This window comes from Gottfriedia acidiceleris, assembly GCF_050457485.1.
GTDB classification, from domain to species: Bacteria; Bacillota; Bacilli; order Bacillales; family Bacillaceae_G; genus Gottfriedia; species Gottfriedia acidiceleris_D.
The window spans coordinates 1-57,671 of record NZ_JBCMJM010000006.1 but is presented as its reverse complement, the minus strand read 5'-3'; the positions used below and the strand labels follow the sequence as shown (position 1 = coordinate 57,671).

Sequence of the window (57,671 nt, the reverse complement as noted above, 5' to 3'; positions counted from 1 at the left end):
TGTGGCAATCGATTTACCAGCAAATAAAGTAAAGTCTCTATTACAATCGAAAGCTGTAAAAGCAGTTTGGCCAAATGATGTCGTTCAAGTTGAGCCACCGAAAGCGACTGAAGCTGCCGGGGGTTCTACTACGAAAATGGAAACAGAAGTGTTCCCAGGGGTTAGTAAATTACATGCTGAAGGCTTCACTGGAAAAGGAGTAAAAGTAGGGGTAATCGATACAGGGATTGATTATAATCACCCAGATTTAACAGATGCCTACAAAGGTTATCGTGCGCAGGCCGGAGTCGATCCAAAAACAATTGATCCAAGTTCAGTTAAAGGATGGGACTTTGTTAATAATGATGCAGACCCAATGGAAACAACGTATGATGATTGGAAAAAATCACCATATGCAGAAAAGGATCCTTTAACAGGATCAACTTACTATACAGAACACGGAACGCACGTATCAGGTATAATTGCAGGTCGTGGAAAGAATAATACAGATTACGCTGTAACCGGTGTTGCACCAGAAGCAGATTTATATGTCTATAAAGTATTAGGAAATTATGGTTCTGGGACAACTGCAAATGTATTAGCAGGTATTGATAAGTCTGTAGCTGATGGTATGGATGTTATTAACTTATCGCTTGGTGCTAGTATAAATGATCCAGAGAATGTTGAAAGTATGGCAGTTAATAATGCAGTCCTTTCTGGTGTAACGGCAGTTGCAGCAGCTGGGAACGCTGGCGATGGCGTGTATTCATTAGGTGCACCAGGTGCGGCGGCTTTAGCGATTACTGTTGGTGCGAACGATACGAAAACAACGATTGAAACTTCAAAAGGTACGCTACATGGAATGTCTAATGTAACAGCTGATCTGAAATTATTAGGTAAAGGCCTTAGTGACAAAGTAGATAGCTTGAAAGGTCAAAATGTACCAGTTGTTTTAGTACCGAGTTCAGGTGCAGATAGTGATTATAAAAATATTGATGTGAATGGTAAGATTGCGATTGTAAACCGAGGTGTAACTACACTTGATGATAAAATTAAAAAGGCAAAAAATCACGGTGCAGTAGCAGTTATTCTTGTTAATAATGTGAAAGGTGAAGGCTATATTCCATCTTATTTAGGTGCGGGTTATGGATTTATTCCAACATTCTCAATGTCGTATGAACAAGGATCTGCTCTTACTTCCAACCTAGGTGCCAGCTCAACTTTCTCATTTGATGAAATCGGACAATTAACGGATCCGGGGAATAAATTAGCGTCGTTCAGTTCACGTGGACCTGCTCGTATTACGTATGATATTAAGCCAGAAGTTACAGCACCTGGTGTTGCGGTATTCTCAACTGTACCATCATACATGCATGGCGCAGATCAAATTGGTAAATATGATTATGCTTACGATAATTTATCAGGTACTTCGATGGCTACTCCTAACGTAGCAGGTGTTGCTGCGTTATTGAAACAAGCAAATCCAAATATAACACCAGCTCAAATTAAAGAAACGCTAATGAACACAGCGGATCCACTAAATGGAAATTATAGTGTGTTTGAATCAGGTGCTGGACAAGTTGATCCTTACGAAGCAATTCATTCTAAAACTAGAGTCGAAGTAGTGGATGAAACTAAAGGAGCATATGATAAACAAGGAAATCTTAAAACGGTGAAAGATTTAACAGGTGCACTTGCATTTGGGGTGTTCGCTCCAGCTGGCAAGAATATTAGCGATCAACGCACACTAAATATCTATAACAATAGTAGTCAAGCAAAAACATATGATGTGACAGTTTCATTCCAAAAAGATCGTCGAGGTTCATTGGATGCTGACGATAATGGCGTAATGGTAGTGACTGATAAATCAATTAAAGTTGGTGCAAATTCGAAAAAGAAATCGACTGTCGCAATTACGGTTCCAAAATCAGCGAAATTAGGAATTTATGAAGGATTTGTAACATACACAAATCACGATAACCCAGAAGAAACATTCCAAGTTCCATTTGCAATTAAAACAGTGGAAGAAGGATTTAGCTCAGTAACAATGACACCTCAAGCATTTACACAAGTATTTGATTCGGCTTATGGAGGTCAATTAATTTATACAAGTGCTAATATTACGCTAAAATCACATATGCGTACAATTGATGTCATTCTTGAAGATGGTAAAACAGGTCAGGAGTTAGGCTATGTTGGTACAATTGATGGTTTAAGAATAGATGAATATAAATTAGCTACAGTTAGTAGTACGTTTAAAGGCCTGTATTACAAATCGACAGGTGATGATGAACAACCATTTGCGTATAATCCTGATTTAGCAAAGCCAGGTTATTACAAGCTGAAATTTGTTGGAACAAATGATGCTGGAAAAACATTCACTCAAGTAGCACCAATTTACTTTGATAACACAGCTCCAATAATGACTATAAGCAGTCCAGATGTTGTTGAATATAAGAATGGAGAAACAAATGTCACAATAACTGGATCGGTTTACGATAAAGAAACAGAAGAAATGCAAAAGCTTGGTATGGACGTTAATCAAGGAAGTACAAAGGTTTATTACCAAGATTATTTAGGTGGTAGAGCAACGGCAGTACCTGTAAATCCTGATGGTACATTTACAGCGACAATTCCAACAGTATCAAATAGACCGATGGAATTAAATTTCTATGCGATTGATGCAGCTTCAAACAAAACATTTAAAGAAGGTAGAGATATCTTTGTTACTCGTGATGACGTAGCATATGGTTATATGAATCCTGAAAAACGTACGGCAAAAATGGGCGAGACAGCACATGCCACTTTAATGTTGAATAAAGCAAGTGATGTAAAGCAAGTAGTTTATAAGTTTAACCATGATACAAGTGTAGCTACAATAAATGTGACACCTGATCCGAGTGTAGCAGATAAAGTAGATATTAGTGTTACTGATACATGGCTTTCAGGAACACAATATAAAGCAACGGTAACTATCACGACAAAAGATGGAGTTACTCCTTTATCAGGAAATTTAAAACTTGCAGATGTAGCGTTTAAAGTGAGCAATGTCTATACTGCTGCTGCTGTATTATGGCAAGCGTATTTAAGCACTTCAGTAACAGATAGTAAAAATACAACAAATAGTGTGGTGAGTGGAAATCCAGCAATCTATCCAGAACCAACTACTTCATTACTTCGTGGTGCTAATCTTTCAGAAGCATTCTTAGCTCCAGATGGTGGTCCACTTGGTGGGGTTGATTATGCAAAAGCTGGAGTTAAGGTAAAAGCAACAAGTGAAAATGGAAAAGTATATGAAGGAGCAACTGTGTCTGGTGGTACTGGCTTTAAAGTACCAAATTTATCTTTAACGGATGAACACTTCGAACTTGAATTTAATATACCTGGACATTTTACAGTGCATAAAGATTTTACAATCGGATTCCATGATGAAAATGGTAAAGTGACATATCAAAACCTTTACCTATTTAATATGAAACCAGCAATCGCAGGAGATGTTAATAAAGATGATGTCATTGACGTAAAGGATGCCCTTTACTTACAAACTTATTGGAAAACAAATAAACGTGATGCAGATATCAACTTTGATGGTGTAGTAAATGAAAAAGATATGGCTTATGTAGAGGAAAACTACTTAATGCAAAATCCTACGATTAACTATGCACCAGCACCTTTAAAGAAATACAAATCACAAACTTTAGAAACTGTTAAGAGTGCATTAGGAATTAAATAAACTAGAATCATTTTTTGAAAAGAAAACAAAAAACAAGATTAAATGAGCGAAGGCTTCCTCGATTAGAACGAGGAATATGCCTTCGCTTTTTTAGTCGTTTCATCTTATTAATAAAGTGGTTGTGAGCCGTGACAAGGTGGAAATCCATTAACATCTTGAATCGTATGAAAATCATATTGTTTCAGGGAAAACTGTGACTGATACATATATTCAATAACAAGTAACTTGGAACCGGATGTTCCACATAATACCCCTGATGTACCTTGCCCATTTGTAAATGATATTCCAACAGGTTGCCCCACTAAGTATCTAATTTTTTGATGCCATGGCATTTTCATCACTCCTTTAAACTAGTTATATTAATTTGAATTAAAGATGTGCCTGTTTCATTAATTGTTATTAGATGGATAGGTGACTAAAAATTACAGTGTTAATTAATAGTGGATGTTAATATTTTTTTGAAAAAGCACTTTGCGATCTATAAATAATTCTACTTAATTAAATATCTACAAGAATATTAAAGTTTCATAAGATATTTGATGAAAAATTAATAATAGATAAGAAAAAAGTTACTATTTGTATTATTTTGTCGAATAAAAACTGTAAAAAAATGAAAATTGATAGATTTTGTCAAAATGTCGATAGCGTAAACTTTCCGTATAATCGGAATAGAAAGAAAAAAGATTAATTGGGGGAGAAAAGCAGCATGAAACGTATAATCAAAAGTACCGCAGTATTGACATTAAGTACTGGTGTTTTATTCAATGCATTTCCGGTAACGCAGCATCAGCCAATCGTTAAGGCTGCGTCACAAGCTTCTATTGAAGAAGTACTTTCAAAACTTACTTCTGAACAACGCGAAGCTTTAAAGAAAATAGAGGTTACTAGTCAAGAAGGATTACAGTTACCATCTTCAGTAGACTTACAGAGCTCTAAAAATTTATCAGTTATTGTTGAATTGAAAGAAAAACCTGCTAAAGTAGCTGTAATCGAAGAAGCTGTGAATGGAAACAGTCTATCTCTTGATGATGCAAAACAAAAAGCAGCTGATGCACAAGAAACATTTAAAAACGATTTACAAACAATTTATAAGGATGATTTAAAGTCAAATAAAAATCTTTATAAAATCAAAAGAACATACAAAAATACGTTAAATGGTGTGGCAATTGACTTACCAGCGAATAAAGTAAAATCATTATTACAATCGAAAGCAGTAAAAGCAGTTTGGCCAAATAATGTGATCAAAATTGAGCCAGAAAAAGTTTCGGAAAGCGCTCAAGGTTCTGCAGCAAAACTGGAAACAGAAGTATTCCCTGGAGTAAGTAAATTACACGCTGAAGGATTCACTGGAAAAGGCGTTAAAGTTGGGGTTATTGATACAGGAATTGACTATAATCACCCTGATTTAACAGATGCCTATAAAGGATATCGTGCACAAGACGGTGTTGATCCAAAAACAATTAATCCAAGTTCTGTAAAAGGTTGGGACTTTGTCGATAATGATGCAGATCCAATGGAAACAACGTATGATGATTGGAAAAAAACAAAATTAGCTGAAGTAGATAGCTTAACAGGTTCAACATTTTACACAGAGCATGGTACACATGTATCTGGAATTATTGCAGGACAAGGTAAAAATAATACAGATTATGCTGTAACGGGTGTTGCACCGGATGCTGATTTATATGTATACCGTGTATTAGGAAGATATGGATCTGGTGAAACAGAAGCAGTTTTAGGTGGTATTGATAAGGCGATATCTGATGGGATGGATGTTATCAATTTATCACTTGGATCGAACATTAATGATCCAGAAAATATTGAGAGTCTTGCGTTAAATAATGCGGTACTTTCTGGTGTAACGGCTGTAGTATCAGCAGGTAACTCAGGTAGTGGTATGGATACTTTAGGATCACCTGGAGCATCAGCGTTAGCGATTACAGTTGGTGCAAATGATACAAAGACTGTCATTGAAACATCAAAAGGTACTTTACATGGAACAGTTGATGTAACTGCTGATTTAAAATTATTTGGAAAAGGCTTTGCCGATAATGTTGCAAGCTTAAAGGGCAAAAATCTGCCAATCGTTTTAGTGCCAGGAGTTGGTACTGATACAAATTATAAAAATATTGATGTAAAAGGTAAGATTGCGTTAGTTAATCGTGGTGATATCTCACTTGATCAGAAAATAAAATATGCTTCAAAATATGGTGCAGCAGCAGTAATTCTGATTGATAATGTACCTGGAGAAGGATTTGTTCCATCATACTTAGGCAAGGGATATGGTTTTGTACCGGCATTCTCTGTGTCATATGAGCAAGGGGCAGCATTAGTAGCAAAACTTGGTACAGGTACTCCAACATTCTCATTTGATGAAATCGGTCAAGTAACGGATGAAGGAAGTAAGTTAGCGGCATTCAGTTCTCGTGGACCTTCTCGTATTAATTATGATATTAAGCCAGAAATAACAGCACCAGGTGTGGCAGTATTCTCAACTGTACCTTCTTATATGCATGGTGCGGATCAAATTGGAAAATATGACTACGCTTATGAGAATTTATCAGGTACATCAATGGCTTCACCGAACGTAGCGGGTGTTGCAGCATTATTAAAACAAGCAGATCCAAACTTAACACCAGCTCAAATTAAAGAAACTTTAATGAATACTGCAGATCCACTAAATGGAGATTATAGTGTATTTGAATCTGGTGCAGGACAAGTTGATCCTAATGAAGCAATCCATTCAACCACTAGAATTGAAGTAGTGGATGAAACAAAAGGAACATACGATAAAAAAGGTAATTTATCAACGGTAAAAGATTTAACTGGTGCACTTTCATTTGGTTCTCATGCGCCAGAAGGAAAAAATATTAGCGATCAACGTACACTGAACATCTATAACAATAGTAATCAAGCAAAAACATATGATGTGACTGTTTCCTTCCAAAAGGATCGTAGAGGTTCTTTAGATGCTGATGATAATGGTGTCATGATTGTGACCGACAAGTCAATTAAAGTTGGTGCGAATTCGAAAAAGAAATCAACTGTGGCAATTACAGTACCAAAATCAGCAAAAATAGGCATTTACGAAGGATTTGTAACATATACAAATCATGCGAATCCAGACGAAACATTCCAAGTTCCTTTCGGTATTAAAACGGTGGAAGAAGGAATAAACCCAGTAACGATGAGTCCACAAGCATTTACACAAGTGTTTGATGCGGCTTATCCGGGGCAATTAGTTTATACAAACGCGAGATTTAGTCTGAAATCAAACCTAAGCACAATTGATGTGATCCTAGAAGATGGGAAAACAGGAGAAGAATTAGGTTATGTAGGTACGTTAGACGGTCTGAGAATGAAGGAAAATGTTGATTTATCAGCGAGAGTATTTGATGGATATTATTACAAACCGACTGGTAATGATGAGCACCCATTTGCATTTGATACTGATCTAGCAAAACCAGGCTATTATAAGATCAAGTTAGTTGGGAAAAATGATAATGGAAAAACATTTACGCAGGAAGCACCGTTCTACTTTGATAATTCGGCACCAAAAATGACAATTAACAGTCCGGATGTTATTGAATACAAAAATGGTCAAACAAGTGTAACAATAACTGGTTCAGTTTACGATAAAGAAACAGAAGAAATGCAAAAACTAGGTATGAACGTTAATCAAGGAAGTACAACAGTTTATTATCAAGATTATTTAGGTGGAAGAGCAGTATCGGTTCCAGTAAATCCAGATGGAACATTTACAGCAACAATTCCAACTGTTTCAACAAGACCGATGGAACTTGTATTCTATGCAATGGATGTGGCATCAAACAAAACATTTAGAGAAGGTAGAGAGATTTTTGTTACGCGCGACGATGCAACGTATGGGTATATGAACCCTGAAAAACGTACAGCAAAAATGGGCGAAACAGCGAATGCCACTTTATCGTTAAATAAAGCAAGTAATGTAAAACAAGTTACTTATACTTTCCAATACAATAAAAATGTTGCAACTATGGATGTTAGATTAGATCCAAGTGTAGCTGATAAAGTAGATTTAAATGTGAAAGATACATTATTGGCTGGTACTACTTATGGAGCGACAGTAACAGTAACGACAAAAGATGGAGTTGCTCCTTTATCAGGTGATTTAAAACTAGCAAATGTAGCGTTTAAAATGAGTAATACGTATTCTGCAGCTGCTGTTTTATTCCCAACGAATTTGTATAATGTTACAGTTACGGATACAAATGGCACAACAAAAACTGTTCCAAGTTCAAATCCATCGATCTACTATATGGAACAAACTACATCTTTACTTGACACAGGATTAATGGCAGAACCATTCTTAGCTCCAGATGGTGGTTTACTTGGTGGATTTGATTATTCAAAATTAGGGGCAAAAGTAACAGCGACAGATTCAAACGGTAAAGTGTACGAAGGAGTTACAAAATCATCAGGTACTGTTCAAGTTCCAAATTTACCATTAAGTGATGACAAGTATGATTTTGAATTAAATATCCCAGGACATTATACAATACACAAAGACTTTTCAATCGGATTCCATGATGAAAATGGAAAAGTGACTGCTCAGCATCTATTCTTAAGATTAAATACAGCAATCGCTGGTGATGTAAATAAAGATGATGTCATCGACATAAAGGACGCACTTTACTTACAAACTTACTGGGACACAAATAAACGTGATGCAGATATTAATTTTGATGGTGTAGTCGATGCAAAGGATATGGCGTTTGTTGAGGAAAATTACTTAACACAAAATCCTACAAGCAACAATGCTCCAACACCTATAAAGAAATACCAATCACAAACTTTAGAAACTGTTAAGAGTGCATTAGGCATTAAATAAAGTCATTATTAAAAATCCCCTTTCCTCAAAAATTTTGAGGAAAGGGGATTTTTTTACGTTCCATAAAGAAAAGATTAATCGACTTTATTTGTCGAATGATTTCCGTAAATTGATAAAAAATGTCAAAAACTAAATATTGTAAACTTTCCGTATAATCATATTTGTAAGGATAAACAGGGGGGAGAAAGAGTGAATCGTTTAATTAAAGGTACAGCAATTTTAACGTTGAGTACTGGTGTATTATTTAATGCATTTCCAGTACTGCAACATCAGCCAATCGTAAAGGCTACGGCACAGTCTTCGATTGAAGAGGTGCTATCAAAGCTTACAACTGAACAACGTGAAGCTTTAAAGAAATTAGAAGCTACTAGCCAAGAAGGATTACAATTACCTTCTTCAGTAGACTTACAAAGTTCAAAAAATCTTTCGGTAATTGTCGAATTGAAAGACAAGCCTGCAAAAGTAGCTGTGATTGAAGAAGCTGCGAATGGCAATAGTCTATCTCTTGCTGATGCGAAACAAAATGCAGACGATGCGCAAGAAACATTTAAAACTGATTTAAAAACGATTTATAAAGATGATTTAAAACAGAATAAAAATCTTTATAAAATTAAACGAACGTACCAAAATACGTTAAATGGTGTAGCGATCGACCTACCAGCTAATAAAGTAAAATCTTTATTACAATCGAAAGCAGTAAAAGCTGTTTGGCCAAATAATAAAATTCAAGTTGAACCGCCAAAAGCGACTGAAGTAGCGCAAAATTCTACTACGAAAATGGAAACAGAAGTGTTCCCAGGCGTTAGCAAATTACACGCAGAAGGCTTTACTGGAAAAGGAATTAAAGTAGGGGTAATTGATACAGGAATCGATTATAATCATCCAGATTTAACAGATGCTTATAAAGGGTATCGTGCTCAAACTGGAGTTGATCCGAAATCAATTGATCCAAGTTCAGTAAAAGGTTGGGACTTTGTAGACAATGATGCAGACCCAATGGAAACAACATATGATGATTGGAAGAAATCAGGATATGCAGAAAAAGATCCGCTTACTGGGACAACTTACTATACAGAACATGGAACACATGTATCTGGAATTATTGCAGGACGTGGCAAAAATAATACGGATTACGCAGTAACAGGAGTTGCACCAGATGCAGATTTATACGTATATCGTGTATTAGGAACATATGGTTCTGGAACAACTGAAGCTGTATTAGGTGGAATTGATAAGTCAGTAGCTGACGGTATGGATGTTATCAACTTATCACTTGGTGCTAGCACAAATGATCCAGAAAATCTTGAAAGCCTTGCGGTCAATAATGCGGTTCTTTCAGGTGTAACTGCAGTTGTATCAGCGGGGAATTCTGGTAATGGAATGTATACATTAGGTGCTCCAGGAGCAGCAGCATTAGCGATTACAGTTGGTGCAAATGATACGAAAACAGTGATTGATACATCTAAAGGTACTATGCATGGAACCTCCGAAGTAGCTGCTGATTTAAAATTACTAGGTAAAGGCTTTGGCGATAAAATTGAGAACTTAAAAGGTCAAAACCTACCAATCGTATTAGTACCGAATGTAGGTGCAGATACTGATTATAATAATATCAATGTGAACGGAAAGATTGCACTAGTAAAACGAGGAACAACTGCGCTGATTGATAAAATTACAATAGCGAAAAAACATGGTGCAGTAGCAGTCATCATGGTCGATAATGTACCAGGTGAAGGATTTATACCATCATATTTAGGTGCAAGCTATGGATTAATTCCTGCTTTCTCAATGTCATTTGAACAAGGTAATGATTTAATCGCAAAACTTGGCACAAGTTCAACATTCTCATTTGATGAGGTAGGACAAGTAACGGATGCTGGGAATAAATTAGCGTCATTTAGTTCACGTGGACCGGCTCGTATTACTTATGATATTAAACCAGAAGTAACAGCACCAGGTGTGGCTGTATTCTCAACTGTGCCATCTTACGTGCACGGTGCGGATCAAATCGGTAAATATGAGTATGCTTATGAAAACTTATCTGGTACATCAATGGCTTCACCGAATGTAGCGGGTGTTGCAGCATTATTAAAACAAGCAAATCCTAACATAACGCCTTCTGAAATTAAAGAAACGTTAATGAACACGGCGGATCCACTAAATGGAGATTACAGTGTATTTGAAACAGGTGCTGGACAAGTCGATCCATATGAAGCGATTCATTCTAAAACTAGAATCGAAGTAATGGATGAAACAAAAGGAGCCATAGATAAAAAAGGAAATCTTACTACAGTGAAAGATTTAACTGGTGCACTTGCATTTGGCGTAGTCGCTCCAGCTGGAAAGAATGTAAGTGATCAGCGCTCATTAAACATCTATAACAATAGCAATCAAGCAAAAACATATGATGTGAAAGTTTCATACCAAACAGATCGTCGAGGTTCATTAGATGCTGACGATAATGGTGTAATGATTGTGACTGACAAGTCCATCAAAGTTGGTGCTAATTCGAAAAAGAAATCAACTGTCGCAATTACTGTTCCTAAATCAGCAAAATTAGGAATCTATGAAGGATTTGTAACGTATACAAATCATGATAATCCAGAAGAAACATTCCAATTGCCATTTGCCATTAAAACAGTGGAAGAAGGAATGAATCCAGTAACGATGAGTCCACAAGCGTTTACTCAAGTATTTGATTATGCTTATCCAGGTCAATTAGTCTATTCAAATGCTAGTATTAATTTAAAGTCTCACATGCGTACAATTGATGTCATTCTTGAAGACGGTAAAACAGGACAAGAGTTAGGATATATTGGTACACTTGATGGACTAGGAATGAACGAAAATATCACATATTCAGTAAGTAATACATTTAATGGTGTATATTACAAAACAACTGGTGATGATGAGCATCCATTTGCGTATAATCCTGATTTAGCAAAACCAGGATACTATAAGCTTAAATTTGTTGGTACAAATGATGCAGGAAGAACATTCTCACAAGAGGCACCAATTTATTTTGATAACACTGCACCAAAAATAACGATTAACAGTCCGGATGTTTTAGAGTATAAAAATGGTCAAACGAGCGTGACCATCACAGGCTCAGTTTATGATAAAGACACAGAAGAAATGCAAAAGCTTGGTATGAACTATAACCAAGGTAGTACAAAAGTTTATTATCAAGATTATTTAGGAGGAAGAGCTGTAGCGATACCTGTAAATTCTGATGGTACTTTTACAGCGACGATTCCAACAAATGCAACAAGAGCAATGGAAATTGGATTCTATGCGATCGATGCGGCAACAAATAAAACATTTAAAGAAGGTAGAGAAATCTTTGTCACACGTGATGATGTAACATATGGCTATATGAATCCTGAAAAACGTACGGCAAATCCGGGCGAAACTGCTCATACTACGCTAATGTTAAATAAAGCAAAGGATGTCAAACAAGTAGTTTATTCGTTTTATCACGAAGCGACTGCAGCATCCATGAATATTACTCTAGACCCAAGTATAGCGGATAAAGTCGATATGACTGTGTCAGATAAACCGGCTATTGCGGGTGTTACCACTTATTTAACGACAGTTACAATCAAGACAAAAGATGGACTTACTCCATTATCAGGTGATTTAAAACTTGCGGATGCGGCGTTTAAATTGAGTAATGATTATACTGTAGTTTCTGTAGTGTCAGCGGCTCATATTAGTACCGCAGTTACAGATAGCAATAATACAACAACGAATGTTGTGAGTGGAAATCCTAACATCTATTATGGGGCCCCAACTAGTTCATTACTTCGTGGTAGAAATTTTGCAGAAGCATTTCTAGATCCAGCAGGTAGTCCACTAGGAGGAACATCGTTTGATTATTCAAAAGCTGGAATTAAAGTCAAAGCAACAAGTTCAAACGGAACTGTGTATGATGGAGTAGTTCCTTCTAAGGCCTCTACGTTTAATATGCAATTGCCATTGACGGATGATCAGTACGAACTTGAATTTAATGTGCCTGGGCATTTTACAGTGCATAAAGATTTTACAATTGGATTCCATGAAGCAGGAAAAGTGACAAATCAAAACCTTTCATTATATGGAGTAAATCCAGCAATCGCAGGAGATGTTAACAAAGACGATGTGATTGACGTAATGGACGCACTTTACTTACAAACATACTGGGGAACAAATAAACGTGAAGCAGATATTAACTTTGATGGTGTAGTAGATGCAAAAGATCTAGCATTTGTAGAGAAAAACTACTTAATGCAAAATCCAACAGTTAAAGATGCTCCAACACCTAAAAAGAAAGATAAATCACAAACTTTAGAAATTGTTAAGAGTGCATTAGGAATTAATTAATCGATACAGAAGAATTAAGCCTCCCTATTGAATAGACTCCGGTATGATACCGGAGTCTATTTTTAAATTAGAGGATATACTACTTATATTTAATTAAATACTAGAAAGAAAGTTTACTAAATTGTAAAATCATACGTTGATTAAATTTTTACTATACTTGCTTTCTCTAACTTCATAAAAAAGGAATAGGAATAAAACTAGTTTTTAAATTCTAGAAGATTAATAATTAGTAATGGGAGGAGATTGGAAACATTTGTTAATTTTTGTCGATAAATATAGATTAAAATGACAGAATTTTGCGAAATATAGAAATAATCAATTTTCCATATAATCAAATTAGGATAGGAAATGACCACAAAGGGAAGAGTTCACAAAGCGATCTATAACTATTTAGCTGTGGAAAGATGAAATCATTTTTATTGGTGGTGATTATGTATAAAAAATAGTAAATCAAATGTTTAACTTATAATTAGTAAATTTAGTAGTAAGAGATTCGTAAGCGCTCACAATAATGGTTACATATTGAGCTTGAAAGTTAAAACAATATTCATCTATTAAACATCATTTTTGTACAGTTAGAAAGATAGTCAAGTTTAAACTAGAAGCCTGTAACTGTGGCACTAATTAGCTATCCAATTAATTTGATTAAATCTATTAATTAGGTAAACAATCTTTTTCTATGTGATGTATTAAGAATTTAACTATTAATCGTAATCAGGGGGAAAGTTATGAATAAAAGAAAACTAAAGCATGTTTTTACTGGTACTGTTATTACTAGTATGCTATTTTCAACAGGTGTCCAATATAAGGCTTTTGCTGAAGTGGAAAAACAGAATAGTGCAAATAGTGTTGAGAAAATGTTAAATAATTTAACAGATGATCAAAGGAAGGCACTATATCAGCTAGACGTCTCACCAGGTTTTGTTATTTCTCCGGATATTAACCAAAATAGCTCTGAATTAGTCAACGTCATCGTTCAATTTAATCAAGCTCCTGCAAAAGTGGAAGTTTTAAAGCAAGAGTTAAAAGGAAAACGAATGTCACTTTCTACAGCAAAAACTAATGAAGAAAGTGAACATAGTAAATTTAAAAAAGAGTGGGAAAAAGTAAAAAGTGAGAATGAGCGACAAGCAGCGAAAATGAAAGATGCTAAAATTACGAGAGAATATCATGATGCCTTTAATGGTGTAGCGATGACATTACCTGGAACGACAGTAGAACAGTTACTAAGTACAGGCGTTGTTAAACGAGTTTGGCAGGACAATCAAGTGAAGCTTGACCTTCCAAAAGAAAAAGATGAAATGAAAACTACAACACCATCTAAAATAGATGACAGCCTTCCACAAATTGGTGCAGACAAACTACATCAGGAGAATATTACCGGAAAAGGTGTTAAAGTAGGGGTTGTTGATACAGGTATTGATTATAATCATCCTGATTTAAAAGGCGTTTTTAAAGGTGGATATGATTTCGTCGATAATGATTCGGACCCAATGGAGACAACCTATAAAAATTGGCAAGCTTCTGGAAAGCCTGAAACTGATTCAAATGGATCTAGTTATTATACGGAACATGGAACACACGTATCTGGTTCAATCGCAGGACAAAAAACAAGCAATTCTCCATCAGCAGTAATGGGAGTAGCTCCTGATGTTGACCTTTATGTTTACAGAGTATTAGGACCATATGGTAGTGGTTCAACAGACGCAGTTATTGCAGGAGTTGATAAAGCTGTAAAAGATGGGATGGATGTTATCAACTTATCTTTAGGATCAAGCGTAAATGATCCACTTGAGGCATCATCAATAGCGATTAACAATGCGATGCTAGCTGGAACAGTCGCATGCGTAGCGGCAGGAAACGCTGGCCCAGATGAAAAAACACTTGGATCTCCTGGAGCATCTGCTTTAGCGGTAACTGTTGGAGCAAGTGATATGTCACTAGCCATTCCAACAATTTCTGCTACTGCAGGTGACCAAAAGTTTTCAGATATGCAGCTCCTTGCAGAAAATTTTACAGATAAATTAGAAGACCTAAAGAATACGACTTTACCACTTGTTGATGTAGGACTAGGGGCAAAAAGCGATTATACAGGTAAAGATGTAGCAGGTAAAGTGGCATTCATTCAACGTGGTACATATACTTTCGATGAAAAAGTGCAAAATGCGAAAGCTGCTGGAGCGAAGGCCGTCATTGTCTATAACAATGTTGATGGTAATATCGACGCTTACATTGGTGAAGGGACTAATTATATTCCTTCGTTCCGTATAACAAAAGCTGATGGTGAACGTCTGAAATCACAAAAAGAAATTACATTTGATTCACTAGGAAGTGTTAAAACTGAAGGAGACCATTTAGCAGATTTTAGTTCAAGAGGCCCTGCAGAAGGAACTGATGACATTAAACCAGATGTAGTAGCACCAGGTGTAAACATATTCTCTACTCTTCCTGTATATATGAATGACAAGCAGGGTACGAATTATGATATGGCATATGGTCGTTTATCAGGAACATCAATGGCTACTCCTTACGTAGCTGGATCGGCCGCTTTAATCTTACAAGCACATCCTGATTATACGCCTTTTCAAGTAAAAGAAGCATTAATGAATACGGCAGATAAAATGAACGGTGATTATTCCGTCAATGAAGTTGGTGCTGGTCGAATTGATGCATATGAGGCAGTCCATTCTGATATTCGATTAAAAGTAATGAATAAAACAATGAATGAACAAGATGGTAATCTAGTCGAAATTGATGATGAAACTGGCTCACTCTCATTCGGTCCTCACTATGTAGGAAACGGTAAAAACCTCGAAGACAGTAGGAAAATTGTGATTGAAAATCTTAATAGTCAAGATTTGAAAAATTTTGATGTCAGTGTTGAGTACTCTACAGCAAAAGGTGAAATTCAAGATGCTTCAAGCAATGGCGTAAAATTAAATGTGCCAAGCACAGTATCTGTGGAAGCAGGAAAATCTGCAGAACTTAATCCATCTATTGTTGTGCCAAATAAAGCAAAACTTGGAAGATATGAAGGTTTTATTCACTTTGTCAATACAAAGAATAAAGATGAAAACTATCAAATTCCATTTTCTATTAGTTATAGAGACAAAGGCTTTGATTACATGCATTTAAGTAGACCATTGATTACGGATAGTACGACAAATATACATCCATTTACAACAGCTTATAATAATTTATATTTCAAATTAGGGGCTCCAATCGAGTCGATTGATTTTATAGTAAAAGATGGGACAACTGGGGAGCCAATTGGACTTGTTGGAACTTATGGGGCAAGTAATTTAGTAACGGGTAAGGATTATTATGTGCAGTCTGTATTTACTGGACAAGTATATCCATTCACAAATGATAAAAAACGACCTATTTCTGATGAGAAGATTAGACTGCCAGAAGGCTTTTATACATTTGAAATGATTGGACATGATGACCAAGGAAAATCCTACAGTAAGGATGATGTTGTCATGATTGACAATACACCTCCGAAAGTAGAAGTAGATATGAAACCAGGTATATATGAAGTGAATGATTCAATGTTTACGACTGAATCTGGATACAATGGACCAGCTGTATGGATCCATGGAAATGTAAACGATTCGGCAATTGATGTATTGAAACAAAAAGGGCTAAATATCGATCAATCTATGAACGGTGCGGCTTGGTGGGAATACAGTTTATATAATTATGCTTTCCTATCAGTAGATAAAGATGGTAACTTTAGATTCCCTGTAACAAAGTATGAATTAGACTCAGTAGGTTTTGTCGACTCTAACTTATTAGTATTTGATAATGCCACAAATGCAACTGATTCATATCCACAAAGTCTTAACAATTACAAGTTTATTAAGCAAGGAACAGAATATGTGGTTCCAACCTTTAACAAAACGAATGTCAAACTTGGTGATGAAGTTACGATGACATTGAATTTAAACAATATTAAACAACTTAATTCTGGAACATATACTGTGCCTTTTTATAAAGACTTTTTTACATTCCAAAATGTTAAAATAAATGACGCATTTAAAAAATATGCTGAAGATAAAGGGGCAAAAGTTAATTTAACAGCACCAGTACTAAGTACAGGATCGGTTAAAGTGGGAGCATCAATTGATCAAGGGGATTTAACAATTGATAAAAACCTTCCTTTCCTAGATGTTACGTTTAAACTGACAAATGATAAAATATATGATGTAGTTTCATCATTAACTCCAAGTTCATTTAGTTATAAGAAAACAGCGACTGCGAGTGCGACATTAATTCGATCGTTCGTAAGCAAAACAATCAATGTTTTACCACAAGTATCTAAAGTGTCAGGATCTATTAAACCCGAAGCTTTAATGGTAAATGGAACATTAAATACTAATATTGATGCTACTAAGCTTGGAGCAAAAGTGTATGCAAAAGATGCGAATGGTAAAACTTATGATATAACAAGTTTTACAAAAGGTGGGTACTTTACGTTTGATAGCATGCCGTTGTTAGCTAAAGGATACGACATCTACGTGAGTCTACCTGGACACTTTACGAGCAAATTAACAACTACTCCATTGACGAGAAACTTTGATGGTGATGTTTCAGGGGTTGTATCGTATATTGATATGAACAAAAACCGTGCAGGTGATGTAAATAATGACGGTGTCATCGACGTAATGGATGCTCTTTATATTCAAACCTATTGGGGAACAAATAAACGTGCTGCAGATATTAACTTTGATGGTGTTGTTGATGCAAAAGATATGGCATTTGTAGAGAAAAACTATATAATGCAAGATCCAAATGGAACTACAGTAACACCTAAAAAGAAATACAAATCACAAACATTAGAAACTATTAAGGCAAACTTAGGAATTCAATAATAGATAGAATTAGTATCACCAAATTATATTTGGCTCCGGTATTTAACCGGAGTCATTTTTAGATACATATAAAGAAGGAAAGTCTGTTTAACATAGAGGATCGTATTAAAAATAAATAATGTTTATTTTTTATTATTTTATTCAAAGAAATATATAGGATACTTGTAGTGAGTATGAAAATATTCGTTCTTTATAAAAAATGTAGTTTTTTAAAATAGTTTTATTGGAGGGTGTAATAGTGCATTTATTCGCTTATCCCTTAATAATGTTGGAATTGTTGATCATGTCAATTATTCTACTTATTATAGTAGTTAATGATTAGTAATTGAAGTTGCTAAGGAAGCAACAAACGGTACATGCCAATTTTATGATGAAGTCGAATATAAAAAGATTACAAAACTCTATGGTTCTATGAAAATCTTACAAACGATGTGAAATGAATCAGTGCATGAATAACCTTTAAATTGATCATTTACCAATCTCCAATGGAGGATGAATGAATGTCAAAACTAGGAATGATCACGATTGGTCAATCCCCGCGCTCTGATTTGGCCCTGGTCATTGAAAAGTATTTAGAAGGTCGTGCCGAAGTCGTTCAAATCGGAGTTTTAGATGGCTTGGTCAAAGAAGCTATTGAAAAACATTTGTCACCTGAAGCGGGGGGGGGGGGATGTATTAACTACTCGTTTATCAAATGGGAATTCTGTAGTAATATCACGGGAGAAAATTCACTCTATTTTACAAGATAAGATTTATAGACTTGAGGAAATGGGAGTTAAGCAAATCCTGCTTCTTTGTACAGGAGTATTTCCTGGACTACAAACAAAAACATCGCATTTAATTGAACCAGATCGTATTATTCCTCCAGTGATAAAAGCGATAGTAGGACAGCGAAGATTAGGAGTAATTGCACCCTTAGCAGAACAAATCGAAAGTTTGAGAGAGAAGTTCTCACATTTTAGCATGAGTCCTCACTTTGCGGTTGCCTCTCCATATCAAAATAATGTGAGCAACTTTGAAAGAGCAGCAATAGAACTGGAAGATCAATCAGATATTATTTTACTAGACTGCATGGCTTATACAGAGCAAGCAAGGAGAATTGTGTCCAAATTAACAGGGCTGCCGGTCATTGTATCAAATGAGATGATGGGAAAATTAGTTTCAGAAATGGTTTAATCGTTTAGTCTACTTTAACAATAGAAGTCATTACCTATTTAAAACTATAAAAACGCTATTTTTTCTAAAGATTTTAGAAGGGATAGCGTTTTTTTGTGAACTATATCTAACTACTTGTTTCATCTGATGTTCGTGTTGAAATTTAAAGAATTATAGAAAGTTAAGAATGATTAGGACGACTTTTAGAATGTTAAATAAAGAGTTTTTCTTCAATTTGTCGGTTAATAAGACTTTTCTAAGTAAAAAAAGAGAATTGTAGAACTTGTTGATTTAAATCGAAAAAATATAAAAAATGTCATATTTTATTGGGGAATCTAGTAATAATTTCTGTGTTAGAAGTTTAAGAGCAAATGATTAAATGATTGATTCTAGAGGCTTACAGCTTTGTTTGATGAATAATGAAGTTTTAAGACACGGACCGATAATTGGATTAGCAAGTACAAACTCGCGTGTTGAAATTTATCGATTAATATTTCGCCTGTTGAAACTATTTGTCAAAATAGCAAACAAATCAATTGTCATTATAATGTGATTAGAATTTCAAGAAAATTCAAAATAAAATAACTACTTTTTGATCTAGAAGGGTGTAAAGAGAAATCTAAATTAAAAAATAGTCTAATGTTCAAATTCTGGAAATTCATTAAATTAAGTTTGAATAACGAATTATTAAGTCTAAGTTATCAATTCAAGTTGGAATTTCTTGTAATCTTAAAAATCTAACTTGGGGTTAACATATATTAATAATCTTTAAGAATAAGAGGGGAGAGTTTTAAGTTAATGAAAAGTAGCAAAAAAGTTCCATTTCGAGTAATTACAATAACTGCATTAGCAGCAATGTTTTTAACGACACCAGGGTATGCGCAAATCACGAAAGAAATTCAGCCTTCAAAATCGAATGTTGAAGAGATTATGGAAGGTGGATTGAAAAACTATCTAGCTGATCTTAATAAAGAAGCATCTGAGGATTCTAACAATAAAATCTATAAAAATATGAGCGAAAATAGTTCAAAACTATATGATCCAAATGAGAAAGTGCGTGTAATTGTTGAGGTTCAAGAACCGGAACAATCTACACAAACGAAAGCTAAAGTAAGTAAAAAAGGATTAATGAAACAAAAGCAAGATGATGTTGTTTCTAAAATGACAAAAAAGAAAATTACCCCCAAAATTAGGCATCGCTTTTATGACGGTTTCAACGGTTTTAGTTTAGACACAGAATACAAGAATATTAAAGAGTTACAAGCAACACCAGGTGTAACAAATGTACATATTGCAAGAACTTATGAGCAAACAATGAAAACAAGTAAAGAATTAGTACAAGCACAAAATGTATGGGAGAAATATGGTTACCAAGGTGAAGGCTTAGTTGTTGGTGTAGTTGATTCGGGTATAGACTACACTCATAAAGACATGACTTTAACTGAAAAAGGAAAACAAAAAGAGAAGTTAACGCAAAGTAATATCCAAAGTAAATTCGCAGAAACTGCTGTGAATGAACAGTGGTACAGTGATAAAGTTCCAACTGGATACGATTGGGCTGATAACGACACAGATGTTATACCACGCGGTGTAAATGGAAATCCACATGGTACACATGTATCAGGTACGATTGGTGCAAATGGGGATGAAGAAAATGATGGTGTATTAGGAATCGCGCCAGGTGTTCAGCTGTTAGCTGAAAAAGTATTCTCTGACAAAGGTGCAGGAGCGTATGAAGATGATATTATTGCGGGTATCAACCATGCTGTTGAAATGGGAGCAGATGTCATTAATATGAGTCTTGGAACTGATTCAGGATTTGTTGGGGAGGATAAAGATCCGATTCAAAAAGCAATTCGTGAAGCGACTGAACATGGAACGCTAGTCGTAGTTGCAGGTGGAAACGCGGCATATAGTACGAAGAATAATATCATTGCTTCTTCTACTCAACCATATGCAGAAAATCCTGATATCGGGACAGTTGGAGAACCAGGGGTAAGCCCTTTTGCACTGTCCGTAGCTTCCTATGAAAATACTAATTATGAATTAAATACTTTAGCGGAAGATAATGGTTTAAAATTACCATATCAAGACCAAACACAATATAACTTTAAACTTTCTAGGGTACTATCCCCTAATGAAAGCTATGAACTAGTATACGTAGGTGAAGGCTTTAAAGATGAGCATTATGCTGGAAAAGATGTTAATGGGAAAATTGTCGTATTTAAACCGAATACATCGTACTCAACATATTCTTCAATGCAAAACCAAGCAAAAAAGAGAGGTGCTAAGGCAGTAATTTTAGTTCCAGCTGATAATATGGCTGATTTTTCATACTTTAATTTCGGAAGTAATCTTACCCCAGCAGCTACAACTAGTAAAGTAGCAGGGAATGCTTTAATTAATAAGTTAAATAGTGGACAAACCGTAAAAATGAAATTAACAAAAGGAACATGGATCGATAATCCAGACCGAAATACAATGTCTTACTTCTCATCCTATGGAGCTCCAACTACTTTAGATTTTAAACCAGAAATTTCTGCACCAGGTGGAAAAATATACTCAACTATGCCTAATAATGAGTATAGTGTTATGAGTGGAACGTCAATGGCAACTCCACATGTTGCAGGTGGGGCTGCATTGATTCTGCAATCATTGTACGAAAAAGGGCTAACTCATTCTGAGGACACTGCTTTAAAAGCAAAAATCGCTTTAATGAATACAGCAAATGTGGTGATGGATCCTAAAACTGATAATACGGTTCCATATTCTCCACGTATTCAGGGTTCAGGATTAATGCAAATTCAAAATGCAATTAAAACACCTATCATTGTAACAAGAAAAAATACGCCACTTGAACAAGCAGGAGCAGTTGCATTAAAAGAAATTAAAAATGATCGAGCAATTTTCAATTTAAATGTTGAGTCACTTGAATCAAATACAACGAAAAAAGACTACGAGTACACTGTAAATGTAGATTTATTAACAGATGGAATTAATACAAAGCAATTTGACTTTGATGGAGATGGAACGTTAGATTCAAAAGATTATTTATCATTGAAAAGTAGCCGTGTTGAAGGTGCATCAATTTATGTAAATGGAGAGAAAGTTACTGCTGCTGAAGGTGCAACATTAAAAATTAAAGCAGGGCAAACGAAAAATCTAAATGTAGAGATTCGACTTCCAAGAACATTAAGAAAAAATGAATTTGTAGAAGGGTTTGTACGCCTTGTACCTACAGGACAAAATAGTGAAGCTGCTGTACCTTTAACAGTACCATACATGGGCTTTAATGGTGATTGGGATTCGCTTAATAACATTGATCCTGTTGCTTGGGATCGAAAAGATGCATTTTTAGGCTATACGGCACTTTGGAATGATGAGGGTGCATCGACTCCTATGGGCTATGATACGAAAACGGGTAAATTTAATATGGATGCAATTGCTACCTCTCCAAATTCGATTCTTAAAGGTATATTTCCGACATTTACAGCATTTAGAAACTTAGCAAAAGCGGAAATGTATATTGAAAATAACAAAGGAAAGATGATTAGGTATCTTGGTGATTTTAGTGAGTATAATAATGGTGTGCCTATGCCGATACATAAGAATGTAATGTCTACTAGTAGAATGTACGCTGGGTATAACTGGGATACAAAAGATCAAAACGGCAATACAGTAAGTGATGGTACTTATAACTTTGTGATCAAAACAACGTTAGACTATCCGAATGCGAAACCGCAAGCAGTAAAGATGCCGTTTAAAGTTGATTCAGTTGGACCGAAAGTATCAAATGTTCAAACGAAACAAATAGACAGTCAATATCAAATTTCATTTGATGCAGTTGATAATGGTAGTGGTTCTGGATATAAAGGGGCAATTGTTTGGATTAATGGCAAATCTCAATCTTTACCAATAGGTGCAACTTCCGTTTTAGTGAAAGAAGAACCAAAAAGTGTGGTCGTAATGGGGATTGATAATGCAATGAATGTAAGTTATAAAGTTTGGGGTGATCCTAGCTATATTACAAGTAGTATGCTAGTATCTGCTTTCAATGTTACTCCAAGTTCAAATATCAGTTCAAGTAAAACTGCTAAAATTAATGGATTTGCTAACATACGTGTAAATTGGACAGTTTACGTAAAAGATGCAAGTGGCAAGGTTATAGACAATTTGCAAGTAAATAATGAGCATGAACTTCATACTAGTTGGACACCGGATGCAAAGTTAGCAAGTGGAACCTATTATATTTCTGCGGATGCGGTAGATAAAGAAGGATTTAAGGTAACGACTAAAACGACAGCAGTTACAGTAGTACAATAAAGTGGGTGAAAGCCGATCTTCTATAGGAGGATCGGTTTTTTCCGTTATCAAAATGATCTAAATGAAGAACTAGTGTTATAGAATTTAGAGAAATTATTTTGCTGAATTTTATCGAATAATATTCAGTTAATTGAATAAATTTGTCAAAATAGCAATCTTATCAATTGTCCTTATACTTTAATTAGATTTTTTAGAAAATTCAAAAAGGAGATTGATAAGTTTGAAAAAAGTTAAAAAGAATAAAGCGTTCAATACGGCAAAACGAGCTGCGGCAGTTGTTTTGAGTACCGGACTTTTCGTAGGTCCAGTCGCTAACTCAAACTTTGCCACTTCTGTTGTACACGCACAAACAAACTCAAAAGCAGAAAATATCTTAGTGAACCTGACACCAGAGCAGCATGAAGCATTACAGAACTTAAATAATCATAAGTTGGAAACAGGCTTACAATTATCACCAGATGTTGATTTGACCAGTGACAAAGATATAACTGTAATCGTTGAATTTAAAGAATTACCTGCAAAGGCTGCTCAAATTGCTAAATCGATTAAGGGAGAAAAACTTTCTTTTGCACAAGCAAATGAAAATGTAGAAAAATCTCAATCTCAATTCAAAAAAGACTTAAAAACAAAACTAAAAAAGACCAAAACAGGTAAAGATTCATATCGTGTGAAATATACTTATAAAAATTCGATGAATGGTGTTGCGTTAACCCTGCCAGCAAACCGTGTAAAAACATTGCTAGATTCTAAAGTGGTAAAAGCAGTCTATAGTGATTACACAGTACAGGTTGAACCGCCAGCTAAAATTGAAGAAACGAAAGATCAAACAAAGGTTGATAGTATTCCATTTTTAAATCTTGATAAATTACATGATGAAGGATACACAGGAAAAGGTGTAAAAGTCGGTGTGATTGATACTGGTGTAGATTATAATCACCCAGATTTAAAGCATGCTTTTAAAGGCGGATATGATTTTGTAGACAATGACAGTGATCCGATGGAAACAACTTACAATGATTGGAAAAAGTCGAAAAAAGCGGAGTATTCGAATGGCGAAGCATATTATACCAATCATGGTACACATGTGTCAGGTACAATTGCGGGTCGAGCAGAAAACAACTCTGACTATAAAGTTACTGGAGTAGCTCCAGAATCGGATTTATACGTGTATCGTGTACTAGGTCCATACGGTACCGGACAAACTGCTGCAATATTAGCGGGAATTGATAAAGCTGTTAAAGATGGGATGGATGTTATTAACTTATCATTAGGTGCTTCCATCAACGATCCTTTATACGCTACTAGTATAGCAATTGATAATGCTGTATTAAGCGGAGTGACTGCAGTTGTTGCAGCTGGGAATTCAGGTGATGCGCTATATACTTTAGGGTCTCCAGGAGCAGCGGCATTAGCATTAACTGTTGGTGCAAGTTCTGTTCCGAGTAAAGTTACAAACTTTGAGAGTCAATTTGCCTCAGGTAGTGATAATGCAGGAGTAAAAATGCAGTTAATGACAAAAAAATGGACGGATGATTTTGGCAGTATATCTGGTAAATCATTTGACATTGTGAATGTAGGGCTAGGTGGTCCAAACGATTACACAGGAAAAGATGTAAATGGCAAAATCGCGTTTATCCAGCGAGGTACATATGCATTAATTGAGAAAATGGAATATGCAAGAGACCATGGTGCAGCGGGAGCGATAATCTATAATTCGAATCCAAATGAAGGACAAATTTCAATTTTCCTAGGTGAAAGTAATGATAATATTCCTACTTTTTCAATGACAAATAAAGATGGACTAGCTGTTAATAAGTTGTTCGAAAGTGGCGTCCCTACAGTTACCTTTGGTGCAAAAAGTGAAAATGAATTATCTGGTGACGAATTGGCAAGCTTTAGCTCTAGAGGCCCATCTGGGACTTTATATGATATTAAGCCTGAGGTAACTGCTCCGGGTGTAGATGTATTATCAACAGTCCCTTCATATATAGCAAATAAGGATGATACATCTGATTATTCTTCTGCATACCTACGAATGTCGGGTACTTCTATGGCGTCACCACATGTGGCTGGAGTTGCAGCATTGTTATTACAAGCTCACCCAGAGTATACGCCAGTTGATGTAAAGACTGTATTGATGAATACAGCAGATCCATTAAAAAATCCATATAGTGTATTTGAAATCGGAGCTGGCAGAATTGATCCAATGCAAGCAATTCATTCGGATACTATTATTAGTGTTCAAGATAAAACACCTTATATTGAAAATGGTGCAGAAAAAATTATTTCAGAGCAAACAGGTGGCTTAAGTTATGGTTTCGTACCAGTTTCTGCAGATAAGGATTATACAGATACTACGAAACTATCTTTTAAAAATATTGATAATAATGATAAAAAATTTGAACTGTCTGTAACATATAATGTTGGTACTAAGGGATCATTAGATGCGAAGAAAAACGGTGTAACTATAAAAGTACCTGAAACGATAAATGTTATGCAAAACAGTACAAAACAACTATCTGCAACTCTAGATATTCCGAAAACGGCTGAAAAAGGTATTTATGAAGGGTATATTAATATTAAAGAGAAAAACAATCCAGATGAAAGTTATCGCATTCCGTTTGGTGTAAAGGCTGCGGATGAAGGGTTGGCATACTTTGATGTGTATACAAAGAGTATTTCAACGAACCGAGTCATTAATCCATTTAGCCGAAAAGATTCTGATTTAGATTTTACTTTAAACTCTTCGATGGAAACACTAGATTGGGTATTAGTAGATCCGAAAACAAATAAGGATTTAGGGCTTATTACATCCGTTAGTGCAACAGGTGCTGCTGTTGATACAATGTACACAATAGACAGTGCATTCTATGGCAGATACTTCCCATTCACAGGAAATGAGAAAAATCCAATTGGTTATGTTTCCGAAAAAGCACCAGATGGAATATATGACGTTAAAATGATTGGGACAAATAAAGATGGAAAACAGTTTATTAAAACATCGAAAGTAAGTATTGATAACAACGGACCAACAATCAAGTTCGATGATACGAATGCGATGCCTAAAGGCGATACTCAAATTGTAGAATTAGCACCAGGTCAAGATACAGTAACTCTTTCTGGAACATTGATTGACCCTGAAATTAGCAAAACAAAAGAAATAGGAATTCCACTTACCCAAGCGAATAATAAAGTGTTTTATGGCCCAGGTTCATCGTCAGCATACTCCTTGAATGTAGACGAGAATGGAAGATTTAGTACAGTAGTTAAAGTAGCTGGTAGTATTAATCAAGTGCAATATGTTGGAGCAGATTATGCAGGCAATGGAACTTTACCGAAAATGGTCTACTATATGAAATCAGACGCTTCCTATATTTATGCAAAACCCAATAAAGATTCAATAAAATATGGTGATAAAATCACTTATACGTTTTATGCACATAATTTGAGAAAAGCCAATAAGCTTAATTTTAGATTGGACTACGTAGCGAAATTTTTTGATAGTGTTGAATTTAAAAAAGCACAAGGCTTACCAGAAGGATCAGAACTGACGACAACTACTACGGGTACAACTAGTAAAGGGACGACTGTGAATATCAATGTACCAGGAGACGGAATTGCTGGAAATGTGGCGTTATTTGATTTAGACGTTGATACAAATGCAAACGAATTCCTTAACCCATTTGCTCAAATCCTTAATTTTACGACTATGCAAGTTAATAACGAAAGTACGAATAGACTATCAATTATTTTAGGAGCAGTGCCAATGTATCCTATTTATTCCACAGCTACAGCTAAGTTAAATGGTGTAGGATTATATACTACTGCAGGCACGTTCAATGGCAGTATTGATTACACAAAAGTTGGAGCAACTATGAAGCTACAAGGTACAAACGGTGTCATTTATGATGGATCAATTGAGAAAAATGGAAATGTAACTTTCAAAGGAATACCTGCATCGGTACAAAAATATACAGTGATCATGGATATTCCAGGGCATTTTATGACGTATACACCACTGGAAATCGGCCGCACAGAGAGAGGAATTGATATTGGAGAAGCGGTATCGTATCCAACACTTGGTGCTAAACCAGGTGATATTAATAAAGATAATGTAATTGATGTCATGGACGCCTTATTAATTCAAACATATTGGGGCACGAATAAACGAAGTGCTGACATCAATTTTGACGGAATTGTTGATGCAAAAGACTTTGCGCTTGTTGAAAAGAACTATTTAATACAAAATCCTTTTGTTACAGTAGCACCGAAACCAGTTAAAAAGTATAAGGGAAGTACTTTAGAATCAATTAAGAATCAACTTGGATTACAAACAAATTAAGGAACTTGTATATATCCTAAAAGCGCCTTTATGTGCGGTTTTTCTTTTTTTGGAAAAGTAAAACCTAGGCTTAGTTTAACGTTTCAAATAGCTTTCACTGTGGTTTTAAAAAATTCCTCCTATTCTAAGCTACTTATCTTTTATAAAAATCAAATTGATATTTTTTCTCAAAATTAATATCACAGCAACTCTTAATATAATAAAACTATAAAAGAAAAAGAACATCGTAGTATATAGGAGGGACACTATGAATATTGAACAATTAAATTATTTTATTGAGGTTATAGAAAGTGGCTCCTTTATGATCGTAGCGGAGAAATTTTTTGTTAATGTGGAGGACATTAAAGAATCTATTGTTAGCTTGGAAATTGAATTAGGGATAAAGCTAATTGAGTATGATGGTGATTCTAAAGTAGTACTTTCATTTGAGGGAGAACAAATTATTTCGATAGTAAAAGAAATCATACAGAAATACCATGCTTTTGTAGACAAGATTAAATTCTCAAATAAGGATTCTTATATTAATCGTAATATGATGTATGAGGTGAGCTTGTTTTAACTCTTCATAGTAATGCATTTAGATAAAAGACTAAATCACTAATCGATTTGGTCTTTTAAGTTTGAATAGTACTTAATAAAGCCTCTCTCACTGGGATAAGCTTTTTCCTAATTTCTATTTTAATATTTTTCACATCAACCTGAACTTTGATCCTCTCTGCCACAAAAAATTCCTTCCAAATTTTTTCTGATTTTTTAAATGACTTTGGGTTTTTAATAATCACTTAGTCAATACGATTAACCTGTTAATGTAATCAAGAAAATCAAAAAGAAGGTTACTAATTCAGTATCCTTCTTTCAATTTGTCTCATATATAATTTTCCCTGTCATAGAAGTATCATAATCTCCTAAAGAATCAACCTCTGATTGAAACTGACCCGAAGTTAAAATTTCTTTAATGATACTAATCAGGCGGTCATTTTTAGGGGTTTTTAATATAACTAAATCATACTGTTCTGTGATTAGTGGAATAAAATCAATTCCAACAATTTTAGCAGCTTTTTCAATTCCTACTCCAACGTTTGCTACCCCAGTAGAGACAGCGGAGGCCACACTTAAATGATTGCTTTCTTCATGTTCATATCCATTAATCTTTTTTGAAGAAATCTCGTTTATACGCAGCTGTTCGTCGAGAAGAATTCGAGCACCTGACCCATTCTCTCTATTGACAATTTTAATATCTCCACGTTCTAAATCTTTCCAAGAGGTAATCTTTAAAGGGTTACCTTTTTTAACGTATAAACCTGCTTTCCTAGATAGCAGATTGAATAAAATAAATGGGTGTCCCACTAAAATTTTTTTAAGATATGGTAGATTATACTCTCCTGTATCTCCATCAAAAAGGTGAAGGCTAACGATGTCGCATTCTCCATTATACATAGAAATAAGACTGTTTAAGCTTCCAGTAAAAGATCTTAATGATTTATAAGTTGAGTTTTTCTCAATCTGTTTACCGAGCATATCTAAAACTAAATCTTGGCCACTAATAACAATATTAAGGGATTCTTTTGGTTCGCTTCTGTGAGGTTCAAATACAGAGGCAGGTAAAGTGGTGTTCTGATTTGTTTTATTGTTTTTTATGTAATTGTCCAAGTCATTTGCTGCGATTCTCATCTGCCTTCCTACACGGAATACAGGTAATTCACCTTTTTTGACAAGGTCATAAATGGTTAATTTCGATACTTTTAAAAACTGTGACACTTCTTCGATTGTATAGGAAAGTTCCGTCGTCATTTACATCCCTCCATTTTCTATTTTAACTCAATGCCTTTTAAAAAGCATATTCCTAGTAAATTTAATGAAAATTTCAAAATTCTATTTCTTATTTAGTTATAACTAAATATAATTAGATATAACTAGTTATATTTTAAAAGGAAGGCAGATGAATAATGAAAAAACTTTATTCTTTATTTTTATCGATAACGATGATATTAGGACTAGCAGTGTCTGGTTGTTCAACAAATGAACAAGCTACTAAGTCTACAGGCAAGAAACAAGAAACTGTTCAAAAGAATGTAGAATTGACGATCTCAGCAGCAGCTAGTTTACAGGATGCACTAAATGATATTAAAGCAAACTTTGAAAAGGCTAATCCTAATGTGAAAATAAACTTTAACTTTGGAGCATCCGGAGCATTACAACAACAAATTTCTCAAGGAGCACCGGTAGATCTTTTCTTCTCAGCTGCAGAAGATAAATTTAATAATCTAGTACAAGATGGTCTAATTGATAAAAGCCAAGGTAAAGATGTAGTTGGGAATGAACTGGTTTTAGTTGTACCAAAAGATACAAAAAAAGAAATTAACTCTTTTGAAGATCTTACAAAAGCTGCTAAAATTTCAATCGGTACGCCAGAAGCGGTACCAGCAGGACAATATGGTAAAGAAACATTGGAAAATTTAAATGTTTGGAAAGCAATTGAAGGCAAAGTAGTATATGGTAAGGATGTAAGACAAGTACTTTCTTATGTAGAAACAAATAATGTGGACGCAGGGATTGTATATAAAACAGATGCGCTGACATCGACAAAAGTTAAGATTGTAGCAACAGCAGCTGAAAATACACATGATCCAATTATTTATCCGTTAGGGGTAATAAAGAATAGCAAGCAACCTAAAGAAGCTAAAAAATTCTATGAATATCTTCAAAATGATGAGTCTATGAAGATATTAGAGAAGTATGGATTTAAGGGACTAAATTAACTTACATTAGCTGACAGCAGTTTTAGAAATGAGCCGATTAGTTGATTGGTTCATTTTTCTTTTAGTGGAAAAATTAAAGAAGCTTGTGAAGTATTCGGTACAGATGAGCAGAACATCTTTAAAATACAAATTCCTGTGTTCTGTATAAAGAACAATCAGGTAGCTTTGTTAAAGCTTGTTTCGAAGGGGAAATTTAAAAGGAGGATATTAATTTTAATAGTATCCTTATATATAATAAAAGAAAAATATAATGCCAAATAATATAGGCTAGTGCATGTATTCCTTTATTGATATATTGAAGAGTTTTCGGTCTCTTTTACCTTTTTGACCAATTAGCCAGTACCAACTCTGTCCAATATAAAACGAGTTTGATACAAGTTGTTCAATATACTTTGAAATAATTCCATTGATTTTTTCTTTTTCAATTTTATTTTTTATAGACAAGGCAATGACAAAATAGGATTTATCACTTTCAAATTCAAGTAATTGAAGATGATATTTACCACCTTTTTTTTCATTAAAATCATTTAATACGTGATCTATACAGTTTCGGATGTCAATTTTATATTTAGCCGCATCGTTCCAATTTGATATAAGAGAGTCATATAATGAGACGGTTAAGATGTAGTATGATGCATAGTCTTTAGGATTAAATTTTCGTTTCTCACCTGTATATTGATATAAAGGTGGAACAACAAATTTTTCATAATCAGCAAAAAAATCTTCAGTCATGTTTTTACCTACTTTCTAGATTGAACAAAAGTTTACTATATCGAATCTTAATTTAGTTTTTCCTATTCTTTCCAAAAATAGACAGGGAAAGAAAATATAAGATTTTTAGTAAAAAAGCAGAGTTGAAAAAATTCAACTCTGCTTTTTTGTTTGTTTTAATCAGATAGACAATGGAATTTTTCAATCTAATTTGCATTATAGGATTTGAAGCGAGAATACTAGGGAGGTGAAATCACCGTTCGCAAGAGCATCATTACAACTGTAGAACATGACATCATTCACCTTTTTGATTCTTATGCCAGACTGAAAATCTTGGAATCCCACCATTCGTTCTTCTTCCCACACATAAAAACATTTAAAAAGCCACTAGAGCATTTTAAAATCAGATAGCCTTTACTAAATCTTTATTTATGGGTGTAATGTTATTCTCTTGAAAATAATTGTTAAGATGTCCCACGATTAAGCCTGAAACATGGCATACGTCAATAGTATGGGACAAACGATTATGGCAATGCTCTGAGTTGGGAATTAGCTGTTTTTTTTTTGCTAATTTTTTAAAATGGGGGGATTCTAAAACTGCATTAAAGTCATATAAGAACGCAATATTAGTTTCTTGCGTTTGCAAGTCAGATAATCTTAGGTGATCAAAAGTATGATACATGGCCTTATACATATCAATAACCCCCTTCTATAAACATTAATTTAAGAAAACATTTAAATGACGTAAAAAAACCAAGATAAAGTAGGACGTATTCTCGACTAAAGAGATAAGTCCTACTTTATCTTGGTTCGCAAAAAAGTTGAAATTTTAAAGGTATATAAAGTCCTTCAAATAGGTGAAGAATACGCACTTTTAAATAGTCTAAGGTTAATAGAGTATTTAAAAGGATCTATTCAAAGGGACATAGTTATCCTTTATTAAATTCAGCGTTTTTTACTAATAAAGTAAAAATTACCTCGTAGTCTAATTCTTAACGGGAATTAGGTAGAGACTCCCAGACCATATTTCTGGGGATATACGAGCTATAATACAATTATGGTAAATAGTTGTAAAACTGGAAATAATATCATGAAGGATTATCGATTAATATATTACATTCAATCAAATTATATATCAACACTATCCCTATGAGGATATAGTATGAAGTTTTTTTGGTTAATTTCAGATATTAATAGTTAAATATACGGAATTAAACTGTGCTTTTAGTTGAACGATGATTCATTTTCGATATTGACAGTAAATTTAGTGTGTAATAGTATAATAGTTAATTTTTAAATATTAAGTATTTTTAGAAAAAAAGATTTAGCTAATATATAATGGAAAGATAATTTTGAGTTTTCATCAAAAGGGTTGAGTTATGTGTAGTTACTGTGTCCTTAAAATAAATAGATTGCTAATTTAGGAGGAGTAATAATGAAAGCGATTACTGAAGGTGCTTTATTATGGGAACCAACTAGGCAGCAAATTGAAAATGCTGGAGTTAGCCATTTTATGAGCTGGCTCGAAAATGAAAAAAATCTATTTTTCAATACACAAAGTGAGTTATGGAAATGGTCTGTCGATGAATTAGAGTCCTTTTGGGAAAGCGTTTGGAAATATTGTAATGTAATTTCCCATGCACCATTCGATCATGTTCTTGAAGAGCGAAAAATGCCAGGCGCAAAATGGTTTACCGGCTCTAAAATTAATTATGCAGAACATGTATTTCGAAATGATAAAGGAGAACAAGCTGCATTAATTTTTCAATCAGAAATTACTCCAAAAACAGAAATAAGTTGGAAAGAGCTTAAGGAAAAGACAGGTTTGGTCGCAAATTCTTTAAGAGAATTAGGTGTTAAATCTGGGGATCGAGTTGTAGCATATATGCCTAATATTCCTGAAACGATCATTGCTTTTTTAGCTTGTGCAAGCATAGGAGCGATTTGGTCTAGTTGTTCACCAGATTTTGGAACGATTAGTGTAATTGACCGATTTAAACAAATCGAACCGACTATTTTATTTGCGGTGGATGGTTATTCTTATAATGGAAAAGTTCAAAATAGGTTATCAAGCGTTGAAGAGCTACAGTCTGAATTACCTACATTAAAGAAGACAATTTTAGTGCCATATGTGAATTTTGATGAATACAAAATGGAAAATGAAACAGTTTTTTGGAATGAATTATTAGTGGGGAGCAGTGAACTTACTTTTGAAAGTGTTCCTTTTGATCATCCATTATGGATTCTATTTTCATCGGGGACAACAGGATTGCCTAAACCAATTGTACAAAGTCAAGGTGGAATATTAGTTGAGCAACTTAAGACATTAGTAGTTGAACAAGGAATAAATCAAGATGATGTCATTTTTTGGTTTACTACTACTGGTTGGATGATGTGGAATCAATTAGTTGGAGGATTGTTATCAGGCAGTAGGATATTATTGTTTGATGGAAGCCCTTCTTATCCTAGTCTACATGTTTTATGGGACCTTGCAGAAGAAGTAGGTGTAACATTCTTTGGTACAAGTGCAGGATTCTTGAGTGTGTGTGAGAAGCACGCAATAAAGCTAAAAGATAGACATAGTTTTTCTAAATTAAAGTCTATTTGTTCAACGGGATCCCCATTATCAGTCGAAGGATTTTCCTGGGTATATGAAAATATAAGAGATGATATCTGGCTTGTTTCAACTAGTGGAGGTACTGATGTTTGCACAGCATTTGTTGGAGGTTCACCGATTCTTCCTGTTTATGCTGGAGAGATTCAAGCTCGTTCATTAGGGGCTCATGTACAATCATTTGATGATGAGGGAAAATCAGTAATTAATGAAGTGGGGGAACTAGTGATTACTTCTCCTATGCCGTCCATGCCGCTTTATTTCTGGAGTGATTCGAATAATGAACGTTATCTTGAAAGTTATTTTGAAGTTTATCCAGGTATTTGGAGACATGGAGATTGGATTAAAATTGATGAAAAAGGTAGTTGTGTAATTTATGGGAGATCAGATTCAACAATAAATAGACATGGAGTGCGTCTAGGTACAAGCGAAATCTATCGAGTTGTTGAATCAATTGATGAGATAATGGAAGGTTTAGTAATAGATTTAGAACTACTAGGCCGTAAATCATTTATGCCATTATTTGTTGTACTTAAAAATGGGGTTGTTTTGACAAATGTATTAAAGGAAAAAATAAAAGTAGAAATTAAACATAAAGTTTCACCGCGTTTTGTCCCTAATGAAATTTATGAAGTTGAGCAAATTCCAAAAACATTAAGTGGAAAAAAATTAGAAGTTCCAATACGTAAAATATTATTAGGTTTTTCTCCTGAAAAAGTAGTCAACCAAGGTTCGATGGCTAATCCAGAGTCATTAAAGTTTTTTACTGGGTTGGCACAGGTTTTAAATGAACAAAGTTAAAATCAGTCTGAAAATCAAATTTTAGTACTTTGTCTAAAACGATATCTTCATTAGAGATATCGTTTTTTTTAGGCTCTGTTAAAGTAGATTGTTAATTTTTTATTTAATAACTGGCAGGATAGTTGCATATGGATTTAGTACCAACGATAGATATTTTCCAAGAATAGATCAAAATGTGTTATCGTTTAAATATGATTTTTCTAGAGTAGAAACATGAGAAAGGTGTGCAGAAGTGTGAACAAAAGAATATTTTTGATTTTATTTACTGTGATTTTACTATCAGTATTTGTGGGTTGCGGAAAAATCACTGAACAGACTTCGTCAAAAAAAGTGGAATCCCCAACGAGCACGGCTGCTAAGACTGTTGAAACCAATAAGAATACATCTGCGGATGACAAAGAAAAACCAACGAGTGATAGTGAACCCAACAAAAGTGTTCCAACATCTAGTACTTCAAGGGCAACAGGTACAACGGGTGGATTTGATTACAGCAAATATACCCTAATTGTAGTAAATGGCGGGGATATGTCAGGAGATAGACAGCCGAATGTCAAAGTAGATGTTGGATTTGGAGAACGGGAATATTGGGCGTATACAAATGGATACGGTCAGCTAATACGTGTTGAGGCGAAAAAGATAACACTTCAAAATTCGAATACTGATCATGTTTTGTCATCAGGTAGATATTACGCTGATGAAGCAAATGTTCCTGGTACAGAGAGTCCAATCTTGGATAAAGGGCATGTGATTGCAGACTCGCTTGGTGGAGTATCAAACGCATATAACATTACACCTCAGAACAGCAATCTCAATAGGCACGGCGATCAAGCTTATATGGAAAAAGTGATTCGAGATGCAAGAGGTTGTACAGATTTCGTAGCAGTGATTCAATATCCAAATACTCAGACGCAAATTCCTAACCATTATAAATTCACATACAAAATTCAGGGCAGATCCATTACAGATGAATTTGACAATGTAAACCCAGATGAAGTGAACAAAAATTTAGGGAAAACGACAGATGCGAGTAGTACGCCAAAGAAAACCGACAATGTTCCTGCAAACAAAACGAAAAATAGTAATGAAGATATTAGTAAAGTGGATACCAATCATAACGGGAGTGTTACGATTGCTGAAGCCAAAGCTGCTGGTTTTAAAATGCCAATTACGCGCGATTCATGGCTCTATAAATATATGGATGATCGAGATGGTGATGGCTTAGTAGGCGAATAAGTGGCGTCAATATTAAGCGTTATAAATTCTATTATACCATTTGCATAAACAAATGATTCACCAAAGAGTGTATCAAAAAACATAGTTGCCTCATTAAAACAATACCCCTTTAAGTATGCTTAGTTATGTCAGCTTTTAATTAAAGGGGTAAAAAAAATATATAATGGGTGTATTAATTCATTTATTTTAATCAATGAAAGTTAACATTCTTGATTGATAATTTTACCTTGTTCAGTCAGTTTAACAAGAGCCGCATAACCAATCCCTTTCTTTACGACAGTCGCCATCCCTTCCCCAACAAGTATATTTAATGTTTTTAGTTCGTCTTTGTTTAGTTTTGTATATCGGTAATAACCACCACCAATTTTGTGAATTAATCTGCCTTCTCTTGTCATACCTAAAACAGTAGTCATATTTTTCCCTTCTTTCGAAAGTGTTTGGATTAATGATTACATAACTATCGTATAATGTTTGTGCAAATTTGTCTGTGTATAATTTGTGAAATATCTAACAAGCTTAATTAAGATTTAGTCTTGTAATAATTTGGAAGGATAAACATATTTTCATCTCGCCATACTATTTTTGTATCTAATAAATGGAGGTGTGTTGGTATGTCATTTCAAAATCGTGGTATCGGACATCCTGAACATCAAGATGATCCAAATAAATTACATATCGTCGCAGTACGAAAAAATGGCGATGGTGATATTACAGATGTAAAATTTCAAAATGGTGAAATAGTCGGGATTGAGCAAGCCATTGCGATGGCAGAACTTGAACAAATTGAAGATGTGAACACAGGTCTAACTCGTGGAGATAATCCACATAAAACACTTCGTTCTTATCCTGATGGCGATCCTACAAATAATTTAAGTAATTTACCTAATTTTTAATGTCCATACGCTAAAAAGGTGCACAAGTTCTGTGCACCTTTTTTATTTTCGATTAATTCATGAGAAAATGGAAAATTTAATATTAGAATACAAAAAATACCAGTAAAGTAGGGAGCTAATTTGAAAAAAACTTTTTTATTTCTTTCACTAGTGACTTGTTTGTTAATCGGAAATTATTTAGTTGCTTCAAAAAATACTGTGAAAAGTGAAAGTAATTCTTCCCTTATCTATCAAAATGAGAAACCCGACAAAGTCTCAGAAGCTCTTAGAGCATTAAATATAAAAAAAGCAAAAGAAGGAAGAACGGCATCATTGGAGCAAAAACGAATCGAAATTGAAAAACAAATAATCCCAACTCCTTCAAATATTAAAATTAAGGGAGATAATATTGAAGGAACAAAAGTGGAATGGTTAATTCCGGATAGATCTTCAGAAGATAAGATTGTTTTTTATGTACATGGTGGAGGTTGGTCTAGAGGTGGATTAGGTTTTTCAAGGAATTTAGGAACAATCTTAGCTAGAGAGACAGGTTATAGGGTACTAACAATACAGTATAGACTTTCACCTGAAAATCCATATCCAGCAGCTTTAACCGATGTTGAAAAAGTTTATAATTATTTAGGAAAAAATTATAGTCCCAAATGTAAAGTTGTTATCGTTGGGGATAGTGCTGGTGGTAATTTAGCATTTGCTTTGTTAAATAAAATAAAATCTTCAAATGGAAACTATCCAACAGCTGTTGTAGGGATCTCTCCAGCGACTGACTTAACGAAAGAAAGTCAATTATACACTTCAGATTTTGATAATATTCATGGAAGTTATCATGGAAATGATATCAATATTGTTGATACATACGTAGGGCATAATAATCGGAAAAATCCTTTAATCTCACCACTTTATGGTGATTTAAAAGGTTTACCTCCAATGCTGATTCATGCTGGCCGCAAGGGAAGAGTTAATCGATGATATTTTAGCTTATGCTGCAAAAGCAAATGCTAATGCCGTAGAAGTTACATGTAAAGTTTGGAGAGGAATGTTTCATGATTTTCAGTTAATGGACAAGGCTTCGAGTATTAGTAAGCAAGCGAACACTGAAATTGCACAGTTTATTAAACAACACTTGGAAAATAGATAGTCAAAATACAAAAAAGTAAGGCTTATTTTGCCTTACTTTTTTATGTTGGGTTTGAATTTAGGAAATTTGAAATTTGATCAATATCTCTTTGCGTAAGAACAGGGTCAATTGTAATGATTGGATGAATGATTTCCCCTTCAAGCAAGAAATCAGAAATAATAAATTCAATGTTTAGTTCATTTATAATTGTTGATTCAAACTCTCCTAATTTAGGAAGAATAAAATCAATTTTATGACCAAAAGCAGTAACCAATTTCGTTTCAATATAACGATGAACTCCTGGACCATTACTTGTTAATAATAAAACCTTCTTCATTGATGATGAGGATTTAATTTTAGAAGCTTGAACATTTAATGCAACTTTCGCAATTTTATCTCTAGTAATTTCAGGGTATGAATATTTTTTCGTCCAGCTTTGTAAGGCTTTTGATACCTTTTTATATAGATTTGAATACTGATTTTTAACATAGCGGTCCATTGAATAGGATGGTTCTTTTTTATCGATTGAGTATAAAATAAACGAGTATCTTTGGAATTGGTCATGTAATGTGTAAAGAAACTCCTCGTCTTCATCTAACGATATACCTGTTTTTTCCTTCAATAGTTCAACTAAGTGATAGAGTTCCTTAAAATATCTTGTTTTTTGATTTTGATATAAATAAAGAAATTCGTTTTTTTCCATGTTGTCAAAACTATAATATGGAAGAGTTGATATTAATAATGAAAACGCAATTCGTTCATTCATACAAATATGATGTTTATATTGATGTTCTAAATGATTACAAATTTCATTAGCAATTTTAAAATAATTTGAATCTAAAATCTTGTTTATCGATTGATCAGTTAATTCAAGTTGCACTTTTTTATCGATTCTATATAACATTGTTCCAAGTAAATAGACGTACTTATTAGTAGTAGAAGGATATAGGAATAATTTAAACTTTTCAGTAGTGTCTAGTACAATTTTTTTAATATCTTGGAATGGGAATGCTTCAAGTGGCCATTCTTGATCATCCGAATAAGCGCATAAAGCATCCAGTATATCACCACACAATAGCCGAATTTCAAATTCTCTTCCTACGATTTCGAGCGGGCCACGTTTTAAAGTTAAATGGTAGGCCCCCAATAATTCCTCAACTCGATCAAGTATTGAATAGACAGCAGGTTGCTGTGTATAAAGCGCATTTGCTAATTCTGCAATACTTTTAATTTGAGTAAATTGTATTAGCATAATAGCTTGAAAACTCAATGAATTTTTTACGTAAAGTGAACGAATTTCATTAATCGATGAAGAAATCGGTTTATTAATATAAATTCCTTTACCTTTTATTGTTTCAATTTGCCATCCTTTAGGTAGGTGTGTGTTAATTGCCTGTAAATCATTTCGAATTGTTTTTTCAGTACAAAGTAACTCATTTGCTAATTCTTCTGTTTTAAACCACTTATCTTGTTTACTTAAAATATTAATTATTTGTAATTTCCGTTTAGTTGATTTATCCATTCAAAATCTCCAAAATTTTGTCCAATTTATTACTATTATTGCTTTTAATGTTCCGTCTTAATTCAGTGAAAGTTTATTTCATCTATTGGAAAACACCTTTTAATGTGATTTTTAGAGTTAAATGTGAATTTTTATTGAAGACAGGATATTATTTTTACCTAAATCAAAGGTAAAAAACATCATGGGAATCACTTTACTACAGCGATATAATGACATCGTTGAAACAAAAAAAATTTTTTTAAGGAGTAATGTGAAATGAAATTTACAAAAGTCGCGCTTGTTAGTGTAATAGGGATGTCATCATTAGTTGGAGCTGCTCACTCAACTTTTGCGGAGGTATCGTCAGTTGGTAATTCAAAGGGGTCGATTACATTTGTTGCTGGAACAGGTCCAGTTACACCTGTTGATCCTACAAACCCGATTGAACCATTAGAACCATCAGGTCCTACTGATCCAACAGATCCATCAACTGGTAATGCTGGTTCATTAACATTAGATTATGTTTCATCCGTTGATTTCGGAGTAAATGAGATTTCAAATAAAACAGAAGTCTATTCAGCTAAATCTAAAAAGCCATTTATTCAAGTTTCGGATCGCCGAGGTACTGGTGCGGGATGGTCTGTAACTGCTAAAGCAAGTAAATTTACAAATGGAACAGCAGATTCTCTTCCTGGTGCAATCATTACATTTAAAAATGGTTCTGCTATATCTTTAAGTACAAGTGGATCTCCGGTAGCAACTGAAACAATTGCTTTAAATACAGACGGAAGTACAGCATCACCTGTTGTTTCCGCAACTCCAGGTAATGGTTTTGGTACATGGGTAACTCGTTGGCTTGGGCCAAATCCAGAAGTGAATGATGGGGCATTAAATGATAATGTCACTTTAACGATTCCGGCAGGCTCTGCAACGATTGGTAATCATGAGGCAACTATTACATGGACATTAACGGATGCCCCGGGTTTATAGTAGTTAATTTGAATAATAACAATTAATGATATGGACTTTATATTATTTAGAACTTCTCAGATTAAATGTCTTATAGTGAAAATGATATAAAGTCTCTATTCTAAAGGGGGAATATAAAATGGATCATATACGTCAAAAATTATTGCTAATTTTTTCTGCTATTCTGTTAACATTATCGTTCATCCCTCTATCTGTAAAAGCAGAGAATAATATCGATTTTTCTGTAAAAGCAATCATTCCAACAAATCAAATTGATCATCTGAAATCATATTTTGATTTGAAAATGTCTCCAGGACAAAAACAGGATCTTAAAATTGAGGTCTTTAATAATAGTAAAAAAGAAGAAACAATCCAAGGGAATATTACTTTTGCAACGACAAATGATAATGGACTGATTGATTACTCTGAATCGAATAGTAAGGATGCAGATGAATCTTTAAAGTATCCATTAACTAGCTTAATAAATGTACCTCAAAAAGAAGTTGTTATTCCACCAGGTAAATCAAAAGTAGTGACATTTTCGATTACAATGCCGAAAGATGAATATAAGGGAGTTATATTAGGAGCAGCTCACTTTAAGAAAAAAATCGAAGAAACTGAAAAAAGTTCTAAAAGTGAGAGCATTAATATAAAAAATGAATACGCATATGTGGTTGGAATAAAATTATCGGAAAACACAAAGGAAGTCGAGCCAGATCTACATTTACTTGATATTAAACCTAAATTAGTAAATTATCGTACAACAATTGCCCCGACAATCCAAAACAGCGAATCCACCATTGTGAAGGATATGAGCATAGATGCGCAAATCTTTAAAAAGGGTTCCAATAAAGTTTTATATAGTTCGAAAAAAACTGAGATGAGCATGGCACCTAATTCAAATTTTGATTACGCGATCGATTTAAATAATAATCCAATTGAACCCGGAACTTACCGATTAAAGATGAAAGCGATCATCGGTACTCAAGTATGGGAATGGGATGAGTTATTTACAATTGGAAAAGAAGCAACAGATTTGAATAATAAAGCAGTTGAAATAAAAAATAATCATTATTGGTATTATATCGGAGGCGGATTATTACTTTTAGTAGGGATCATTGGCTTAATTTTTTTCCTAAAAAGAAAGAAGGAAAAAGAACAATCGAATAATCAAGAATGATTTTTGAAAATTGGATAGTGTTGATCAGTTGCCTTAAAAGATTAAAATTAAAACAAATAATATATTGGTAAAATAAAAAAGGCGCATTTCTTCATTGAAATGCTACCTTTTTTATTAATATGAAATGATTTCATTTCTCAAGAAATTGATAAATTGTTTTTCAACCTTTGATAATATTTTCTTTTTTGAAGTGATTACTCCAAGTTCTGAGTTTATCGGTTCGTAATTAATGATATCGATTTCAACAAGTTCGCCATTCAATAGATATGGATGGTTTTTTATAGAAAAATTTGGTCCCCAAGTTATAGCACTACCATTTAAAATTGCTCGTAATAACTCTTCTAGATGGTTGGAAGAAAATAAAATATCTAATTTTCCTATATTATTTTGGAAGTTATTTGTAAACCATCTTATATAATCACCGTTATATAGGACGAATTTTTGCTGAAGTATTTCTTCAGGTGTTATTTTTTTCGAAATGGCAAAAGGAGAATCTTTTTTTGCATATACTTTCATCTTTCCATCTACTAATTCTTCGTAATGAAACTCTTCTAATTCTTTCATAATGCCTTCATAAAGACAGATGATTCCTATATCTATTTGATTTTTTTTAACGATTTCAATTGTACGCTCAGTAGTGCTTTCTAAAATGTTTATATGCAAATTTGAATGTTGGCTTTTAAATTCTACTAACGGCGTTAATAAGTAATTAATAAATGCAGGTACCATTGAAACGCTAAGTTCACTAATCTGGGTATCCTTACTTTTCTGTGCAATTTCTTTTATTTCTGTATATTTTAAGAGGATTTCTTGTGATTTTTCTACTATTTTTACCCCGTCTTCTGTTAAGCTAGCTCCTAATCTAGAGCGAGTGAAGATTTTTATTCCTAGTTCTTCTTCTATTTTGGTGATCGCTTGACTGATACCTGATTGACTTACATGAAGATTTTCTGCAGCAATTGAAATCGAACCTGTTTTAGCGACTTCTACTAAAATCTCTAGTTTTTCTAAATGCATTACATTGACCACCTTTATCTTTCATACAAGAAATAAAAATATTTTAATATAGATTTTTTATTTCAGTTTTTATATTACAAATCGTGAAGTTATATTTAAAAAATGTAAATTTACTTAATCATTTTGCAATTATAGAATTGGGTTTAACTAATAGTATTATTCTAATTTTTCAACCTGCGTCTAATTTAATTGAAAAATAATACGTTCTAATGTTGAAGCAAAACATTCGATTTTTCAAGCGCTTTCTTAAATTTAGAAAAATTTATATTAAATGATACATTTTTGTTCAATTTGAACGTTGCCTAATATAGAGGAGGCTTAGCATGCTAGTAGGGGAAATCATCAAATATTATCGAGAGAAAAAAGGAATTAGTCAAACTACATTAGGTGAAGGAATTTGTGGCAAAGCGTATATTAGTAGGTTTGAAAGTGGAAAAGTTACATTGTCTCCTGAAATTATCTACAAATTAGCTAATAAGTTAGAAATTGATATAAATAAAGAAATTGAATCTTTATATCTTATTGAAAAGCAGTTAAATGATTGGAATCAGGCAATCATTATGCAAAGAATAGCACAAATTGAAGGAATAAAACTAGAGTTAGATCAAAATCCGTTTATTATGGCTTCCAAACATGCGGCAAACTATATGCTATTAACTGGAAGATATTATCTTCACAAAAATATGTTCAAAGAAACAAAACATATAATTGAGTACGTAGAAAAAGAGTTTCAAGCGTTATCTAATTATGAAAAAAATCTTCTTCTACACATAAAAGGTATATACTGTATCAGTACATTTAGAACTGTCCAAGGTGAAGAATGTCAAACTGCTGTGAATTTATTAAAACAAATTAATTTAGCAGAGTATAATAATGAAGAATATTACTACCACTTAGCTCTAGCCTACCATCATGCAAAGGCAAAAGTTTCTGCTTTTACATTTGGTGAAAAAGCTCTTCAATTTTTTAATCGAACATATAATCATGTGAATGCTATGAATGCTCAAATCTTAATGCTAATGCAATTCGATAGTAAAAGAGATATTGATTTTTTAGAACTAGTTGAAAACTATAAGAATTTAATACACAATTGTTCGATATTAGGTGCTCAAGAAAGTAAAATCAATATTTTATATAATCTAGGAGAAGAGTTTTATAAAAGAGGAAATTATGAACAAGCAGTTAGTTATTTTGAACAAGCTTTTTTACTTACTGATAAATCATCAATAAAATATATAAAACGTTTATATCATTTTATTGAAGCATGTTTAGATGGAAAGTTATTGAATAAGGAAAGTATTTTAGAAAAAATAGAAACAGGTACGAAATTAGCAAAAAAACAATGCCCAATTTATTTCAATCTTTATAAACTATTAGCATTGAAATGTAAAAGAAATCAAAGTCAATTTTATCAATTTTTAGCTGAAGTAGTCGTTCCACAGCTTATTGCAACTAATAATACTTCATTTTTTGGGCATTATGGAAAGATCTTATATAATCACTATGTCGAGCAAAAAGAATATGAAAAAGCGATAGAAGTTGACCGGAATTTTAAAATGATGATTCAAGTGTTAAATTAAAAGTCTTTAGATAACGAGTTCTCGTTATCTAAAGATTTTTTTATTATCTACGAAATTGAAATTTATCATAAATATTAAATTTTGCTCTCAATGTTTATAAACATTAGACAAGAAGTTTGTCGAAACTCGCTAAGATTGTTCTATAAACCCAGTGATAAAGGCTCGCTATAACCCGATTGATAAAGAAATGAAAATTCTCAATAATGAAGTTAAATAAATAGACAAATTGTTTGTTTATTTTTTGGGAAATAGTTCAGAGTTTTATCAAAGAAAGTCTAATTTTGTACTTCAATGTAGAAATCTACCTTGTCGTAAATTTACTAGGAGGAAGAGAAATGGGGAAAAAGACAGAGAAAAAGTTTTTAAAAAGCTTTACCGTTTTAGCTTTAACATCGAGCTTTATTCTAGGCTCGCTTGGACAAGTGACATCTAGCACGAAAGCAGCAAGTCCAAGTAAAGCAGAAGATATTTTAGCAAATTTATCTTCTGAGCAAAGAGCGGCTCTTGAACAGTTATCGACTAGTGAAGAAACGGGTCTTCAAATTTCTTCAGATATTAATTTAAATTCTTCAGAACAAACAAGTGTCATTGTTGAATTTACAAATAAACCAGTTAAAGTCGCGCAAATCGAAGCGAGTGTAGAAGGTAAATCATTAACTACATCAGAAGCGGCAAAGTTAGTAGATCAAGATCATGAGACATTCGCTCAAGATGTTGGTCAAGTATTAGAAAGTGGCAGAACGAAAAAAGTAGATTATACGATTAATCGTTCATATAAAAATGCATTTAATGGTGTTTCAATGAGTCTACCAGCAAACCAAATTAAAAATCTATTAAAATCAAAGGCTGTTAAATCCGTTTGGAGTAACAAAACATTTTCAATTGATCCTCCTAAGGAAAACGATCAGTTAAAAGCAGACGAAGCAAATGTTGGAAACTATACACCTTATGATGCTTTAGATCGATTACATGCAGAAGGTTTTACAGGTAAAGGCATTAAAGTAGGGATTTTAGATACTGGAATCGATTACAACCATCCAGATTTAAAGGATGCATATAAAGGTGGATATGATTTCGTTAACAATGATAATGACCCAATGGAAACAACATACGCTGATTGGAAAAAATCAGGACAACCAGAATTCATTAGTGGTAGTGCATATTATACTGAGCATGGTACACATGTAGCGGGAATCATTGGCGGTCGAGGTAAAGCTAATAGTGAATATAAAACTGTTGGTGCTGCACCAGAATCAGATATTTATTCTTACCGAGTGCTTGGTCCATACGGTAGCGGAACAACTGATGCAATCATAGCCGGAATTGATCGTGCTGTAAAAGACGGTATGAATGTTATCAATATGTCTCTAGGAGCTACATTAAATGATCCACTATTTGCGACTTCAATTGCGGTAAACAACGCAGTTTTAAGTGGAGTTACTACAGTCATTGCGGCAGGAAATAGTGGTGATCAAATGTATACTGTTGGTGCGCCTGGAGCTGCAGCGTTAGCTCTAACTGTAGGTGCGTCATCTATTGCACTTGATATCTATCAATATTCAGGTGTACAAGATGGTAAAAATTATTCTTTAAGACAGTTAGCAAGAAATTATAAAGATGATTTAACAACATTAAAAGGAAAAACATACCAGCTTGTTGATGTTGGTCTAGCAAATCCAGCGGACTTTACTGGAAAAGATCTAAACGGTAAGATTGCTTTCATTAAACGTGGATCAATTGCATTAATTGATAAAATCAAAAATGCAAAAGCAGCCGGTGCAGTCGGCGTATTAATGTATAATGATGGAACGAATAAAGCAGAAGGTCCAATTCAAGCATTCCTTGGTGAATCAGTCGATGCGATCCCAGCATTCTCTGTCACAAATGATGAAGGAAATGCGATTTTAGCAGCAATTCAAGCTGGTAAAACAGACTTCACATTCAGCGATTTCACAAAGTTAAAAACAGCTTCTGATGAATTAGCGCAATTCAGTTCTAGAGGTCCAACTAGAGTTAACTATGATATTAAACCAGAAGTAACAGCACCAGGTGTATCAATTCTTTCAACAGTACCATTCTATGTAAACGATAAAACAGTTGATGGATCAAAACCGGAAGATTACAAGTATGCTTATGAGCGCTTATCTGGTACATCAATGGCAACACCATATGTAGCAGGTGTGTCTGCCTTATTACTTCAATCAAATAAAGATTTAAAACCTGAAGATATCAAATCAATCTTAATGAATACAGCAGATCCACTATCAAAGGCTTATAGTGTATTTGAAGAAGGTAGTGGACGAGTAGATGCTTATGAAGCAATCCACTCTAATGTTGAATTAGAAGTAGTTGATAAAACACCTACGGTTATAGATGGAAAACAAAAATCAATCCAAGAATTAACAGGTGGAATGAGCTTTGGTTCATTTGGATTTGATGACCAAGATATCGCTGACTCACGCACAGTTACATTAAAGAACCGCAGTGAGAAAGTGAAAACATTTAGTGTGGACGTTAAATTCCAAACTGGATTAAGAGGTTCCTTAGATGCAGCTCAAAACAATGTAACATTAACTGGTCCAACATCAGTAAAATTAAATGGAATTAGTCAAAAATCAATCAAGTTCAATTTAAATATTCCAAAAACAGCTGAAAAAGGAACGTACGAGGGATATATTACTTTCACAAATACTTCTGATCCATCGGAAACATACCAAATTCCGTTTGGTGGACGTGTAGTATATGAAGGCATTGACTCAGTTGACGCCTTACCAATGTATTCATCAGATACAGCTTGGCCGGAAAATGCGTGGCCTTTCGAATCTTTTTCATTCTCATTAAAATCACATATGAAAACATTAGATATCATTTTACAAGATCCAACAACTGGTGAAGACCTAGGATTAGTAGGTTCGTTGTCTCCAATTTTATTGAATGAAAATCAAACTTATTATGTATCAAGAGGATTTACTGGAACATATTATCCATTTACTGGTGATCCAGCGAAACCGATTAGCTATCAACCAGAAATTGCTCAACCAGGACACTATAAAATTAAGATGGTTGGATCAAATGAACAAGGTAAAACATTTACAAAATCATCTGATTTCATCTATGATCTTGGTGCACCAACTATGACTTCTAGCTTTGATTCACTGGACCAAAAAGTAATTGAATACAATGATAGTCAATTTGATTCAAATGGACAATTCTTATATGACTTTAACATTAATTTAAATGATCCTGAAACAGATGAAGCTAGTAAACTAGGTCTTCCAGTAGATCAATCAGACAATTCAGTTGTTACGTTTTATAATAGTCCATGGCCGAAAAATCCAATTTTCACAGATAAAAACGGTAATTACACTGATCAACTTGTAGTTAGAAAACAATCTGCACCTTTACAAGTTCAGTTTTATGGAATGGATTATGCAAGAAACTTTACTGGAAATGCTTTTAATATGTTAAGAGTTGTTTTTGTGGATCACAATTTACCATATTACTATTTTAAGGCAAATAAACAAACCGTTACATCAGAAGATACAGTAAATTATAGTGTTCGTTCAAATAATGTTAAAAATCTAAAAACAAGTAAAATTACAATACCAGTCGATTCTACCCTTGCTTCAATTGAAAATGTAGTTGTGAATGATGCAGTAAAGCAATATGGCGATGCAAAGGTGTCAGTATCTACGGCTCAATCAGGAAGTTACTTAAACTATACAATTACATTCACTTATTTAGGCGATAAAGCGTTACCAGAAGATTTAAAGTTATTTAATTTCGACCTTAAAACTTCTAAAAAGTTTACAGATGGTCTTTATGGAGGATCTGCTTTCAATTGGTTAAACGTTCAAGCCTCTACGACTGATCAATCAAATGTAGTGACTAATAATGTCTACTCTTACATGGAAAGTATTAAATATAAACCAACCTATTCAAGATTAGATGGAGCATTGCGCTTAGAAGGAACAATTAATCCTGCAACAGGTCAGCAAAATTATGCGCTTGATCAAAGTGCAATCGGTGCAAAAGTAACAGTTACTTCTTATGACGGAAAAACAAGTGTTAGTGCGCCGAGTTTTAATAAGAGTGGCCAGTATATCATTGATGGTCTAAAAGCTGAAGTAAATCCTTATACGGTATCAGTTGATGTACCAGGTCATTTCACTATGAGCCGACAACTGGTTTTATCCAATAATGTACGTGGGGAAATCGTAGGAAAGAGATTAGCTTGGAACTTACCAGTTGCAGCAGCAGGAGATGTAAATAAAGATAATGTAATCGATATTTTAGATGCATTAGCAGTACAAACCTATTGGGGTACAAATAAAGCATCAGCAGATTTTAACTTTGATAAAGTAGTAGATAAAAAGGATATGGATTTCATTGTTAAAAACTACGGATTAAAGAATCCTACTGTAACCAATGCACCAAAAGCAAAAACTGCTTATAAAGGCGTAACGTTGGATGATGTATTAACTCAATTAGGATTACAATAAACAATGGTTGAAGAGAAGCTAAATATAGGCTTCTCTTTTTCTATTAAGATATGTCTAGATGAATTGTTTTCAGCTGGATTAGTTAAATAAGCTTGAGATCAATCAAGTAATTTTATAAAAAAATTATACAAACCTAATTTATAAAAAATATAAGAAAAACTTATCAAATTAATAGAAGTTTATAAACTTTTTATTCGAACATTGTCGAAATATGTATAAAAACGTAGTGAATATTGAATTAATCCACTAAATTTAACCCGATTGAGTATTTTTAGAATATTTTTAATAATTAAACATAAGGAGTGCTAATGAAGAGCGATGAAGGAATATAAAGACTACTAGTATTTTAGATTCAAAATTCCTCTACCATTACATACTTCAACGTTAGAAATATACTAAAAATGGGGGAAAGAGTAAGATGAAAAGACCGAGTAAGAGTAAACTTGTAAAAAGCCTTTCTGTTGCAGCCTTATCATCTAGTTTTATTTTAGGGTCATTAGGGCATGTATCAAATGTAACGAAAGCTGAGAATGCTTCTAACGCAGAATCAATTTTAGCTAATTTAACTTCACAACAAAGACAAGCATTACAAAAGCTTACAGCAACTGATCAAACTGGCCTTTTTCTAGATTCAGATGTTAATTTAAAAAGCGAAGAGCCTGTTTCAGTTATCGTTTCATTTAAGCAAAAACCACAAAAAATCGCCTTATTAGAAGCAGCATTAAAGGGACAAGCTTTATCTGAAGCGGAAGCAAAAAGTAATGCCAATGAGGATCATACGAAATTCAAAGGAGATTTAAGCTCTTTATTTAAAACAAAAGCAGACGGATCTTATAAAATAATTCGTGAATATAAGCATGCGTTTAACGGTGTTGCTTTAGAAGTACCTGCAAACAAACTAAGTGAACTAATGAAATCAACAGCTGTACAAGCTATCTATAGTGATGTAACAGTGAAATCAGAACTCCCAGTTGAAGGAAAAGATGTGTCTACAACTTCATCAGGTAAAGGAATGGCTGACGAACGTACTTATCTCCAAATTGATAAATTACATCAAGAAGGATACACAGGTAAAGGTGTAAAGGTTGCGGTAATAGATACAGGCGTTGATTATAACCATCCAGACATTAAAGCTGCATATAAAGGTGGATACGATTTTGTAAATAACGACAATGATCCGATGGAAACAACATATGATGATTGGGTAAAAGCAGGTAAACCCGGAGGAGCTTCAGGTGCTGGAAATTACATTACAGAACATGGAACTCACGTATCTGGAACAATTGTAGGACAAGGAAAAAATGATAGCGAAGACGCGACAACTGGAATTGCACCTGATGCTGCTCTATATGTATATCGTGTATTAGGACCGGGTGGAAGCGGTACAACTGATAATATCATCGCTGGAATTGATCAAGCAGTTGCAGACGGAATGGATGTTATGAACCTTTCACTAGGTGCAAATTATAATGACCCACTACTTGCTGAAAGTATTGCGATTAATAATGCAGTATTAAATGGTGTAACTGCAGTAGTTGCTGCTGGAAACGCAGGTAATAAGATGTATACGCTAGGATCTCCAGGTACGGCAGCTTTAGCATTAACAGTTGGAGCAAGTGATGTACCAATTTCTACAATGTCTGCGAAAGGTAACATTGATGATGCATCGGCTAATATACGATTAATGGCAAGTGGCTATGGAGACGATATTTCAAAATTTAAGGGACAAACTTTACCAGTTGTAGATGTTAATCTAGGAGAAGCATACTCTGGAAAAGATGTAAAAGGCAAAATTGTCCTAATGGCCCGTGGGACTTATACAATGGACTCTAAAATTGCTGTAGCTAAATCGCAAGGTGCTGCTGCGGTTCTAATGTACAATGATAATCCAACAGAAGGATTTATCCCAACTTACTTTGGAGAAGGTGTTAACTTCATTCCATCTTTCTCGTTATCAAATGCAGAAGGGCTTGCATTAAAACAAAAGCTACAAGCAGGATCTGTTAACTTTACGTTTACAGACATTGGAGAAGCAAAAACTCAAGGGGATACATTGGCAGATTTCAGCTCAAGAGGACCAGCAAGATTAACTTACGATATTAAGCCAGAAATTACAGCTCCTGGCGTGAGTGTATTATCAACAGTCCCAGGCTTTGTTAACAACCCAACCAATCCGTCAGATTATAAAAATGCTTATCAACGTATGTCTGGAACATCAATGGCTACTCCATTTACAACGGGAGTTGCAGCATTATTAAAACAAGCTAACCATAATTTACAACCAGAAGATATAAAAGCGATATTAATGAATACAGCAGATTCATTAAGCAAACCATACAGCGTGTTTGAGCAAGGTGCAGGGCGAATTGATCCATACAATGCAATCCACTCAACAATCGAAATCAAAGTACAAGAAAAAACACCAATGATTATTAATGGAAAAGAAAAGCAAATTAACGAAGAAACTGGTGCACTAAGCTTCGGAAATGTATCATTCGATAACAAAGACTATTCTGATTCACGCACTGTTACGCTAATGAATAGAGGAGAAAAAGCGAAAACATTTGATGTAAAAGTAAGTTTCCAAACGGGTCTTCGAGGCTCAAAGGATGCAGCTGCAAATGGAGTAACTGTACAAGCTCCTTCATCAGTTACTTTAAAAGGGATTAGTCAAAAGAAAACAAATATTACATTAAACATTCCAAAGACAGCGGAAAAGGGAATCTATGAAGGATATGTAACTTATACAAACAAAGACAATCCTTCTGAATCGTATCGAGTTCCTTTTGGTGTACATTATGTAGAAAAAGGATTCAATTCGTTTAACCTTACTCGTCAGTCAATGTCCACTGACAGAAATACTTTAGCTAGCCCATTATTTTACCCGTATTTAACCGCTAAATTCTCGTTAAAGTCTCATATGAGAAACATTGATGTAGTATTTACCGATGCGGTGACAGGCCAGGACTTAGGTATTACAAATACTTTCGATGGTGTGGCTTATGATGAAGGAGTAGAATACACAATTGCAGCATCTATCGGAGCGTATTATCCATTTACAGGTGACCCAAGTAATCCAGTTAGTTCAATACCTGTTTTAGCAAAAGAAGGTTTATACAAAATTAAATTAATAGGTTACGATGATGGTGGTAAAGCATATACAATTTCACAAGATCTTTTAGTCGACAATACAATGCCAAATAAATTTGATGTAAAAGTGGATGGAGAAAAAGAAGGAAATCCATTTATCGAATATAAGGCAGACCAAAAGTCTGTTCCGTTTACTGCTTCGATTAATGATAAGTCAATTGAGTTAATGAAAGCAGCAGGTATGAAAGCAGATCAGTCCCAAAATACAATTGGATATTTTTATAATAGTCCTTGGTTATCAGGAAAACTTACATTAGATGAAAATGGAAATGCTCAAGATGAAATTGCAATGAATCCGAGCTTATCAACGCTTTCATTCCGATTCATCGGTGGAGACCAAGCAACGAATACTTATGGCGATAAGCAATATCTATTTGTTAAAGAGGGAACACAATATGTTTATGGTCAACCACAAGCAAAAACAAGAAATAATCGACTAATTACACACCCTGGTGATACAAATACGATTACACTTACTGCTAATAATGTGAACAAATTAAAGCAAGCAGGCTTTAACTTTACAACGAAAACTGATGATACAAATATCGTAAATATTGCATTAAATCCTGAGGCACAAAAGCTTGGTGGACAAATGAACGTTACAACTACAAATGCAACAAGTACAACTGTTAAATCAGATATCAACATTACATTTGATGGTTCAAAAGAGGTATCCGGAGATCTTCCAATGGTTGATGTAACGATTAAAATTCCAGAACTGGCAGATCCGATTCCTAGCTCTAGCTTTAACAATGTAACTACGACATTTACAAGTGTTGATAATTCAGTGACAAAACCATTTACTTATATTGCACCAATTGCCATTTTACCGAATATCTCAAGTGTGATTAGTTATATTCATCCAGAAAGCTTCCAAAAAGCAGATGGTACACTTCTTCCAATTGATTTTACGAAAATAGGAGCAAATGTAACGATTGTAGATAGTATGGGAAAATCATATAAGGCAAAAATGGATACTAGAGGACAATTTTATGTATCTGGATTACCTGTTACTAGCGATGAATTTACTGTAATCACTGATATTCCAGGTCACTTTACAACATCTGGTACGTTTGAAAATGCATACAGTATTATGGATGGTTTCATGTATGGTATTAGTGATCGAATCGGAACAGAAAGCGTTGCTGTTGCTACTGCTGGAGATATCAATAAAGACAATGTAATTGATATTAATGACGCTCTAGCAATTGAAACATATTGGGGAACAAACAAACGCTCAGCGGATATAAACTTCGACGGAACAGTTGATGCAAAGGACTTTGCATTTGTAGAAAAGAACTATTTAATGCAAAACCCTGCTGTGGATAATGCTCCAAAACCAGTAAAGAAATTTAAAGGTAAGACAATTGATATCATTAAGAGTGAGCTAGGCATTCAATAAAACCAACTTTTAATTTTAATCGAGAGCCTAATTAATAAAGGGATGTCCACAAGTTAGAATTCTGACTTATGAGACATCCCTTTTATTTTTAATTGAATTCAAAAAATAATTAAAAGGCGAAGCAAAAAAACAAAACCATAACTAATCGATTGTTGTCCAATCTTGTGACCATTTCATTAATTCCTTAATAACTGGTTCTAAAGCCAGTCCTTTTTCTGTCAAAGAATATTCGATTCGAACTGGAGTTTCTGGGTAAACATCTCGTTTTACAATACCTGCTTGTTCTAAATCCTTTAGTCTTTCTGAAAGGACGCGCCCGCTAATTGGCAAAGTTGATTCGATTGTACAAAATCGTTGTGATCCAGAAAGAAGTTGAAAAATTATAAGAATTGCCCAGCGTTTACTAATTAACTCTACGCTTTTTTCAAACCGAGGGCATAATAAAGAAAAATCCATTTAAAACCACCTCACCTATATCCATATTATAACTAAATTTGTATTAATAACAAGATTACGATACATAAATTTATTACTTGACGTAAATTTATTACTAAATTAAACTTACTTACATAAAGTAACTAAATAATTTTTTTAGAAAAATAATAAATGTCTATAAATAGGTGGCAAAACAGCATGAATTTGAATACAGATGTATGTATTGTAGGTGCAGGACCAGGTGGTGCACTATTAGCATATTTGCTTGCAAAAAATAATATTTCGACTGTTCTTGTGGAACGACATAGTGGAATTGATAAAGAATTTAGAGGAGAGCATCTAAATTCTGAAGGTGAACAAATATTAAAAAAACATCATCTTTATGAGAAAGTAAAAGAATATGGACTACTGCTAATGGATTGTGTTGAATATTGGAATCATAATAAAATAATTAAAAGCATTTTTCCATCACAAGGTTCAAAACACGTTGGTATTCATGTTCCACAAAATCATTTATTAAATGTTATTTTAAAAGAAGCAAATAAATATGAAAACTTCAAGCTTTTGATGGGAACACGTGTGTCTCAATTAATAGAAGATCAAACTGGTCGTTATATTGGTGTTAAAGCAATAAAAAATGGGACTGAAATAACAATCAATAGTTCGATTATAGTTGGTGCCGACGGTCGATTCTCAACGATCCGTAAATTAGCAAATATACACACGGATATTATAAAACATGGATACGATCTACTTTGGGCTAAAATACCAAGACCAGCAAGTTGGGATCCAACAGTTAGATTAACATTGATAAATAAACAACAATTGGCTTTGTTTACTCAAGCAGGTGGGTTTATTCAAATTGGATGGAATATAGATGAAGGTTCTTTTCCGAACTTAAGAACAAAATCTTTTAATCCTTTTGTAAATCAGCTAATCGAAGCATTTCCAGAACTGACTGAAACTGTTCAAGAAAATATAAAATCTTGGAACGATTTTGTTTTATTAAATGTTCAAAGTAGCCGTAGTAAAACATGGGTAAAAGACGGCTTAATTATAATGGGTGATGCGGCACACACGATGAGTCCTACTGCAGCGCTTGGTGTAAATATTGCGATGAAAGATGCAGATATTTTAGCTGAAATCATAAAAGATGCTATTCAAAACAAAGATACTAGTACAATAGTGTTAAAGAAATTTGAATATGCTAGACGAGGAGAAGTTGAAAGCTTACAAAAGCAACAACTAACACAGGAAAGTACTTTTATGCAACACTTTGATGTGACTTAAGAATGCCTTTAATGTATAAAAATGGACAAGTAAAAATTAAGAAATATATTATATCAATATGAAATCGTGTAAGAAAACAGGAGGAAGCCTCATGATCAACGAAAAAGTAGTTTCTTTATTGAAAGAGAAAATTAATGTAATAAAAAATAATGATAAATCAATTTATTTAGTTGGACCAATTAAACTACCAGTAAATTTAGATGGAGAAACAGTTATTTTTCAATGGTATTGTTGGCTACGCTGTGAGGATATCGAAGGTGATTTTTGTAGCGATGGATCATATAACACTGAAAAAATTATTAGTAAATTAGCATCATCAAATTTAGCAGAAATGCAACAATCAAGCGTATTAGTTTATGGTGACTTTGAAAATTCAGAGGATGCTCTAATTCGAATGCATAGTATTTGTCATACGGGTGATATTTTTGGAAGTAAACGTTGTGATTGTGGATTCCAATTAAAAGAAGCTATGAAAATGATTTCTTCAAATGAATCAGGTGCATTATTTTATTTAGCAAATCATGAAGGAAGAGGAATCGGTTTATTTAGTAAAGCTATGGCATATGTTCTCCAAGAGCAAGGATTTGATACTGTTGAGGCAAATGAAGAGCTTGGTTTTGTAGATGATGCACGAAACTACGAAGATGCTATTCGAGTATTAAAAACGCTTCGCTCAAAGCCAGTTACTTTAATTACAAACAACCCAAGAAAATTGGATGCTCTTCAAAAGTCTGGTGCTAATGTATCCGGAAGAATTCAATTATGGGGAGACAAATCAAAGTATAACGAAAAGTATTTAGAGACTAAAATTGTTCGTTCTGGTCATTTTAAAGGAGGACGTACAAGTGAGTAATCATGAATTTTATATGAATTTAGCTATTCAAAATGCCATGGCTACGAAAGGTCAAACCGCCCCTAACCCATTAGTAGGATCTGTAATAGTAAATGATAATCGAATTGTTGGTATTGGTGCTCACCTAAAAGCGGGTGAACCACATGCTGAAATTAATGCGCTTAGAATGGCAGGCGATAAAGCTGAAGGTGGAACAATTTATGTAACGCTTGAGCCATGCTCTCATCATGGACGAACTGGTCCATGTGCAGAGGCGATTGTACGTGCAGGCTTGAAAAAAGTTGTTGTTGCTACACTTGACCCAAATCCTTTAGTTGCAGGAAGAGGAGTGAAAATTCTTCAAGATGCGGGAATTGAAGTAATCATTGGAGTTTGTGAAGAGCAATCAATCAAAATGAATGAAGTATTTAACAAATATATTGTTAAAAACATTCCTTTTGTTGTAATGAAATCAGCATCTACATTAGATGGGAAGATTGCTACCCATTCTTCTGATAGTAAATGGATCACTTCAGCGGAAGCCCGAAATGATGTTCATCAATTAAGAAATGAAATTGGTGCGATATTAGTTGGTGTTAACACAGTATTAAAAGATAATCCAGAATTAACAACTAGAATTCCAAACGGACGTAATCCAGTACGAGTGATTCTAGATTCAACTTTAAAAATTCCTTTAGAATCAAAAGTAGTAACCGATCAGCAAGCTGAAACATGGATATTCACAAGTCAAAAACACTCTGAACAGAAAAGAAGTGAATTAGAAAACTTAGGTGTAAAAGTATTTGTTACGAGCGATCTAAATAGAGTTGATTTAAACGAAATGCTAAAAGTTCTAGGTGAACATTCAATCTCTTCTTTATTAGTAGAAGGTGGTGGAGAAGTGAATGCTTCCTTTATGAATCAAAATTTAGTTGATAAAGTGATTGTTTATTTAGCTCCTAAATTAATAGGTGGAAAAAATGCACCTACATTTTTAGAAGGTACTGGGCTTGATAAAATGGGACAAGCGATTGAACTTGAAGAAATCGAATTAACGAAAATTGGTCCAGATTATAAATTCATAGGCTATCCAAAATATACTACTTCATGAGGAAGGACTTTTAGAATGAAATTCGGATTCGATATAGACGATACTTTAATTGATTTAAGACAGCATGCTTTTCACATTTATAATAAAAAATTAAATAAAAACATTCCTATAGATGCTTATAACGAATTAAAAACAGTTGAAATTCATGAACCTTTTGGCTTAACGGCAGAAGAAGGAAGCAAAATGTGGAAGAGTAATCTAGAAGAGACATATTTTACTACTTGTCCTCCATTTCCATATGCTGTTGAAACATTACAAGAATTAGAAAAGCAGGGACACGAAATTTATTATGTGACAGCAAGAAATAAAGAATATGGTGAACGAACAAAAGAATGGTTATTAAAAAATGGATTTCCCGTTCATCAAGATCGATTTTATTGTGGAATGAAAGATTCAGAAAAAATTCATATAATAAAAGAATTAGCATTAGATTACTATTTTGATGATAAACCAGAAATATTGAACACACTATCAGAATTACCTTTAAAAGCATACGTGAAAGACACTTCATATAATAGAGGGTTGGACATCCCACGTATTACTTGCTGGTCTGAATTAAAGGATATTATTACGAGTAATCAATAAAGAAAAAAACACCTTGATAGGTGTTTTTTTCAGTGTGTTGAAATATAAAATGGTCAATAGGGAAAACGGACATTAAATTGAATTTATTTATGAATAATCAATTTTTGGATGATTTATTATTGGTTTTAAATGTTAATATTTTGAGCAATTTTATGATTCATATAATCACTAGTAATGATTTTTTTCTGATGTAAAAATATTATGAGCAAATTTTTAGAAAACAAATTCAGTTGATTAGTTTAATTAAAGTTCGATATTAGTTAACATACAAGCTGATTAATACACAGCTGTTAGGTTACTCTAAGTAAAGGCTATTTGATTAGGGTTTATTGCAGACTTTTTTTGATGAATAAG

Annotated in this window: 32 protein-coding genes, 1 pseudogene and 1 riboswitch (1 of these 34 running past the window's edge); of the genes and pseudogenes, 25 read left to right on the top strand and 8 right to left on the bottom strand. The window is 33.9% G+C overall.

Annotated elements, in window-relative coordinates; translation table 11 throughout:
* Positions 1-3,712, top strand: the 3' portion of a protein-coding gene (locus ABEY15_RS05720; RefSeq protein WP_429889028.1) for a S8 family serine peptidase. The gene continues 449 nt to the left of window position 1, outside the view; 3,712 of the gene's 4,161 nt are visible here — the last part of the coding sequence; the start codon falls outside the window, past its left edge; it ends in the stop codon at positions 3,710-3,712.
* A gap of 107 nt (positions 3,713-3,819) precedes the next feature.
* Here the strand turns inward: ABEY15_RS05720 and ABEY15_RS05715 are convergent, their stop codons facing one another.
* Entirely contained in the window at positions 3,820-4,044 is a 225-nt protein-coding gene (locus ABEY15_RS05715; protein ID WP_429889026.1) for a hypothetical protein, read from the bottom strand.
* A 374-nt stretch (positions 4,045-4,418) separates the two neighbouring features.
* On the opposite strand from ABEY15_RS05715, the gene ABEY15_RS05710 reads away from it, so the two are divergent.
* The 9 genes and pseudogenes from ABEY15_RS05710 (at position 4,419) to ABEY15_RS05670 (ending at position 28,197) form a co-directional block, all read left to right on the top strand.
* Positions 4,419-8,582, top strand: coding sequence for a S8 family serine peptidase (locus ABEY15_RS05710; RefSeq protein WP_429889024.1), 4,164 nt, complete (start codon positions 4,419-4,421; stop codon positions 8,580-8,582).
* Between the two features lie 189 nt (positions 8,583-8,771).
* Positions 8,772-12,944: a S8 family serine peptidase gene (locus tag ABEY15_RS05705; protein ID WP_429889023.1), complete on the top strand. Its 4,173-nt coding sequence runs from the start codon at positions 8,772-8,774 to the stop codon at positions 12,942-12,944.
* A 728-nt stretch (positions 12,945-13,672) separates the two neighbouring features.
* On the top strand, positions 13,673-17,818 hold the full coding sequence (locus ABEY15_RS05700; protein ID WP_429889021.1) for a S8 family serine peptidase: 4,146 nt from the start codon (positions 13,673-13,675) through the stop codon (positions 17,816-17,818).
* A gap of 324 nt (positions 17,819-18,142) precedes the next feature.
* Positions 18,143-18,253, top strand: a pseudogene (locus ABEY15_RS05695) (DUF1177 family protein); the annotation flags it as partial.
* Positions 18,254-18,318: 65 nt separating this feature from the next.
* Positions 18,319-18,567 (top strand): AroM family protein, encoded by a 249-nt coding sequence (locus tag ABEY15_RS05690; RefSeq protein ID WP_429889019.1) that lies wholly within the window; start codon positions 18,319-18,321, stop codon positions 18,565-18,567.
* Complete coding sequence (locus ABEY15_RS05685; protein WP_429889254.1) at positions 18,452-18,994, top strand: AroM family protein; 543 nt, start codon at positions 18,452-18,454, stop codon at positions 18,992-18,994. The genes ABEY15_RS05690 and ABEY15_RS05685 overlap by 116 nt, the downstream gene beginning before the upstream one ends.
* Positions 18,995-19,771: 777 nt before the next feature.
* Complete coding sequence (locus tag ABEY15_RS05680) at positions 19,772-23,296, top strand: S8 family serine peptidase (RefSeq protein ID WP_429889018.1); 3,525 nt, start codon at positions 19,772-19,774, stop codon at positions 23,294-23,296.
* A gap of 220 nt (positions 23,297-23,516) precedes the next feature.
* On the top strand, positions 23,517-27,638 hold the full coding sequence (locus tag ABEY15_RS05675; protein WP_429889017.1) for a S8 family serine peptidase: 4,122 nt from the start codon (positions 23,517-23,519) through the stop codon (positions 27,636-27,638).
* 247 nt (positions 27,639-27,885) lie between these two features.
* Positions 27,886-28,197 (top strand): LysR family transcriptional regulator, encoded by a 312-nt coding sequence (locus tag ABEY15_RS05670; protein WP_429889015.1) that lies wholly within the window; start codon positions 27,886-27,888, stop codon positions 28,195-28,197.
* Between the two features lie 296 nt (positions 28,198-28,493).
* Here the strand turns inward: ABEY15_RS05670 and ABEY15_RS05665 are convergent, their stop codons facing one another.
* A complete protein-coding gene (locus ABEY15_RS05665; protein ID WP_429889014.1) occupies positions 28,494-29,429 on the bottom strand; it encodes a substrate-binding domain-containing protein in 936 nt (311 codons plus the stop codon).
* A 155-nt stretch (positions 29,430-29,584) separates the two neighbouring features.
* On the opposite strand from ABEY15_RS05665, the gene modA reads away from it, so the two are divergent.
* A complete protein-coding gene (gene modA, locus ABEY15_RS05660) occupies positions 29,585-30,397 on the top strand; it encodes a molybdate ABC transporter substrate-binding protein (protein WP_429889013.1) in 813 nt (270 codons plus the stop codon).
* Between the two features lie 267 nt (positions 30,398-30,664).
* On the opposite strand, the gene ABEY15_RS05655 is transcribed toward modA, so the two are convergent.
* Positions 30,665-31,129 carry a hypothetical protein gene (locus ABEY15_RS05655; protein ID WP_429889012.1) on the bottom strand — a complete coding sequence of 155 codons (465 nt, stop codon included), beginning with the start codon at positions 31,127-31,129 and terminating at the stop codon, positions 30,665-30,667.
* Between the two features lie 382 nt (positions 31,130-31,511).
* A complete protein-coding gene (locus ABEY15_RS05650) occupies positions 31,512-31,802 on the bottom strand; it encodes a hypothetical protein (RefSeq protein ID WP_429889010.1) in 291 nt (96 codons plus the stop codon).
* A 267-nt stretch (positions 31,803-32,069) separates the two neighbouring features.
* Positions 32,070-32,171: riboswitch (purine riboswitch) on the bottom strand.
* Positions 32,172-32,543: 372 nt separating this feature from the next.
* Between ABEY15_RS05650 and ABEY15_RS05645 the strand changes: the two genes are divergently transcribed.
* On the top strand, positions 32,544-34,523 hold the full coding sequence (locus tag ABEY15_RS05645) for an acetoacetate--CoA ligase (RefSeq protein ID WP_429889009.1): 1,980 nt from the start codon (positions 32,544-32,546) through the stop codon (positions 34,521-34,523).
* A 234-nt stretch (positions 34,524-34,757) separates the two neighbouring features.
* Positions 34,758-35,756 carry a DNA/RNA non-specific endonuclease gene (locus ABEY15_RS05640; RefSeq protein ID WP_429889007.1) on the top strand — a complete coding sequence of 333 codons (999 nt, stop codon included), beginning with the start codon at positions 34,758-34,760 and terminating at the stop codon, positions 35,754-35,756.
* A gap of 200 nt (positions 35,757-35,956) precedes the next feature.
* On the opposite strand, the gene ABEY15_RS05635 is transcribed toward ABEY15_RS05640, so the two are convergent.
* Positions 35,957-36,169, bottom strand: coding sequence for a hypothetical protein (locus ABEY15_RS05635; RefSeq protein ID WP_429889006.1), 213 nt, complete (start codon positions 36,167-36,169; stop codon positions 35,957-35,959).
* 198 nt (positions 36,170-36,367) lie between these two features.
* Between ABEY15_RS05635 and ABEY15_RS05630 the strand changes: the two genes are divergently transcribed.
* From ABEY15_RS05630 to ABEY15_RS05620, 3 genes are all read left to right on the top strand, one after another.
* Positions 36,368-36,649 carry a DUF3892 domain-containing protein gene (locus tag ABEY15_RS05630; RefSeq protein ID WP_335484799.1) on the top strand — a complete coding sequence of 94 codons (282 nt, stop codon included), beginning with the start codon at positions 36,368-36,370 and terminating at the stop codon, positions 36,647-36,649.
* 120 nt (positions 36,650-36,769) lie between these two features.
* On the top strand, positions 36,770-37,615 hold the full coding sequence (locus ABEY15_RS05625) for an alpha/beta hydrolase fold domain-containing protein (RefSeq protein WP_429889004.1): 846 nt from the start codon (positions 36,770-36,772) through the stop codon (positions 37,613-37,615).
* Entirely contained in the window at positions 37,584-37,784 is a 201-nt protein-coding gene (locus ABEY15_RS05620; protein ID WP_429889003.1) for a hypothetical protein, read from the top strand. Before ABEY15_RS05625 ends, ABEY15_RS05620 begins: the two co-directional genes overlap by 32 nt.
* Before the next feature lie 40 nt (positions 37,785-37,824).
* On the opposite strand, the gene ABEY15_RS05615 is transcribed toward ABEY15_RS05620, so the two are convergent.
* A complete protein-coding gene (locus ABEY15_RS05615; RefSeq protein ID WP_429889001.1) occupies positions 37,825-39,285 on the bottom strand; it encodes a BglG family transcription antiterminator in 1,461 nt (486 codons plus the stop codon).
* 255 nt (positions 39,286-39,540) lie between these two features.
* Between ABEY15_RS05615 and ABEY15_RS05610 the strand changes: the two genes are divergently transcribed.
* Together ABEY15_RS05610 and ABEY15_RS05605 are read left to right on the top strand one after the other, a co-directional pair.
* The gene (locus ABEY15_RS05610) at positions 39,541-40,254 is read left to right on the top strand and encodes a WxL domain-containing protein (protein ID WP_429888999.1); all 714 of its coding nucleotides are present in this window, start codon (positions 39,541-39,543) and stop codon (positions 40,252-40,254) included.
* A 118-nt stretch (positions 40,255-40,372) separates the two neighbouring features.
* On the top strand, positions 40,373-41,413 hold the full coding sequence (locus tag ABEY15_RS05605) for a DUF916 and DUF3324 domain-containing protein (protein ID WP_429888997.1): 1,041 nt from the start codon (positions 40,373-40,375) through the stop codon (positions 41,411-41,413).
* A gap of 114 nt (positions 41,414-41,527) precedes the next feature.
* Here the strand turns inward: ABEY15_RS05605 and ABEY15_RS05600 are convergent, their stop codons facing one another.
* Positions 41,528-42,430 (bottom strand): LysR family transcriptional regulator, encoded by a 903-nt coding sequence (locus tag ABEY15_RS05600; RefSeq protein WP_429888995.1) that lies wholly within the window; start codon positions 42,428-42,430, stop codon positions 41,528-41,530.
* A 323-nt stretch (positions 42,431-42,753) separates the two neighbouring features.
* Here ABEY15_RS05600 and ABEY15_RS05595 point away from each other — a divergent pair, with 323 nt between their 5' ends.
* The 3 genes from ABEY15_RS05595 (at position 42,754) to ABEY15_RS05585 (ending at position 53,064) form a co-directional block, all read left to right on the top strand.
* Complete coding sequence (locus ABEY15_RS05595) at positions 42,754-44,010, top strand: helix-turn-helix domain-containing protein (protein ID WP_429888994.1); 1,257 nt, start codon at positions 42,754-42,756, stop codon at positions 44,008-44,010.
* A 335-nt stretch (positions 44,011-44,345) separates the two neighbouring features.
* The gene (locus tag ABEY15_RS05590; protein WP_429888993.1) at positions 44,346-48,512 is read left to right on the top strand and encodes a S8 family serine peptidase; all 4,167 of its coding nucleotides are present in this window, start codon (positions 44,346-44,348) and stop codon (positions 48,510-48,512) included.
* A gap of 418 nt (positions 48,513-48,930) precedes the next feature.
* Positions 48,931-53,064 (top strand): S8 family serine peptidase, encoded by a 4,134-nt coding sequence (locus tag ABEY15_RS05585; RefSeq protein ID WP_429888992.1) that lies wholly within the window; start codon positions 48,931-48,933, stop codon positions 53,062-53,064.
* Between the two features lie 141 nt (positions 53,065-53,205).
* On the opposite strand, the gene ABEY15_RS05580 is transcribed toward ABEY15_RS05585, so the two are convergent.
* A complete protein-coding gene (locus tag ABEY15_RS05580) occupies positions 53,206-53,520 on the bottom strand; it encodes a winged helix-turn-helix transcriptional regulator (protein ID WP_025671317.1) in 315 nt (104 codons plus the stop codon).
* A gap of 177 nt (positions 53,521-53,697) precedes the next feature.
* On the opposite strand from ABEY15_RS05580, the gene ABEY15_RS05575 reads away from it, so the two are divergent.
* From ABEY15_RS05575 to ABEY15_RS05560, 4 genes are all read left to right on the top strand, one after another.
* A complete protein-coding gene (locus ABEY15_RS05575; RefSeq protein ID WP_429888991.1) occupies positions 53,698-54,789 on the top strand; it encodes an FAD-dependent monooxygenase in 1,092 nt (363 codons plus the stop codon).
* Between the two features lie 91 nt (positions 54,790-54,880).
* Positions 54,881-55,642, top strand: a complete 762-nt coding sequence (locus ABEY15_RS05570; RefSeq protein WP_429888989.1) for a GTP cyclohydrolase II — start codon at positions 54,881-54,883, stop codon at positions 55,640-55,642.
* Entirely contained in the window at positions 55,635-56,732 is a 1,098-nt protein-coding gene (ribD, locus tag ABEY15_RS05565; protein WP_429888988.1) for a bifunctional diaminohydroxyphosphoribosylaminopyrimidine deaminase/5-amino-6-(5-phosphoribosylamino)uracil reductase RibD, read from the top strand. Before ABEY15_RS05570 ends, ribD begins: the two co-directional genes overlap by 8 nt.
* 15 nt (positions 56,733-56,747) lie before the next feature.
* Positions 56,748-57,317 (top strand): 5' nucleotidase, NT5C type, encoded by a 570-nt coding sequence (locus tag ABEY15_RS05560; protein ID WP_429888986.1) that lies wholly within the window; start codon positions 56,748-56,750, stop codon positions 57,315-57,317.
* Positions 57,318-57,671 lie beyond the last annotated feature (354 nt).

What these genes read in the sequence shown, in the direction of transcription:
- ABEY15_RS05715 (WP_429889026.1), bottom strand. Translation starts at nt 4,044, where the DNA reads ATGCCATGGCATCAAAAAATTAGATACTTAGTGGGGCAACCTGTTGGA.
- ABEY15_RS05710 (WP_429889024.1), top strand. Translation starts at nt 4,419, where the DNA reads ATGAAACGTATAATCAAAAGTACCGCAGTATTGACATTAAGTACTGGT.
- ABEY15_RS05700 (WP_429889021.1), top strand. Translation starts at nt 13,673, where the DNA reads ATGAATAAAAGAAAACTAAAGCATGTTTTTACTGGTACTGTTATTACT.
- ABEY15_RS05690 (WP_429889019.1), top strand. Translation starts at nt 18,319, where the DNA reads ATGTCAAAACTAGGAATGATCACGATTGGTCAATCCCCGCGCTCTGAT.
- ABEY15_RS05680 (WP_429889018.1), top strand. Translation starts at nt 19,772, where the DNA reads ATGAAAAGTAGCAAAAAAGTTCCATTTCGAGTAATTACAATAACTGCA.
- ABEY15_RS05670 (WP_429889015.1), top strand. Translation starts at nt 27,886, where the DNA reads ATGAATATTGAACAATTAAATTATTTTATTGAGGTTATAGAAAGTGGC.
- ABEY15_RS05665 (WP_429889014.1), bottom strand. Translation starts at nt 29,429, where the DNA reads ATGACGACGGAACTTTCCTATACAATCGAAGAAGTGTCACAGTTTTTA.
- modA (WP_429889013.1), top strand. Translation starts at nt 29,585, where the DNA reads ATGAAAAAACTTTATTCTTTATTTTTATCGATAACGATGATATTAGGA.
- ABEY15_RS05655 (WP_429889012.1), bottom strand. Translation starts at nt 31,129, where the DNA reads ATGACTGAAGATTTTTTTGCTGATTATGAAAAATTTGTTGTTCCACCT.
- ABEY15_RS05650 (WP_429889010.1), bottom strand. Translation starts at nt 31,802, where the DNA reads ATGTATAAGGCCATGTATCATACTTTTGATCACCTAAGATTATCTGAC.
- ABEY15_RS05645 (WP_429889009.1), top strand. Translation starts at nt 32,544, where the DNA reads ATGAAAGCGATTACTGAAGGTGCTTTATTATGGGAACCAACTAGGCAG.
- ABEY15_RS05635 (WP_429889006.1), bottom strand. Translation starts at nt 36,169, where the DNA reads ATGACTACTGTTTTAGGTATGACAAGAGAAGGCAGATTAATTCACAAA.
- ABEY15_RS05630 (WP_335484799.1), top strand. Translation starts at nt 36,368, where the DNA reads ATGTCATTTCAAAATCGTGGTATCGGACATCCTGAACATCAAGATGAT.
- ABEY15_RS05620 (WP_429889003.1), top strand. Translation starts at nt 37,584, where the DNA reads ATGCTGGCCGCAAGGGAAGAGTTAATCGATGATATTTTAGCTTATGCT.
- ABEY15_RS05615 (WP_429889001.1), bottom strand. Translation starts at nt 39,285, where the DNA reads ATGGATAAATCAACTAAACGGAAATTACAAATAATTAATATTTTAAGT.
- ABEY15_RS05610 (WP_429888999.1), top strand. Translation starts at nt 39,541, where the DNA reads ATGAAATTTACAAAAGTCGCGCTTGTTAGTGTAATAGGGATGTCATCA.
- ABEY15_RS05605 (WP_429888997.1), top strand. Translation starts at nt 40,373, where the DNA reads ATGGATCATATACGTCAAAAATTATTGCTAATTTTTTCTGCTATTCTG.
- ABEY15_RS05600 (WP_429888995.1), bottom strand. Translation starts at nt 42,430, where the DNA reads ATGCATTTAGAAAAACTAGAGATTTTAGTAGAAGTCGCTAAAACAGGT.
- ABEY15_RS05595 (WP_429888994.1), top strand. Translation starts at nt 42,754, where the DNA reads ATGCTAGTAGGGGAAATCATCAAATATTATCGAGAGAAAAAAGGAATT.
- ABEY15_RS05590 (WP_429888993.1), top strand. Translation starts at nt 44,346, where the DNA reads ATGGGGAAAAAGACAGAGAAAAAGTTTTTAAAAAGCTTTACCGTTTTA.
- ABEY15_RS05585 (WP_429888992.1), top strand. Translation starts at nt 48,931, where the DNA reads ATGAAAAGACCGAGTAAGAGTAAACTTGTAAAAAGCCTTTCTGTTGCA.
- ABEY15_RS05580 (WP_025671317.1), bottom strand. Translation starts at nt 53,520, where the DNA reads ATGGATTTTTCTTTATTATGCCCTCGGTTTGAAAAAAGCGTAGAGTTA.
- ABEY15_RS05575 (WP_429888991.1), top strand. Translation starts at nt 53,698, where the DNA reads ATGAATTTGAATACAGATGTATGTATTGTAGGTGCAGGACCAGGTGGT.
- ABEY15_RS05570 (WP_429888989.1), top strand. Translation starts at nt 54,881, where the DNA reads ATGATCAACGAAAAAGTAGTTTCTTTATTGAAAGAGAAAATTAATGTA.
- ABEY15_RS05560 (WP_429888986.1), top strand. Translation starts at nt 56,748, where the DNA reads ATGAAATTCGGATTCGATATAGACGATACTTTAATTGATTTAAGACAG.